This is a genomic window from Pseudomonas sp. S36, assembly GCF_016647875.1.
Taxonomy (GTDB): domain Bacteria; phylum Pseudomonadota; class Gammaproteobacteria; order Pseudomonadales; family Pseudomonadaceae; genus Aquipseudomonas; species Aquipseudomonas parafulva.
Window position 1 is genome coordinate 1 of sequence record NZ_JACVVG010000013.1, and the last position, 57,326, is coordinate 57,326.

General features: G+C 61.8%; 49 protein-coding genes, 1 tRNA gene, 1 rRNA gene and 1 pseudogene (1 of these 52 running past the window's edge). 28 read left to right on the forward strand and 24 right to left on the reverse strand.

Annotation, left to right across the window (positions count from 1 at the left end):
* Together IAE36_RS09615 and tyrS are read right to left on the reverse strand one after the other, a co-directional pair.
* Positions 1–1,004 (reverse strand): 16S ribosomal RNA (locus tag IAE36_RS09615); the annotation flags it as partial.
* A 571-nt stretch (positions 1,005–1,575) separates the two neighbouring features.
* Entirely contained in the window at positions 1,576–2,775 is a 1,200-nt protein-coding gene (tyrS, locus tag IAE36_RS09620; protein ID WP_201212054.1) for a tyrosine--tRNA ligase, read from the reverse strand.
* A 211-nt stretch (positions 2,776–2,986) separates the two neighbouring features.
* Between tyrS and IAE36_RS09625 the strand changes: the two genes are divergently transcribed.
* Positions 2,987–4,408 (forward strand): peptidoglycan DD-metalloendopeptidase family protein, encoded by a 1,422-nt coding sequence (locus IAE36_RS09625; protein ID WP_201212056.1) that lies wholly within the window; start codon positions 2,987–2,989, stop codon positions 4,406–4,408.
* A gap of 4 nt (positions 4,409–4,412) precedes the next feature.
* Positions 4,413–5,504, forward strand: a complete 1,092-nt coding sequence (locus tag IAE36_RS09630) for an anhydro-N-acetylmuramic acid kinase (RefSeq protein ID WP_201212058.1) — start codon at positions 4,413–4,415, stop codon at positions 5,502–5,504.
* Positions 5,505–5,564: 60 nt separating this feature from the next.
* Here the strand turns inward: IAE36_RS09630 and erpA are convergent, their stop codons facing one another.
* Positions 5,565–5,915, reverse strand: coding sequence for an iron-sulfur cluster insertion protein ErpA (gene erpA, locus IAE36_RS09635; RefSeq protein WP_028633511.1), 351 nt, complete (start codon positions 5,913–5,915; stop codon positions 5,565–5,567).
* A 117-nt stretch (positions 5,916–6,032) separates the two neighbouring features.
* Complete coding sequence (gene argC / locus IAE36_RS09640) at positions 6,033–7,067, reverse strand: N-acetyl-gamma-glutamyl-phosphate reductase (RefSeq protein WP_201212060.1); 1,035 nt, start codon at positions 7,065–7,067, stop codon at positions 6,033–6,035.
* A 143-nt stretch (positions 7,068–7,210) separates the two neighbouring features.
* On the opposite strand from argC, the gene hemJ reads away from it, so the two are divergent.
* The 5 genes from hemJ (at position 7,211) to IAE36_RS09665 (ending at position 10,652) form a co-directional block, all read left to right on the forward strand.
* Positions 7,211–7,636, forward strand: a complete 426-nt coding sequence (hemJ, locus tag IAE36_RS09645) for a protoporphyrinogen oxidase HemJ (RefSeq protein WP_028633513.1) — start codon at positions 7,211–7,213, stop codon at positions 7,634–7,636.
* A gap of 67 nt (positions 7,637–7,703) precedes the next feature.
* Positions 7,704–8,486 (forward strand): SDR family NAD(P)-dependent oxidoreductase, encoded by a 783-nt coding sequence (locus IAE36_RS09650; protein WP_201162049.1) that lies wholly within the window; start codon positions 7,704–7,706, stop codon positions 8,484–8,486.
* A gap of 64 nt (positions 8,487–8,550) precedes the next feature.
* A complete protein-coding gene (locus tag IAE36_RS09655; RefSeq protein WP_028633515.1) occupies positions 8,551–8,889 on the forward strand; it encodes a histidine triad nucleotide-binding protein in 339 nt (112 codons plus the stop codon).
* Positions 8,890–8,954: 65 nt separating this feature from the next.
* Positions 8,955–9,602, forward strand: coding sequence for a 2-polyprenyl-3-methyl-6-methoxy-1,4-benzoquinone monooxygenase (gene coq7 / locus IAE36_RS09660; RefSeq protein WP_060482849.1), 648 nt, complete (start codon positions 8,955–8,957; stop codon positions 9,600–9,602).
* A 9-nt stretch (positions 9,603–9,611) separates the two neighbouring features.
* Entirely contained in the window at positions 9,612–10,652 is a 1,041-nt protein-coding gene (locus tag IAE36_RS09665; RefSeq protein WP_201212062.1) for a DUF2157 domain-containing protein, read from the forward strand.
* A gap of 76 nt (positions 10,653–10,728) precedes the next feature.
* Here IAE36_RS09665 and IAE36_RS09670 read toward each other — a convergent pair whose 3' ends face one another.
* Complete coding sequence (locus IAE36_RS09670) at positions 10,729–11,151, reverse strand: OsmC family protein (RefSeq protein ID WP_060482851.1); 423 nt, start codon at positions 11,149–11,151, stop codon at positions 10,729–10,731.
* Positions 11,152–11,340: 189 nt separating this feature from the next.
* Between IAE36_RS09670 and crp the strand changes: the two genes are divergently transcribed.
* Entirely contained in the window at positions 11,341–11,985 is a 645-nt protein-coding gene (crp, locus tag IAE36_RS09675; protein ID WP_201162052.1) for a cAMP-activated global transcriptional regulator CRP, read from the forward strand.
* Here the strand turns inward: crp and IAE36_RS09680 are convergent.
* The 4 genes from IAE36_RS09680 to IAE36_RS09695 form a co-directional block, all read right to left on the reverse strand.
* On the reverse strand, positions 11,982–12,686 hold the full coding sequence (locus IAE36_RS09680; RefSeq protein ID WP_201212064.1) for a lipoate--protein ligase family protein: 705 nt from the start codon (positions 12,684–12,686) through the stop codon (positions 11,982–11,984). The two genes, crp and IAE36_RS09680, sit on opposite strands and share 4 nt — an antisense overlap.
* Positions 12,687–12,789: 103 nt before the next feature.
* Positions 12,790–13,623 (reverse strand): indole-3-glycerol phosphate synthase TrpC, encoded by an 834-nt coding sequence (gene trpC / locus IAE36_RS09685; RefSeq protein WP_028633520.1) that lies wholly within the window; start codon positions 13,621–13,623, stop codon positions 12,790–12,792.
* Positions 13,620–14,669, reverse strand: a complete 1,050-nt coding sequence (trpD, locus tag IAE36_RS09690) for an anthranilate phosphoribosyltransferase (protein WP_201212066.1) — start codon at positions 14,667–14,669, stop codon at positions 13,620–13,622. The genes trpC and trpD overlap by 4 nt, the downstream gene beginning before the upstream one ends.
* A gap of 9 nt (positions 14,670–14,678) precedes the next feature.
* Entirely contained in the window at positions 14,679–15,272 is a 594-nt protein-coding gene (locus IAE36_RS09695; RefSeq protein WP_060482854.1) for an aminodeoxychorismate/anthranilate synthase component II, read from the reverse strand.
* A gap of 366 nt (positions 15,273–15,638) precedes the next feature.
* On the opposite strand from IAE36_RS09695, the gene estP reads away from it, so the two are divergent.
* The gene (gene estP / locus IAE36_RS09700) at positions 15,639–17,519 is read left to right on the forward strand and encodes an esterase EstP (protein WP_201212167.1); all 1,881 of its coding nucleotides are present in this window, start codon (positions 15,639–15,641) and stop codon (positions 17,517–17,519) included.
* Positions 17,520–17,611: 92 nt separating this feature from the next.
* Here estP and trpE read toward each other — a convergent pair whose 3' ends face one another.
* The 9 genes from trpE to IAE36_RS09745 form a co-directional block, all read right to left on the reverse strand.
* Complete coding sequence (gene trpE / locus IAE36_RS09705; protein WP_201212068.1) at positions 17,612–19,084, reverse strand: anthranilate synthase component I; 1,473 nt, start codon at positions 19,082–19,084, stop codon at positions 17,612–17,614.
* 69 nt (positions 19,085–19,153) lie between these two features.
* The gene (locus IAE36_RS09710; RefSeq protein ID WP_201212070.1) at positions 19,154–19,972 is read right to left on the reverse strand and encodes a phosphoglycolate phosphatase; all 819 of its coding nucleotides are present in this window, start codon (positions 19,970–19,972) and stop codon (positions 19,154–19,156) included.
* Positions 19,969–20,643, reverse strand: coding sequence for a ribulose-phosphate 3-epimerase (gene rpe, locus IAE36_RS09715; protein ID WP_028633526.1), 675 nt, complete (start codon positions 20,641–20,643; stop codon positions 19,969–19,971). Before rpe ends, IAE36_RS09710 begins: the two co-directional genes overlap by 4 nt.
* Before the next feature lie 111 nt (positions 20,644–20,754).
* Positions 20,755–21,582, reverse strand: coding sequence for an ABC transporter permease (locus IAE36_RS09720; protein ID WP_028633527.1), 828 nt, complete (start codon positions 21,580–21,582; stop codon positions 20,755–20,757).
* A gap of 11 nt (positions 21,583–21,593) precedes the next feature.
* Entirely contained in the window at positions 21,594–22,841 is a 1,248-nt protein-coding gene (locus tag IAE36_RS09725) for an ABC transporter permease (protein WP_028633528.1), read from the reverse strand.
* Between the two features lie 61 nt (positions 22,842–22,902).
* Positions 22,903–23,937, reverse strand: coding sequence for an ABC transporter substrate-binding protein (locus IAE36_RS09730; protein ID WP_201212072.1), 1,035 nt, complete (start codon positions 23,935–23,937; stop codon positions 22,903–22,905).
* Positions 23,938–23,977: 40 nt separating this feature from the next.
* A complete protein-coding gene (locus tag IAE36_RS09735; RefSeq protein WP_201212074.1) occupies positions 23,978–25,102 on the reverse strand; it encodes an ABC transporter ATP-binding protein in 1,125 nt (374 codons plus the stop codon).
* Positions 25,103–25,305: 203 nt separating this feature from the next.
* A complete protein-coding gene (locus IAE36_RS09740; RefSeq protein ID WP_028633531.1) occupies positions 25,306–25,935 on the reverse strand; it encodes a response regulator in 630 nt (209 codons plus the stop codon).
* 10 nt (positions 25,936–25,945) lie between these two features.
* Complete coding sequence (locus tag IAE36_RS09745) at positions 25,946–28,333, reverse strand: PAS domain-containing sensor histidine kinase (RefSeq protein WP_201212076.1); 2,388 nt, start codon at positions 28,331–28,333, stop codon at positions 25,946–25,948.
* A 94-nt stretch (positions 28,334–28,427) separates the two neighbouring features.
* Between IAE36_RS09745 and IAE36_RS09750 the strand changes: the two genes are divergently transcribed.
* Positions 28,428–29,426, forward strand: a complete 999-nt coding sequence (locus tag IAE36_RS09750) for an alpha/beta hydrolase family protein (protein WP_201212078.1) — start codon at positions 28,428–28,430, stop codon at positions 29,424–29,426.
* A gap of 4 nt (positions 29,427–29,430) precedes the next feature.
* On the opposite strand, the gene IAE36_RS09755 is transcribed toward IAE36_RS09750, so the two are convergent.
* Genes IAE36_RS09755 through IAE36_RS09765 form a run of 3 tightly spaced genes read right to left on the reverse strand, consistent with a single transcriptional unit; the run spans position 29,431 to position 31,887 of the window.
* Positions 29,431–30,198 carry a TerB family tellurite resistance protein gene (locus tag IAE36_RS09755; protein WP_028633534.1) on the reverse strand — a complete coding sequence of 256 codons (768 nt, stop codon included), beginning with the start codon at positions 30,196–30,198 and terminating at the stop codon, positions 29,431–29,433.
* A 1-nt stretch (position 30,199) separates the two neighbouring features.
* The gene (gene murU, locus IAE36_RS09760; protein ID WP_201212080.1) at positions 30,200–30,871 is read right to left on the reverse strand and encodes an N-acetylmuramate alpha-1-phosphate uridylyltransferase MurU; all 672 of its coding nucleotides are present in this window, start codon (positions 30,869–30,871) and stop codon (positions 30,200–30,202) included.
* A complete protein-coding gene (locus IAE36_RS09765) occupies positions 30,868–31,887 on the reverse strand; it encodes an aminoglycoside phosphotransferase family protein (RefSeq protein ID WP_201212081.1) in 1,020 nt (339 codons plus the stop codon). The genes murU and IAE36_RS09765 overlap by 4 nt, the downstream gene beginning before the upstream one ends.
* A 130-nt stretch (positions 31,888–32,017) precedes the next feature.
* Between IAE36_RS09765 and IAE36_RS09770 the strand changes: the two genes are divergently transcribed.
* The 11 genes from IAE36_RS09770 to IAE36_RS09820 all read left to right on the forward strand — a co-directional run bounded on the left by IAE36_RS09770 (position 32,018) and on the right by IAE36_RS09820 (position 45,985).
* Complete coding sequence (locus IAE36_RS09770; RefSeq protein WP_201212082.1) at positions 32,018–34,831, forward strand: LPS-assembly protein LptD; 2,814 nt, start codon at positions 32,018–32,020, stop codon at positions 34,829–34,831.
* Positions 34,812–36,131, forward strand: coding sequence for a peptidylprolyl isomerase SurA (surA, locus tag IAE36_RS09775; protein ID WP_201212083.1), 1,320 nt, complete (start codon positions 34,812–34,814; stop codon positions 36,129–36,131). Before IAE36_RS09770 ends, surA begins: the two co-directional genes overlap by 20 nt.
* Positions 36,128–37,117, forward strand: a complete 990-nt coding sequence (gene pdxA, locus IAE36_RS09780) for a 4-hydroxythreonine-4-phosphate dehydrogenase PdxA (protein WP_201212084.1) — start codon at positions 36,128–36,130, stop codon at positions 37,115–37,117. Before surA ends, pdxA begins: the two co-directional genes overlap by 4 nt.
* Positions 37,114–37,914 (forward strand): 16S rRNA (adenine(1518)-N(6)/adenine(1519)-N(6))-dimethyltransferase RsmA, encoded by an 801-nt coding sequence (gene rsmA / locus IAE36_RS09785; protein WP_028633540.1) that lies wholly within the window; start codon positions 37,114–37,116, stop codon positions 37,912–37,914. The genes pdxA and rsmA overlap by 4 nt, the downstream gene beginning before the upstream one ends.
* Before the next feature lie 123 nt (positions 37,915–38,037).
* Entirely contained in the window at positions 38,038–38,418 is a 381-nt protein-coding gene (gene apaG / locus IAE36_RS09790) for a Co2+/Mg2+ efflux protein ApaG (protein WP_201212085.1), read from the forward strand.
* Entirely contained in the window at positions 38,418–39,284 is an 867-nt protein-coding gene (locus tag IAE36_RS09795; protein ID WP_201212087.1) for a symmetrical bis(5'-nucleosyl)-tetraphosphatase, read from the forward strand. Before apaG ends, IAE36_RS09795 begins: the two co-directional genes overlap by 1 nt.
* 14 nt (positions 39,285–39,298) lie before the next feature.
* Positions 39,299–39,628, forward strand: a complete 330-nt coding sequence (gene glpE, locus IAE36_RS09800; protein ID WP_201212089.1) for a thiosulfate sulfurtransferase GlpE — start codon at positions 39,299–39,301, stop codon at positions 39,626–39,628.
* 284 nt (positions 39,629–39,912) lie between these two features.
* On the forward strand, positions 39,913–41,835 hold the full coding sequence (locus IAE36_RS09805) for a PrkA family serine protein kinase (RefSeq protein WP_028633544.1): 1,923 nt from the start codon (positions 39,913–39,915) through the stop codon (positions 41,833–41,835).
* Between the two features lie 163 nt (positions 41,836–41,998).
* Positions 41,999–43,270 (forward strand): YeaH/YhbH family protein, encoded by a 1,272-nt coding sequence (locus tag IAE36_RS09810; protein ID WP_060482870.1) that lies wholly within the window; start codon positions 41,999–42,001, stop codon positions 43,268–43,270.
* The gene (locus tag IAE36_RS09815; RefSeq protein ID WP_201162083.1) at positions 43,267–44,835 is read left to right on the forward strand and encodes a SpoVR family protein; all 1,569 of its coding nucleotides are present in this window, start codon (positions 43,267–43,269) and stop codon (positions 44,833–44,835) included. Before IAE36_RS09810 ends, IAE36_RS09815 begins: the two co-directional genes overlap by 4 nt.
* A 55-nt stretch (positions 44,836–44,890) precedes the next feature.
* Positions 44,891–45,985: a multifunctional CCA addition/repair protein gene (locus IAE36_RS09820; RefSeq protein WP_201212091.1), complete on the forward strand. Its 1,095-nt coding sequence runs from the start codon at positions 44,891–44,893 to the stop codon at positions 45,983–45,985.
* Positions 45,986–46,041: 56 nt separating this feature from the next.
* Here IAE36_RS09820 and folK read toward each other — a convergent pair whose 3' ends face one another.
* Together folK and folB are read right to left on the reverse strand one after the other, a co-directional pair.
* The gene (gene folK / locus IAE36_RS09825; RefSeq protein WP_201212093.1) at positions 46,042–46,551 is read right to left on the reverse strand and encodes a 2-amino-4-hydroxy-6-hydroxymethyldihydropteridine diphosphokinase; all 510 of its coding nucleotides are present in this window, start codon (positions 46,549–46,551) and stop codon (positions 46,042–46,044) included.
* Positions 46,542–46,898 (reverse strand): dihydroneopterin aldolase, encoded by a 357-nt coding sequence (gene folB, locus IAE36_RS09830; protein WP_201212095.1) that lies wholly within the window; start codon positions 46,896–46,898, stop codon positions 46,542–46,544. The genes folK and folB overlap by 10 nt, the downstream gene beginning before the upstream one ends.
* A 74-nt stretch (positions 46,899–46,972) precedes the next feature.
* Between folB and plsY the strand changes: the two genes are divergently transcribed.
* Entirely contained in the window at positions 46,973–47,542 is a 570-nt protein-coding gene (gene plsY / locus IAE36_RS09835; RefSeq protein WP_201212097.1) for a glycerol-3-phosphate 1-O-acyltransferase PlsY, read from the forward strand.
* A gap of 19 nt (positions 47,543–47,561) precedes the next feature.
* Here plsY and tsaD read toward each other — a convergent pair whose 3' ends face one another.
* Positions 47,562–48,587 carry a tRNA (adenosine(37)-N6)-threonylcarbamoyltransferase complex transferase subunit TsaD gene (tsaD, locus tag IAE36_RS09840; protein ID WP_028633551.1) on the reverse strand — a complete coding sequence of 342 codons (1,026 nt, stop codon included), beginning with the start codon at positions 48,585–48,587 and terminating at the stop codon, positions 47,562–47,564.
* Between the two features lie 204 nt (positions 48,588–48,791).
* Here tsaD and rpsU point away from each other — a divergent pair, with 204 nt between their 5' ends.
* The 6 genes and pseudogenes from rpsU to IAE36_RS09870 form a co-directional block, all read left to right on the forward strand.
* Positions 48,792–49,007: a 30S ribosomal protein S21 gene (gene rpsU / locus IAE36_RS09845; protein WP_003255575.1), complete on the forward strand. Its 216-nt coding sequence runs from the start codon at positions 48,792–48,794 to the stop codon at positions 49,005–49,007.
* 302 nt (positions 49,008–49,309) lie between these two features.
* Entirely contained in the window at positions 49,310–51,274 is a 1,965-nt protein-coding gene (gene dnaG, locus IAE36_RS09850) for a DNA primase (RefSeq protein ID WP_201212099.1), read from the forward strand.
* A 67-nt stretch (positions 51,275–51,341) separates the two neighbouring features.
* The gene (rpoD, locus tag IAE36_RS09855) at positions 51,342–53,189 is read left to right on the forward strand and encodes an RNA polymerase sigma factor RpoD (RefSeq protein WP_201212101.1); all 1,848 of its coding nucleotides are present in this window, start codon (positions 51,342–51,344) and stop codon (positions 53,187–53,189) included.
* Positions 53,190–53,390: 201 nt separating this feature from the next.
* Positions 53,391–56,342, forward strand: a pseudogene (locus IAE36_RS09860) (EAL domain-containing protein); the annotation flags it as partial.
* A gap of 17 nt (positions 56,343–56,359) precedes the next feature.
* Positions 56,360–56,436, forward strand: a tRNA-Ile gene (locus tag IAE36_RS09865).
* Positions 56,437–56,866: 430 nt separating this feature from the next.
* Positions 56,867–57,326, forward strand: partial view of an Lrp/AsnC family transcriptional regulator gene (locus IAE36_RS09870; RefSeq protein WP_028633638.1) — the 5' portion only. It continues 2 nt past the right edge of the window; only the first 460 of its 462 coding nucleotides appear in the window; the start codon lies at positions 56,867–56,869; its stop codon straddles the right edge of the window (only 1 of its three bases is visible, at position 57,326).

Here is a 57,326-nt window from a genome sequence, read left to right on the forward strand (position 1 = left end):
GAAAGTTCTCTGCATGTCAAGGCCTGGTAAGGTTCTTCGCGTTGCTTCGAATTAAACCACATGCTCCACCGCTTGTGCGGGCCCCCGTCAATTCATTTGAGTTTTAACCTTGCGGCCGTACTCCCCAGGCGGTCAACTTAATGCGTTAGCTGCGCCACTAAAATCTCAAGGATTCCAACGGCTAGTTGACATCGTTTACGGCGTGGACTACCAGGGTATCTAATCCTGTTTGCTCCCCACGCTTTCGCACCTCAGTGTCAGTATCAGTCCAGGTGGTCGCCTTCGCCACTGGTGTTCCTTCCTATATCTACGCATTTCACCGCTACACAGGAAATTCCACCACCCTCTACCGTACTCTAGCTTGCCAGTTTTGGATGCAGTTCCCAGGTTGAGCCCGGGGCTTTCACATCCAACTTAACAAACCACCTACGCGCGCTTTACGCCCAGTAATTCCGATTAACGCTTGCACCCTCTGTATTACCGCGGCTGCTGGCACAGAGTTAGCCGGTGCTTATTCTGTCGGTAACGTCAAAATTGCAGAGTATTAATCTACAACCCTTCCTCCCAACTTAAAGTGCTTTACAATCCGAAGACCTTCTTCACACACGCGGCATGGCTGGATCAGGCTTTCGCCCATTGTCCAATATTCCCCACTGCTGCCTCCCGTAGGAGTCTGGACCGTGTCTCAGTTCCAGTGTGACTGATCATCCTCTCAGACCAGTTACGGATCGTCGCCTTGGTGAGCCATTACCTCACCAACAAGCTAATCCGACCTAGGCTCATCTGATAGCGCAAGGCCCGAAGGTCCCCTGCTTTCTCCCGTAGGACGTATGCGGTATTAGCGTTCCTTTCGAAACGTTGTCCCCCACTACCAGGCAGATTCCTAGGCATTACTCACCCGTCCGCCGCTGAATCAAGGAGCAAGCTCCCGTCATCCGCTCGACTTGCATGTGTTAGGCCTGCCGCCAGCGTTCAATCTGAGCCATGATCAAACTCTTCAGTTCAATACTGCTTGGGTTTTTAAGAAACCCTAAACTTGGCTCAGCAATCTCAAATGACTATGTGATTTCTCGCATGGCCACTTGTGATGCTGATAATCTTTGTGACTATCAGTCCGTACTCACAAGCACCCACACGAATTGCTTGATTCGATTTGTTAAAGAGCGTTTGGCTGAGAGTGCTTCGTCTCAACCGAGGCGCGCATTCTACGCTTTCCTCATTTGCTGTCAAGCGTTTATTTTGAAGTTTTTTGCGAGAAACTCGTTTAGCTTCAAACACTTGACTCGCTGCGATCGCTCGTAGCGGGAGGCGAATCATACAGCACTCAAGAGCGCTGTCAACCTTCATCTCAACCGCTTTTGATCGGGTGATCGTAGCGCTTCCGGAAACCCGTTAATCGCTTAACTCATTGAATCTCAAGGAGTTTTGCGTTCCGTTGTCGCTGGAAGTGGGGCGCATTATAAGGGGATTCGAGAGGGCGTCAACCGTTTATTTCATTAAAGTGAAATTAAGGCTGAACAGCGCCGCCACTGGCGGCGCATCGCGAGCTACGCTCGCTCCTACCTTAATAGGAGGTTATTCAGGCTTTAGGGTAACTCGGGCGAACGACTTCTTGCCGGCCTGGCACACATGGCTGGCACCCAGGGCAAACATGAAATCACGGTCGACTGCAGCGCCATCAACCTTTACCGCTCCCCCGGCCAGCAGGTCACGTGCCTGCGCCGAGTTCTTCACCAGGCCAGCGCGATTCAGCACGGCAGCAATAGGCAGGCTCTCGGCAGACACCACTTCAACCTCCGGCAGGTCTTCTGGAAGCTCGCCTTCCTTCATACGGTTACCGGCCGCACGGTGGGCATTGGCCGCCGCCTCCTCACCATGGAAACGCGCAACGATTTCCTCGGCCAGCTTTATCTTGATGTCGCGCGGGTTGGCACCCTTGGCCACATCAGCACGCAGCCCCTCGATCTCTTCCATCGAGCGGAAGCTCAGCAGTTCGAAATAGCGCCACATCAAGGTGTCAGGAATCGACACCAACTTGCTGTACATCACCCCTGGCGCTTCCTGGATACCCACATAATTGCCCAGCGACTTGGACATCTTCTTCACGCCGTCCAGCCCCTCGAGCAATGGCATGGTGACGATGTTCTGGGCCTCCTGGCCATAGGCACGCTGCAACTCGCGGCCCATCAGCAGGTTGAACTTCTGATCGGTACCGCCCAACTCGACGTCAGCCTTGAGCGCTACCGAGTCATAGCCCTGCACCAGCGGGTAAAGGAACTCATGGATGGCAATGGGCTGATTGGTGGTGTAGCGCTTGTCGAAGTCATCACGCTCGAGCATGCGCGCCACGGTGTACTGCGACGCCAGGCGAATGAAGTCTGCCGGTGACAGGGTGTCCATCCAGGTGGAGTTGAACGCGACCTCGGTCTTGGCCGGGTCGAGAATCTTGAACACCTGCTGTTTATAGGTTTCGGCGTTTTCCAGCACCTGCTCGCGGGTCAGGGGTGGGCGCGTGGCGCTCTTGCCGCTGGGGTCGCCGATCATGCCGGTGAAGTCACCAATGAGGAACACCACCTGATGGCCAAGGTCCTGGAACTGACGCAGCTTGTTGATCAGCACCGTGTGGCCGAGATGAAGATCGGGCGCCGTGGGATCGAAGCCTGCCTTGATGCGCAAGGGCTGACCGCGCTTGAGCTTCTCAACCAGTTCCGACTCGACCAGTACTTCTTCGGCACCGCGCTTGATAAGCGCCAGCTGCTCTTCAACCGACTTCATAGACAAACCCGCAAGGCTCAGATTCAGGGGGAGCCAACCATACAAGATCGGCTGTCAAATACAAGTTCACAAAGGGATGTGACCCGGACCCGGCGTCGCGACGTCTACGCGCCCTTGCGTGAAAATGCTTTTGGTTATATTTTATACAGTTATTTCATCTTCATCATGTCATTCATCTTTTCCATTTCACCTTTTTCAAAGTCCTTAGCCCATGACCAACGAACCGCCTAAAGCGCCTCCGCTTTATCCGAAGACACATATTCTGGCCGCCAGTGGTATCGCGGCCTTGCTCAGCCTGGCCCTGCTGGTGTTCCCCTCCAGCGACGTAGAAGCCAAGAAAACCACCCTTAACCTGGAGCTGGAAAGCCCCGCCGAGCAGCTCAAGGACGAATCCCGCACTGCCCCGCTGGTACAGGCCGAAGGTGAGCAAGGCTCGCCGTTCGCCCAGATCGAAGAGCCGGCACCCAGCACACAGAATGCTGAGCAAAAGGCGCCGGCGACCGAGCCCGCCGCACAGGCTGCCAAGGCACCTGACCACCGCGAGGTGACCGTCGCCAGCGGTGACACCCTCTCTACCTTGTTCGCCAAGGTTGGCCTCCCTGCCAATGCCGTCCACGACATCCTGGCCAGCAGCAAGCAGGCCAAGCAGTTCAGCCAGCTGAAGCATGGCCAGGTACTGCAGTTCGAGCTGGACAAAGACGGCCAGCTCGCCAACCTGCACAGCAAAGTCAGCAGCCTTGAAACCATTCGCCTGACCAAGACCGACAAGGGCTACACGTTCAACCGAGAAATCAGCAAACCGGTCGTACGCACCGCTTACGCCCACGGCGTGATCAAAAGCTCCCTGTCGGCCTCTGCCCAACGCGCCGGGCTGTCCCACAGCCTGACCATGGACATGGCACGGGTGCTGGGCTACGACATCGACTTTGCCCAGGATATTCGCCAGGGCGATGAATTCGACGTGGTCTACGAGCAGAAGGTCATGGATGGCAAAGTGGTCGGCACCGGCAACATCCTGTCGGCGCGCTTTACCAACCGCGGCAAGACCTACACCGCTGTGCGCTACACCAACAAGCAGGGCAACACCACCTACTACACGGCCGATGGCAACAGCTTGCGCAAGGCGTTCATCCGCACGCCGGTAGACTTTGCCCGCATCAGCTCGCGGTTTTCTGCAGGCCGCAAGCACCCCATTCTGAACAAGATCCGTGCGCATAAAGGCGTCGACTATGCAGCCCCTCGCGGCACACCGATCAAGGCTGCAGGCGATGGCCGTATCGAACTTGCCGGGCGCCGCGGCGGTTACGGTAATACGGTCGTCATCCAGCACGGCAATCGCTACAAGACCCTTTACGGGCACATGCAAGGCTTCGCCAAGGGCATCAAGACCGGCGGCACGGTCAAGCAAGGCCAGATCATCGGGTATATCGGCACCACCGGCCTGTCCACTGGCCCTCACCTGCACTACGAGTTCCAGGTGAACGGTGTGCACGTCGACCCACTGAGCCAGAAAGTGCCGATGGCCGACCCGATCGCCAAGAACGAGCGCCAGCGCTTCCTGCAGCAGAGCCAGCCCCTGATCGCGCGCATGGATCAGGAAAAGGCCACGCTGCTCGCTTCCAACAAGCGCTGACAGCATGGCCCTCTACATTGGGGTAATGTCCGGCACCAGCCTCGACGGCCTGGACATTGCCTTGGTAGAACAAGGCGAGCAGCTTCAACTGCTCGCCACCCATTACCTGCCGATGCCCGACGACCTTCGCCAGGCGCTACTCAGCCTGTGCAGTAGCGGGCCCGACGAAATCGCCCGAGCCGCACTGGCGGAAAACCGCTGGGCCACACTGGCCGGTGAAGGTATTGCGCAGCTGCTGGCACGTCAGGGGCTGCGCCCCGAGGACATCCGCGCCATTGGCAGCCATGGGCAGACCATTCGCCATGAACCTGCACGCGGGTTTACGGTGCAGATTGGCAACCCGGCGCTGCTGGCCGAGGTCACGGGCATCCGCGTTGTGGCCGATTTCAGACGCCGCGATGTCGCTGCCGGAGGCCAGGGTGCGCCCCTGGTACCGGCCTTTCACGAAACCTTGTTCAGCCACATTGGCCAGCGCCTGGCAATCCTCAACGTTGGTGGTTTCAGCAACCTGAGCCTGATTGCACAAGGCACACCCGTACACGGCTTCGACTGTGGCCCCGGCAACGTGCTGCTGGATGCCTGGGTAGAACGCAAGCGCGGCCAGGCCTACGATGCTGACGGCGCATGGGCCGCAACCGGGAAGGTGCAACCTGCCCTGCTCGGTACATTGCTGGCTGATCCGTTCTTTGCGGGGAGCGGCCCAAAAAGCACAGGCCGTGAGGTGTTCAACCTGCCCTGGCTGGACAGCCACCTGGCCACGCTGCCCGCTTACCGCGACGAAGACGTGCAGGCGACGCTGCTGGAACTGAGTGCGCGCAGCATCATCGACTCGCTGAACAATGCCCAACCGGGTACCCAGGCCCTGCTGGTATGTGGGGGCGGCGCCCGCAACGGCGCATTGATGGCTCGCCTGGCCCAGCTGCTGCCGCTAGCGAAGGTTGCAAGCACAGCCGCCTATGGCATCGACCCTGACTGGGTGGAGGCCATGGCGTTCGCCTGGTTGGCCCATTGCTGCCTCGAAGGGGTTGCTGCCAACCGCCCCAGTGTCACCGCTGCACGCGGGCTACGCATACTGGGCGCCATCTACCCTGCATAACACACCGCTGCAGGTAGCAAAACGCCGCGCAATTGCGCGGCGTTTTTTTTGCAGCAAACTTCAGATCGAGAAGGAAGAGCCACAGCCGCAGGTGGTGGCGGCATTCGGGTTCTTGATCACGAACCGCGAACCTTCCAGGCCTTCCTGGTAGTCGACTTCGGCACCCGCCAAGTACTGGAAGCTCATCGGGTCGACCACCAGCGACACCCCTTCGCGCTCGACGATGGTGTCATCTTCGGCGACATCTTCATCGAAGGTGAAACCGTACTGGAAGCCCGAGCAGCCGCCACCGGTGACGAATACACGCAACTTCAGGCGGTCATTGCCTTCCTCGGAAACCAGTGTCTTCACCTTTTGCGCAGCGCCGTGGGTAAATTCCAAAGCCGTGGGGGTGAAGGTTTCGACGCTCATGTTGATTCTCCCGGCGTGGTAGCCGCCATAAAACTCGATGGCGGCCATTATCCGCTTTCCCGAGAAAATCGGTCAACAATAGCAAGCGTCACCCTGCTGCTTGCCATTCATCACGTGTCAGGGCAACAGGCCGGCATGGCCAAGGCCCATACGCTCGTCCAGGCCGAACAGGATGTTGAGGTTCTGCACCGCCTGGCCGGAAGCACCTTTGACCAGGTTGTCGATGACCGACAGCACCACCACCAGGTCGCCACCTTGCGGGCGGTGAACGGCGATGCGGCAGACGTTCGCACCGCGCACGCTGCGGGTTTCCGGGTGGCTGCCGGCGGGCATCACGTCGACGAACGGTTCGTTGGCGTAGCGCTTCTCGAACAGTGCCTGCAGGTCTACCGACTTGTCGGCAACCGTAGCGTACAGGGTGGCGTGGATGCCGCGGATCATCGGTGTCAGGTGGGGCACGAAGGTCAGGCCGATGTCCTTGCCCGCAGCCAGGCGCAAGCCCTGGCTGATTTCTGGAAGGTGGCGATGGCCCTTGACCGCATAGGCTTTCATGCTCTCACCAGCCTCGCAGAACAACGAGCCCACGGCCGCGCCACGCCCCGCGCCACTGACACCGGACTTGCAGTCGGCAATCAGGCGGGTCTCGTCAGCCAGCCCCGCCTCCAGCAACGGCAAGAAACCCAGCTGGGTAGCGGTAGGGTAGCAGCCCGGTACCGCAATAAGGCGTGCCTGGCGAATCTTGTCGCGGTTCACCTCAGGCAAACCATACACCGCATCTGCCAGCAACTCCGGGGCGCCGTGGGGCTGGCCATACCATTTGCCCCATTCTTCAGCGTCCTGCAGGCGGAAGTCTGCCGAAAGGTCGATCACCTTGGTGCCGGCAGCCAGCAGCTCACCCGCCAAGGCATGGGCCACACCGTGTGGCGTAGCAAAGAACACCACATCGCAGGCACCCAGCGCCTTGCTGTCAGGCACGCTGAATGCCAGCCCGTCGTAATGACCGCGCAGGTTCGGGTACATGTCCGCCACTGGCAAGCCTGCCTCGGAGCGCGAAGTGATGATCGTCACTTCCGCCTGTGGGTGCTGTGCCAGCAGGCGCAACAGTTCGACGCCGGTGTAACCCGTGCCGCCGACGATACCGACCTTGATCATAACGCTTGCCCCTTATCAACGAGTCGCCTGGAAAAGTCACGATGATAGGGGCGCGATGCGTCTGTAACAACTCTTCGGGTGCCCCTGATGACACTTGGGCACTACTATCTGACGACCGTGAATACCCTGAAGGAACCACCTCGATGCTCTATCTATGGATCAAAGCGCTGCATATCGTCAGCGTGGTCTGCTGGTTTGCCGGCCTGTTCTACCTGCCACGGCTGTTCGTGTACCACGCCCAAAGCCAGGACAGCGTCAGCCAGGACCGTTTCGTGACCATGGAACGCAAGCTGTACCGCGGCATCATGAACCCGGCGATGATCGCCACGTACGTGTTCGGCATCTGGATGCTCTACCTCACGCCGGGCTGGCTCAGCCAAGGGTGGCTGCACGCCAAGCTGACACTGGTAATCCTGCTGACCGGCTACCATCACATGTGCGGCGCCCAGCGCAAACGCTTTGCCAGCGGCAGCAACACCCGCAGCCATGTGTACTATCGCTGGTTCAACGAAGTGCCCGTGCTGTTTCTGCTGGCTATCGTGATCCTGGTGGTGGTCAAGCCCTTCTGACGCAAAACGCAACGCCAGGCACTACAAGCTGTACACTACGCGCCCTCTTCAGCCCCAGGAGCCTTGCATGACCCGTTACGCCATGATCACCGGTGCTTCCAGCGGCCTGGGCCTGGCCCTGGCGGAAGCCCTGGCAAGGCGTGGGCGCAACCTGATCCTGGTGGCACGCCACCGAGAAACGCTGGAGCCGGTGGCTATCGAGCTGACCCAGCGTTTTGGCGTTGAAGTGCTGTTGCGCGCCTGCGACCTCAGCCAGCCCCTGCGCCTGTCGGGCTTCGTGCTGGAACTCGAAGAAGGCGAGCGGCGCATCGACCTGCTGGTCAACTGCGCCGGCCAACGTACCTACGGGCCGTTCCTGGCCCACGAGTGGGCAGACGAGCAGGACCTGCTGGAAGTCAACGTTCTGGCCCTGAGCCGCCTGTGCCACGCCATTGGCAACCTGATGGCGGTACAGGGCGGTGGCCAGATCCTCAACGTGGCCGGCCTGGCGGGTGTTGCGCCCGGCCCCTGGCTCGCTGCCTATGCCGCCAGCAAGGCATATGTCATGAGTTTTACACTGGCCCTGCGCGAAGAACTCGGGCGCACCGGCATCAAGGTTTCGGTGCTCTGCCCAGGCCCGGTGCGCTCATCGCGCCGGCGCATACCCCGCCTGGATGGCAAGGCCCGGTGCATCAGCCCTGAGGAACTGGCGCTGTACACCGTACGTGCGCTGGACAAGAACCGCGCAGTGATCATGCCGGGCCGGCGCAACCGTTGGCTGGCATTCGCCCCTCGCCTGCTGCCGCGCTGGCTGGTGCGCAAGCTGGCCGGGGTCATCCACAGGCGCTACTGCCCGGCTGGCATGGAATAGCCACTGGGCGAGCGGCGCCCGGCTGAGTACACTCGGGCCGGACCTTCACCATGGAGCAAGTGCTGTGGACGATTTATTCATCAAGATCATCAACCGGGAAATCCCGGCAAAGATCATCTACGAGGACGACCAGGTTCTGGCGTTCCACGACATCGCCCCCCAGGCGCCGGTGCACTTTCTGGTCATTCCGAAAAAGCACATCCGCACCCTCAACGACCTGACCGAGCAAGACAAGGGCCTGGCCGGCCACATCCTGTTCACCGCCCAGCGTCTGGCCAAGGAGCTAGGCTGCGAAGAGGGTTTCCGGGTGGTCATGAACTGCAATGAGCAGGGCGGCCAGACGGTGTACCACATCCACATGCATGTGCTTGGCCAGCGCCAGATGAACTGGCCGCCGGGCTGATCCACGGCAAGCGACCCTGATGCTATTGGGGTAAACTGTCGGGCACATTCTTGCGGAGGTGCCCGATGGCTACCGAACGTCACTATTCCCCGCTCGACCGCTTGTTGCTGCAGGCCGATACCGCCATGCGCACCTTGCTGCCCTTCAGCGGCCAGCCGTCCCGGCCTTCACCGGCGATCATCCAGCCCGACGTCGACCTCGATGCCCAACAGGCGCGCCATGTTGCCGGGCTGATGCGCATCAACCACACCGGCGAAGTCTGTGCTCAGGCGCTGTACCAGGGCCAGGCCCTGACGGCGAAACTGCCTGAAGTACGCAAGGCCATGGAACACGCTGCAGAAGAAGAAATCGACCATTTGGTCTGGTGCGAGCAGCGCATTCGCCAACTCAACAGCCACCCCAGCGTGCTCAACCCCCTTTTCTATGGCATGTCGTTCGGCATTGGCGCACTTGCCGGGCTGGTCAGCGACAAGGTCAGCCTGGGCTTCGTCGCCGCCACCGAGCACCAGGTGTGCAAACACCTCGACCATCATCTCCAGCAGATCCCTGCCGATGACCAGAAGTCCCGGGCGATTCTCGAGCAGATGCGCATCGACGAGGAACAGCACGCCGAAACCGCGCTTGAGGCGGGCGGCTACCGCTTCCCGGCGCCCGTACGCTTTGGCATGAGCCTGCTGGCCAAGGTCATGACCAAGAGCACCTACCGTATCTAAAGGGCAGGCATGACCGAACGCTTCCAAGCAACGGACCTGGCCCGTGCGGTTGAGGCCGGGGTTCTGCAACCCGGCCAGGACCGGGCGCTGCTGGCGTTTCTGCGCCAGCAGCCGGCCGCTACCGGCAACCTGCAACTGGCGCACACGGCGTTCTACTTCGGTGCCCTGTTGATCATGGCGGCCATGGGCTGGCTGCTGAATGAGGCATGGTTGCGCGTGGGTGACGGCGCGTTGTTGCTGGTCGCCAGCCTCTACATCTTGTTCATTACCCTGTTTGCACTCAGGCTGCAGCGGCGCGCACAACCGGTGGCGGCCGGCGTACTGGCAGCCGTGGCGGTCAGCATCGTGCCCTTGGCAGTTTTTGCCGTCGAACGCCTTCTGGGCTGGTGGCCACTGGAAGACACCCAAAGCAACTATCACCAGTACTACACCCATGTTCAGGGCGGCTGGCTGTTGATGGAGGCCGCAACCATCCTGGCCGGGCTGCTGATGCTGCGGCTTGTGCCCTACCCTTTCATCGTGATGCCGATTGCCGTGGCGCTGTGGTTCATGTCGATGGACTTGAGCGAGTGGTTCTTCGGCTCGCCGTTCACCTGGGAGCAGCGCCGTGAAGTGTCACTGTGGTTCGGGTTGGCGACCTTACTGGTGTTTCTGGTGGTAGACGGCCGCACCCGCCAGGATTATGCCCACTGGGGTTATCTGGCGGGCCTCGCCGCGTTCTGGGGAGGGCTGACGCTGGTGGATAACGGCAGCGAATTGGGCAAGGCCGTGTATTGCCTCATCAACCTCGTACTGATCGCCATGGCGGTGCTGCTGCGCCGGCCGGTGTTCATGGTGTTCGGCGCGCTGGGCGTGGCGACTTACCTGGGGTATCTATCTTACGAGGTATTTGCCGACTCGTTGCTCTTCCCGGTCGTACTGACCCTGATCGGGCTGGGGGTGATCGGCCTGGGGTTGTTTTACCAGAAGCGGCGTGAGCGGTTGAGCCAGTGGATGCGGGGAAGGTTGCCGGGGTGGGTACAGGTGGCCCTGCCAGCGCTGCGCAGCTGATGGCACGGGTCACCCCGCTAAATCAAGCCGTCATGAGCAGTTCTGCCAGAGCCGGCGATGTAACCTAAAACCTGCTTCAACCAAGCTCTACAATTTCGTAGCCATGGGTAATCTCGACCCCGGCACGTTCGAGCATGATCGATGCAGAGCAATACTTCTCAGCGGACAACTCGACCGCCCGTTTAACCTGGGCTTCCTTCAGCCCGCGGCCTTTGACCACGAAGTTCATGTGGATCTTGGTAAAGACTTTCGGGTCTTCGCTGGCACGGTCGGCCTCAAGGAACGCTTCGCAGCTTTCCACTGCCTGACGCGACTTCTTGAGGATGCTGACCACATCGAAGCTGCTGCAGCCGCCCAGGCCCAGCAGCAGCATTTCCATCGGCCGCACACCCAGGTTGCGACCACCCGCCTCGGGCGGGCCGTCCATCACCACGACGTGGCCGCTTCCCGATTCGCCGAGGAACATTGCCTCACCGGCCCACTGGATACGTGCCTTCATCTGCCTGGACTCCTGAATTCAAAAAAGGGTGTCAGCTTAGACCTTGTGCAGCCGCGGGAAAAGTACATGAAGCACCGGTTTAATACCGAAACATTTTGTAAGCGTCTGATAAGCTGGCGCCAAATGACTGGCGCCTTCGCCGGCTTGCTGTTGTAAAAGCCTATGGGTCGTATCGAACAGGATTTCGTGATGGTTGCTTCTGCCACAACCCCCAAGCTCAAGAACATCGACAGGCTGCTGGCGCACTGTCAGCGCCGCCACTACGCCGCCAAGAGCAACATCATTTGCGCCGGTGATCGAGCAGAGACGCTTTCGTTCATCATCAAGGGTTCGGTCACCATCCTCATCGAAGACGACGAAGGCCACGAAATGATCATCGCCTACCTGAACAGTGGCGACTTTTTCGGTGAGCTGGGCCTGTTCGAACCCGGGGGAGCCGAACAACACCGCAGTGCCTGGGTCAGAGCCAAAACCGAGTGTGAGGTGGCAGAGATCACCTATGGCAAGTTCCGCGAACTGGCACGCCAGGACCCGGACATGCTCTACGCCCTCGGCAGCCAGATGGCCCAGCGCCTGCGCAACACCACGCGCAAGGTAGGCGACCTGGCCTTTTTCGACGTCACTGGCCGGGTTGCCCGCTGCCTGCTTGAGCTGTGCAAGCAACCCGACGCCATGACCCACCCCGACGGCATGCAGATCAAGATCACCCGTCAGGAGATCGGCCGCATCGTGGGGTGCTCAAGGGAAATGGTTGGCCGCGTCCTCAAAGACCTTGAGGAGCGCAGCCTGGTGCAGGTCAAGGGCAAGACCATGGTGGTGCACGGAACCCGCTAGGTTTTGGGGACATCGGCCAGCACCCTGGCATACGCCTGGGACAGCCGTGCGAACCACGGCGCTTCGGGCGCCACTTCATGCAGCGCAATATGCGCATCGGCACGGCAGCGCTGTTCAAGCTCACAGCACTGGTTGAACCGATTGACGGCAGCCACCATTGATTCGCGCTCGTTGTCCAGCAGCAGCGCCCCGTGCACCAGCACCACCGGGCGCTTGCCCGCCAGGCTCTGCCGCCAGCGCTGGGCGGTACCGACCAGCTTGCGGCCATTGAGGTTGACGTTGTAACGGCCGTCGCAGAACGCGCCTTCAATTTCCCCCACCGAGGCCACACCGCCCCACTCACGTAGCACGTCGCACAATGGCAGGCATAGACGCTGATAGGCGTTTTCGATGCGGCCGTGGTCGCCTTCACTACGAGGAGCGGGGTAAACCAGCGCGATGTTCACAGTGGAATGCGATTGAGGCACTGGCTCACCACCGGTCTCGCGCAGCAGCACCGGCCAGCCGCCAATCGCCAGTTCTGCGCAGGCGACCTCGAAGTGTTGCAGCCGGCTCATACGACGGGGCATGACCAGCGCATGGTCCGTCGGGCGCCAGAACAGCACGCCACTTTCCCGTTCGCCGCGGCACACTGCACCCAGCAGTTCCTGCTCGGCGTGCAGGCCTTGTTCCACAGTCAGGGCAAGGGGTTGATCGGTCATTGCTCCACCTATGATCGTTTCTTCGCTGCCTTCAAGGCCTGCCCCGGAAGCGGCAATGGCAGGGCCTGTAAAAAAGCCGGCAGTTGCGCCGGCTTGTTTTTGCTCAGTCCAGTTGCTGAACGGTTTTCTTCACCTGCTCGGGGAAGAACAGACGCTGCAGCTCAAGGCCCGGCTGCTCGGCCCGCATGAACGCCTCGCCCACCAGGAACGAGTAGACGTCATTGATTTCCATCAGCTCGACGTCGGCACGGTTCAGGATACCGCTCTCGGTGATGGCCAGGCGGTCGCGAGGAATACGCGGCAGCAGGTCCAGGGTGGTCTCCAGGCTGACCTCGAAGGTGTGCAGGTTGCGGTTGTTCACCCCTACCAGCGGTGTGTCCAGAGTCTTCAGGGCACGCTCCAGCTCATCGCCGTCATGCACCTCCACCAGTACATCCAGCCCGACGTCTTTGGCCGTGGCGGCAAGTTCAGCCATTTTCACATCGTCGAGCGCCGACACGATCAGCAACACACAGTCGGCGCCCAAGGCACGGGCCTCGACGATCTGGTACGGGTCGACCATGAAGTCCTTGCGGATAACCGGTAGCGACACCGCGCCGCGAGCTTGCTGCAGGTACTCATCGGCGCCCTGGAAGTAATCCACATCGGTCAGCACCGACAGGCAGGTGGCACCACCCTTCTCGTAGCTGACCGCAATCTCGGACGGCACGAATACTTCACGGATCACGCCTTTGCTGGGCGAGGCTTTCTTGATCTCGGCAATCACCGCCGGCTGCTTGCGCTTGGCCTGCTCGATCATGGCATTGGCAAAACCGCGGGGGGCGTCTGCTGACTTGGCCAGCACGTCCAGCTCGGCAAGGCTCACCCGAGCCCGGCGTTCTGCCACCTCCTGAAACTTGCGGGCGATGATCCGTTCCAGCACCGTTGGCACACTCATGCTTCGTTCTCCACCTTGAATACCGCCGTAAAGGCGCCCAGCTCCTGCATTTTCTCCCAGGCCAGCCCCGTGTGCAGTACATCGCTGGCCAGTTCCACGCCAGCCTTCAGGCTCATGGCATGGTCGGCTGCATAGAGCGCCGCACCTGCGTTGAGAACGATCATTTCTGCAGCCTTCTGGCCGTTCTCGGTCTTGCGCCTGCCGAGGGCGTCACGAATGAGCGCCAGCGAAGCCTGCGGGTTTTCTACGGCGAGGCCATGCAGACTCTGGCTCTTCATGCCGAGGTCTTCAGGCTCCACCCAGTACTCGGTGATTTCGCCGTTTTTCAGTTCCGCCACGAACGTGGGTGCGGCCAGGCTGAACTCGTCCAGGCCGTCCTTGGAATGCACCACCAGTACATGCTTGCTGCCCAGGCGGTGCAGCACTTCAGCCAGCGGGCGGCACAGCGCCTGGGTGAACACCCCAACCACCTGGTGCTTCACGCCGGCCGGATTCGTAAGCGGGCCGAGCATGTTGAACAAGGTGCGCATCCCCAGATCGCGGCGCGGGCCAGCGGCATGCTTCATGGCGGTATGATGGCTTTGCGCGAACATGAAGCCGATGCCCAGGCTGTCGATGCAACGGGCAACCTGCACAGGCGTCAGGTTCAGGTAGATGCCCGCAGCCTCCAGCAAGTCGGCACTGCCGCTTTTACCCGAAACGGCCCGGTTGCCATGCTTGGCCACCGTACACCCCGCCGCCGCCAGCACGAACGACGAAGCGGTGGAAACGTTGAAAATGTTGGCACCATCACCGCCTGTGCCAACAATATCCACCACGCCATCAAGATTCTGCAGTTCGACCTTGTCCGCCAGTTCGCGCATCACGGAAACGGCGCCGACGATTTCATCGATGCTCTCGCTCTTCATGCGCATGCCCATCAGGAAGGCGCCAATTTGCGCCTCGCTGCACTGCCCGGTCATGATTTCGCGCATGACACTGCGCATTTCTTCGGTGGTCAGGTCCAGGTGGCCGACGATACGGCTCAACGCGCTCTTGATATCCATATTCGATCCTTAGCGGTGGCCGCCAGTCTGCTTGAGGAAGTTGGCGAACAGCTCGTGCCCTTGTTCGGTCAGTATCGACTCAGGGTGGAACTGCACCCCTTCAACATTCAGCGTCTTGTGCCGCAGCCCCATGATTTCATCCACCGAGCCGTCTTCGAGGGCGGTCCAGGCGGTGACTTCCAGGCAGTCTGGCAGGGTGTCGCGCTTGACCACCAGCGAGTGGTAGCGGGTAACGGTCAACGGGTTGTTGAGGCCGGCAAACACACCGAGGTCACGGTGGTAGACCGGGCTGGTCTTGCCATGCATCACCTGGCGCGCGCGCACCACATCACCACCGTAGGCCTGGCCGATGGACTGGTGCCCCAGGCACACACCCAGAATCGGCAGCTTGCCGGCAAAATGCAGAATGGCCTGGATGGAGACACCGGCCTCGCTCGGCGTGCAAGGGCCGGGGGAAACGACGATGCGCTCAGGCTGCAGGGCTTCGATCTGGGCGATGGTCAGCTCGTCATTGCGAATGACCTTGACCTCGGCACCCAGCTCGCCAAGGTACTGCACGACGTTGTAAGTGAATGAGTCGTAATTGTCGATCATCAGTAACATCGGGTTAAACCTCTTGAATCTACTGACTTCATAATTCGAACCTTCCCACACCTGCGGCAGGCGCGGCTTCGCCACAAAGGGCTGATACAGGAAGGCAAACAGGGACGGGCCGGGCAGGCCGGCAGGGGATAAAGTCAGGCGCGCCAACGCCAACGGGCGTGGGCCTTGATTACGCGCATCAAGAGTTTGCTGACGATCAACACAGGGTAGGTCTCGCTCTTACGTTCGGGCACAGTAGCCTACCGGGGCGGCGGGCGCAATACGCCCGTAAACACTGGGAAACGAATGGACTTCGGAGCGATGCCCGCCGATTTGCTAAGGTCGATGGGGCTCCCCTGATAAAAACAAAGAAAAGGATGTTCCATGATGCGAAAACCCGCACTGCTGCGCCTCACCCTCAGCACCTTGGCCCTGGCCTGCAGCCAGGCATTCGCCGGCCCCTCGCCCTACTCCAACCTGATCGTGTTCGGCGACAGCCTCAGCGATGCCGGGCAGTTTGGCGGCATGCGCTTCACCAACCGTGACGCCAACGGCAACTACGCACCCGTGTCGCCGATGATCCTGGGCGCACACCTTGGCGTGAACCCGGCAGCCCTTGGCCCTTCCACCTCCCCGCTCAACCAGGCCGTAGGCCTGCCTGACGGAAACAACTGGGCGGTAGGCGGTTACACCACGCGGCAAATTCTGGACTCCATCACCACCACCTCGCAGACGGTGATCCCGCCCGGGCGCCCAGGGGCCGGTCAGTTGCTGCGGGAAAAACCGGGTTACCTGGCCAACGGCCTGCGCGCGGACCCCAACGCACTGTATTACCTCACCGGCGGGGGCAACGACTTCCTGCAGGGGTTGGTCAATGGCCCTGCTGATGCCGTGGCAGCCGGCGCCCGGCTGGCCGCCATTGCCCAGGCCCTGCAGCAGGGGGGCGCCCGCTACATCATGGTCTGGCTGCTGCCTGATCTAGGCCAAACCCCCAACTTCAGCGGCACGCCGCAACAAAACCCGCTGTCCCAGCTGTCTGGCGCGTTCAACCAGTCGCTGCTCAGCCAGCTCAGGCAGGTGGACGCGCAAGTCATTCCCCTGAACATTCCGGGGCTGCTGAGCGAAGCCCTGGCCAACCCCAACGTGTTCGGGCTGGCCAGCGACCAGAACCTTGTCGGCACCTGCTACAGCGGCGAAGGTTGCGCAGGCAACCCCGTGTACGGCCTCAATGGCACAACACCCGACCCGAGCAAATTGCTGTTCAACGATGCGGTACACCCCACCATCGCCGGCCAGCGGCTGGTTGCCGATTACGCCTACTCCCTCATCGCCGCCCCGTGGGAGATCACCCTGCTGCCCGAGATGGCCCACGCCAGCGTGCGCGCGCATCAGGATGAACTACGCAACCAGTGGCAGGCGCCCTGGCAGGCCGTTGGCAAGTGGCAACCCTTTGTTGCCACAGGTGCCCAGGACCTGGATTTCGGTAGCCAACCTGGCGCCGCCAGCGGTGATGGCCGTGGCTACAACCTGACCGTGGGCGCCAGCTACCGGCTCGACGATGCCTGGCGCCTGGGCCTGGCCGGTGGCGCCTACCGACAGAAGCTGGAAGCGGGGACACAGGACTCTGACTACACGCTGGACAGCTACCTGGCCAGCGCATTCGCCCAGTACCGCCAACACCGCTGGTGGGCAGACGCGGCATTGACTGCCGGCCACCTGAACTACGGCGACCTCAAGCGCACCTTCGCCCTGGGTACCCATAACCGCAGCGAAAAGGGCAACACCGATGGCGAGACCTGGGCCGTGTCTGGCCGCGTCGGGTACAACCTGGCGCCAGACAGCAGCCGGTGGCAGCTGGCACCGTTCGTCAGCGCCGACTATGCACGGGTAAAGGTAGATGGTTACGACGAGAAGAGCCGCCGCTCAACGGCGCTGGCCTTCGATGACCAGGACCGTACATCACGGCGCCTGGGCGTCGGTTTGCAGGGTAGCCTGCAGGTAATGCCGGCAACGCGGTTGTTTGGCGAGGTGGCGCAGGAGCACGAATTCGAAGATGACCAGCAAGACGTGACGCTGCACCTGACGGGGCTGCCTGCCAACCACTTCACCTTGGCTGGGTATACCCCAGCCAGCAACCTGACCCGGGTTGGCCTGGGTGTCAGCCATGAAATCGTGGCAGGCGTGCACCTGCGAGGCAGCTATAACTGGCGCAAAAGCGACGAGCAGAAACAGCAGGGCCTAAGCCTGGGCGTTTCTGTCGACTTCTAACCTAGCCGCGAACGTAGCCTGCGATCTGCCTTGCGTGAACGTCAGAAGGCGGATCGCAAGCTTTGCCCGCGCCTACCGGGCCGAGCTTGTGGTCAGTTCTGTTCGGCCAGTGCGACGGCGCGGAACATCGCCCGGCGCTTGTTGATGGTTTCTTCCCACTCCAGTGCCGGCACCGAGTCGGCAACGATGCCGCCGCCCGCCTGCACATGCAGTTCGCCGTCCTTGATCACCGCCGTACGGATGGCAATGGCGGTGTCCATGTTGCCGTTCCAGGCGAAATAACCGACTGCGCCGCCATAAACGCCACGCTTGACCGGCTCCAGCTCATCGATGATTTCCATCGCCCGGATCTTCGGGGCCCCCGACAGGGTGCCCGCCGGCAAAATCGCCCGCAGCGCGTCCATGGCAGTGAGGCCTTCGCGCAACTGGCCGGTGACGTTGGAGACGATGTGCATCACGTTGGAATAGCGCTCGATCACCATTTTCTCGGTCAGGCGCACGCTGCCAGTGGCGGCCACACGGCCCACGTCATTGCGGCCCAGGTCGATCAGCATCAGGTGCTCGGCGATTTCCTTGTCGTCCGACAGCAGGTCATCTTCCAGCGCCCGGTCCGCATCTTCGGTTGCGCCACGCGGGCGGGTGCCGGCGATGGGGCGCACGGTAACCAGGTTGTCCTCGACCCGCACCAGCACTTCCGGCGAGCTGCCCACCACGTGGAAGTCACCGAAGTTGAAGAAGTACATGTAAGGCGTTGGGTTGAAGCAGCGCAGCGCGCGGTACAGGTCGATGGGCGCTGCCTTGAAGTCGATCGACATACGCTGGGAGGGCACAACCTGCATGCAGTCGCCGGCCAGGATGTACTCCTTGATGCGCCCGACAGCGTTTTCGTAATCCTCGCGGGTGTAGCTGGAGCGGAACTCGGGCTCTGCCGCCGGTGGGCCGCTCAAGTCCAGGCCACGGCGCGGGGTGATGGGCTGGCGCAAGGTTTCGAGCAAGTCCTGCAAGCGGGCATTGCCCTGTTCGAAGGCGTGCTCATCGGCCGGGTCGACCAGCACGATGGCGTGCATCTTGCCGGCCAGGTTGTCGAACACCACCACCGCATCAGACACCATCAGCAGAATATCCGGCACCGCCAGCGGGTCCGGGTTGGGGCTCGCACCCAGGCGTGTTTCCACATAGCGCACGCAGTCGTAACCGAAGTAACCCACCAGGCCGCCATTGAAGCGCGGCAACCCCGGAATGTCGGCCACCTTGTAACGGTCCTTGAATGCCTCGACGAAGGCCAGCGGGTCCTCGACATCATGGCTTTCGACCTCAACGCCGTCCTGCAGGATGCTGACGTGATAACCGTGCACCCGCATCACTGTGCGCGAAGGCAGGCCGATCATGGAATAACGGCCCCACTTCTCGCCGCCCTGCACGGACTCGAGCAGGTAGGAGTTAGGCTGATCAGCCAGCTTCAGGTAGATCGACAACGGCGTGTCGAAGTCGGCCAGGGTCTCGCAGGCCAGGGGGATGCGGTTATAGCCGGCTGCAGCCAGGCGCAGGAATTCTTCGCGGGTCATGAGTAGCCTCGTGGCATAAAGCTTATGGTCGGGCAAACGGATGGGCCGGCACGCGCCGGCAGGCAGAAGTCAGGCGCGCCAACGCCAGCGGGCCAGGGCCTTGATGACTTTCATCCAGAATTTGCCGGTAACCGCCACGGGGGACTCTCTGTCGTGTGAGGTTTGAAGGTCCGCCAACGTTATCCCAGTGGCAGGGTCTACGCAACCGGGCAGCAGTGCGCGCAGGTCATCGATCACCAGGCTGGGGGACTCTTCACCGATCGGCCGCCCATGGTTGTAACCATAGGTAAGGCCAACACTCTGCACGCCAGCGGCCTTGGCCGCCTGCACGTCGCTGCGCGAGTCGCCAACAAACAACGACTGTTGCGCGGTCACGCCCGCCATCTGCATGACAAACAGCAGCGCCGCAGGGTCGGGCTTCTTCTGCGGCAGGGTGTCGCCACCGATGATCCAGCGGAAGTAGCTGCCGATCTTCATCTGGTCCAGCAGCGGCCCGACAAAACGCTCGGGCTTGTTGGTGATCAGCGCCATCTCCACGCCGCGCTTGCTCAACCAGCGCAGGGTGTCTTTTACGCCTGGGTAGACCTGCGTCAGCGCATGGCTGTCGGCGTAGGCCTCCATGAACAACGCCAGGGCCCGTTCGGCCAGTGCATCATCTACCGAAGCATGATCGATGCCTCCGGCCAAGGCGCGGCGCACCAGCACCTGTGCACCGTTGCCCACCCACTGGCGCACGGCAGCAAGGCCGGCCGGGGGGCGGCCGAGTTCGAGCAGCATGCGGTCGACAGCGGCCGCCAGGTCTGGCACGGAATCGATCAGGGTACCGTCCAGATCGAACATCACCAGCCTGGGCAGCGTCCCCGGGAACAGCTGCTCGAAGCCGCTCATGGGCGGGCCTGAGCCAGTTCGCTGCGCATCTGCGCGATCACTTGTGCGTAGTCCGGGGCATTGAAAATGGCAGAACCGGCGACGAAGGTATCGGCACCTGCTGCAGCGATTTCACGGATGTTGCCCACATTGACCCCGCCGTCGATTTCCAGACGGATATCACGGCCGCTGGCGTCGATCAGTGCACGGGCTTCACGCAGTTTGTCGAGGGTGCCGGGGATGAACTTCTGCCCGCCAAAACCCGGGTTGACGCTCATCAGCAGCACCATGTCGACCTTGTCCATCACATACTTCAAGGCATCCAGGCTGGTGGCCGGGTTGAACACCAGGCCAGCCTTGCAGCCGCCATCCTTGATCAGTTGCAAAGAGCGATCGATGTGCTGCGAGGCTTCCGGATGGAAGGTGATGTAGCTGGCGCCGGCTTCGATGAAGTCGCCGATGATACGGTCGACCGGGCTGACCATCAGGTGCACGTCGATGGGCGCGGTGACGCCATACTTGCGCAGGGCGGTACACACCATCGGGCCGATGGTCAGGTTGGGGACATAGTGGTTGTCCATGACATCGAAGTGGACGATGTCTGCACCCGCAGCCAGAACCTTGTCGACATCCTCGCCCAGACGGGCGAAATCGGCAGAAAGAATGGAGGGGGCAATAGCGTAGGGCTGCATGGCGCACCTGTTGGCAGAATCACGGTGGCGCGCATTGTAACCCAGGCAAGCGAATGAGGGCTGACTGGTATCAATCGCGATGCGCCGCAGGTGGCGCACCGCGAGCAGCGGTCAGGCAGGCTGCTGGGTCCTCAGTTTTTCGCTGCGCCCACGCAGCCACTCCAGGGTCAGCAGCAGTACCACCGAGAACGCGATCAGCAAGGTGGCCGCCGCCGCAATGGTGGGGCTGAGGTTCTCGCGTATGCCGCTGAACATCTGCCGTGGCAGGGTCGCCTGCTCAGGCCCGGCCAGAAACAGCGTCACAACCACCTCGTCGAACGAGGTAGCAAAGGCAAACAGCGCCCCCGAAATCACGCCTGGGGCGATCAGCGGCAAGGTCACCCGACGGAATGCCAGCAGTGGCGATGCCCCCAGGCTGGCCGCCGCCCGCACCAGGTTGTGGTTGAACCCTTGCAGGGTTGCCGACACGGTGATGATGACGAACGGTACACCCAATACGGCGTGTACCAGAATCAGCGAGGTAAAGCTGTTGCCCAGGCCCAGCGGGGCGAAAAACAGGTAACTGGCCACACCGATGATCACCACCGGCACCACCATGGGCGATATCACCAGGGCCATCACCAGCGACTTGCCCGGGAAATCGCCCCGGGTCAGGCCGATGGCCGCCAGCGTACCGAACACCATGGCCAGCGCCGTGGCGGCCGGGGCAACGATGATGCTGTTCTTCAGCGCGCGCATCCACTCGGCCGAGCCGAAGAAATCCTGGTACCACTGCAGCGAGAAGCCCTGCAACGGGTACACCAGGAAACTGCCGCTGTTGAATGACAGCGGCACGATGACCAGCACAGGCAGAATCAGGAACAACAGGATCAGGCCGCAGAGAATGCGCAGGCTGTAGAACCAGACCCGCTCGACGGGTGACATGTATGGGCTCAGCATGACAAAGCTCCTCAGCTCAGGCGCAGGCGGCTGGCGCCAACCAGCCAGCTATAGATCAGGTACAACAGCACGGTCGCCAGCAACAGCAGCCCGCCAAGGGCGGTGGCCATGCCCCAGTTGATACTGGTGTTGGTGTAGAAGGCCACGAAATAGCTGACCATCTGGTCGTTCGGGCTGCCGAGCAGCGCCGGGGTGATGTAGTAGCCGATGGCAAGAATGAACACCAGCAGGCACCCGGCCCCCACACCTGCGTAGGTCTGCGGGAAGTACACCCGCCAGAAACTGGCGAACGGGTGGCAGCCCAGCGAAATGGCGGCACGCATATAGCTGGGCGAAATGCCTTTCATCACGCTGTACAGCGGCAGAATCATGAACGGCAACAGAATGTGCACCATCGAGATGTACACACCTGTACGGTTGAAAACCAGCTCCAGCGGTTGATCAATGATGCCCATGGCCATCAGCGCACTGTTGATCAGGCCGCCCGACTGCAGCAGCACGATCCACGCCGCCACACGCACCAGAATCGACGTCCAGAACGGCAGCAGTACCAGGATCATCAGCAGGTTGCTCTGCCGGGTCGGCAGGTTGGCCAGCAGGTACGCCAGGGGGTAGGCCAGCACCAGGCAGATGGCAGTGATCACCACCCCCATCCACAGTGTGCGGGTGAAGATATCCAGGTAGATGGCCTGGTCGGGGGTGGCCTTGGCCAGTTCGCCCAGGTCGTCGATACGGTGGTCGAGCGAAGCCAGCAGGTAGAACGAGGTCACCGTGCTGGTGTTACGGCGTATCGCCTGCCAGTAGGCGGGGTCGCCCCAGCGCTCGTCCAGGGTTTGCAGTGCATCCTTGTACGACGCAGGCTCGCTTTTGAACGGCAGCGCGCGTGCGGTCTTGGCCAGCAGGCTGCGATAGCCTGCCAGCTCCATGTTCAGGCGCTTGGAAAGGTCGCCCAGGGTCTGGTTCTTGCGCGACTCGGCCAGGTCCTGGCTCAGTGCCTTGTAGACGTCCTCGCCGGGCAGGCTCTTGCCGTCCCACTGGCCGATGACCTCGACCGTGCGCGGCAGGCCGCTGACCACTTCCGGGTTGCCGACGCTCTTGTACAGCAGCGCGCCGATAGGCACCAGGAACACCAGCAGAAGAAACAGCGCCAGCGGCGCGATCAACGCCTGCGCCTTCCAGCGGTTGACCCGCTCGGCGCGCTTGAGGCGCTGCTTGAGATTTGAACCTGCGCCTTCTTTGAGGGGCACTGCGATGGCCATGGCAAACTCCGCGATACGAACTGAAAATGGGGCCGCAACGCGGCCCCCTTACGCTGGTCGTTTACTTCTTCGCCGCCCAGGCGTTGAAGCGTTGCTCCAGCTGCTCGCTGTTGTCGGCCCAGAAGGCCACGTCGATCTGCACCTGGTTGGCAATGTTCTCAGGCGTGGTCGGCATGTCTTTCTTCACATCTTCGGACAGCAACTCCACAGCCTTGGAATTCGCCGGCCCGTAGGCGATGTTCTCGGAGTAGGTTTTCTGCTGCGGCGGCTGCACGCTGAAGGCGATGAACTTCTTGGCCTGCTCGATATCCTTGGCGCCCTTCGGAATGGCCCAGGCATCGAAGTCGTAGATACCGCCGTTCCACACCACCTTGAGGTTGCTTTCTTTTTGCACGGCGGCAATGCGCCCGTTGTAGGCCGAGCTCATAACCACGTCACCCGAGGCCAGGTACTGCGGCGGCTGGGCACCGGCTTCCCACCACTGGATGCTGGGCTTGAGCTCGTCGAGTTTCTTGAAGGCGCGGTCCACCCCTTCCTTGGTGCCCAGCACCTGGTAGACGTCCTTGGGTGCCACGCCGTCGGCCATCAGAGCGAATTCCAGGGTGTACTTGGCCCCTTTGCGCAGGCCGCGCTTGCCAGGGAATTTCTTGGTGTCCCAGAAATCGGCCCAGCTGGTGGGGGCCGTCTTGAGCTTGTCGGCGTTGTAGGCCAGCACCGTGGACCAGACGAAGAAGCCCACGCCACAAGGCTGGATGGCGCCGGGCACGTAATCGCCTTCGTTGCCGAACATCGCAGGGTCGAGTTCTTCGAACATGCCTTCGTCACAGCCACGGGCGAGCTCCGGCGACTCCACTTCCACCAGGTTCCAGGACACGCTCTTGGTGTCGACCATCGCCTTGACCTTGGCCATTTCACCGTTGTACTCACCGGCGACGATCTTGCCATTACCGGCCTTTTCCCACGGCTCGTAGAATGCCTTCACCTGGGCCGCCTTGTTGGCGCCCCCGAACGACACCACGGTCAGGTCTGCAGCCATGCTCTGGCCAGCGGCGAACAGCCCCAGGGCCAGGGCGGTCAGTTTCAACTGCTTGCGCATTGTTATTCTCTCCACAGTACAGGGTTGGTGCAGCAAACCTTCATTGGGCTTCGGTAACCGGGTCGAGCGCACGGGCGTGCTCCACCTCCCAGCCCAGCGGTACCACATCGCCCACGGCCAGGGCCGGGTCGAGTTCGGCAATAGGCTGCTTCACGAAGAAATCGGCCTTGCCGCAAACCTCCAGGCGCACCCGCACGTGGTCGCCCAGGTAAATGAATTCGGCCACGCGGCCAGAGAAGCGGTTGACGCAGGCTTCGCTGTGGCCGTTGAGGCGCACGCGTTCCGGGCGGATAGACAAGGTAACCGGCTCGCCCGGGCTTCCAACGTTCACCGCCAGCGCCTCAACCCGCTCACCGCGCGCCAGCTGCACCTGGCAACGGTTGCCCTCGTGGCTCAGCAGGGTGCCGTTGATGCGGTTGTTCTCACCGATGAAGTTGGCGACGAAGGTGTTGCAGGGCGCCTCGTACAGGGTGCGCGGGTCGGCGATCTGCTGGATCTGGCCCTGGTGGAATACCGCCACGCGGTCCGACATGGTCAGCGCCTCGCCCTGGTCGTGGGTCACGTACACCACAGTGACGCCAAGGCGCTGGTGGATATGCTTGATTTCCATCTGCATGTGCTCACGCAGCTGCTTGTCCAGCGCCCCCAGCGGCTCATCCATCAGCACCAGCTGCGGCTCGAACACCAGAGCCCGGGCCAGCGCCACACGCTGCTGTTGCCCACCGGACAACTGGCCAGGGTAGCGCTTGGCGAAGGCCTCCAGTTGCACCATGTTGAGCACGCGCTTGACCCGTTCGCTGATGTCGGTCTTGCTCAGGTTGCGCACCGTCAGCGGGAAGGCCAGGTTCTCGGCCACGGTCATGTGCGGGAACAGCGCGTAGTTCTGGAACACCATGCCGATGTCGCGCTTGTGCGGCGGCACGTTGTTGATGGAGCGCCCGGCCAGCTGGATTTCACCTGCGGTAGGGGTTTCGAAGCCGGCGAGCATCATCAGGCTGGTAGTCTTGCCTGAGCCAGAGGGCCCAAGCAGGGTCAGAAACTCGCCCTTGCGGATGTCCAGGTTGAGGTCTTTGACGATCAGCGACTCGCCGTCGTAGCTCTTCTGCACACCACGGAAGCTGACCAGCGTTTCGCCGGTTGCAGCGTTCGACTTCGCCTCGCTCATGCCTGCACCTTCTTGTTGGATGACTGCGTAGGCAAAAGCGTAGAAGAGTGGCAAGCACCGGGAAATCGGGGGCGCTGAGAGAATGCCATCATCCGGATGGAAGATTGTGTGTAGGGATTGCCCTACAAGGATGACGCGATTGGGACACCTGCCAGCACTGCCATCCATCCCTTGTGGGGGCGGGCGCAACCTGTGTGTCGCAATCAGACCAGCTTGTGCTCCATGGCGTACTTCACCAACTCCGCCAGGGAGTTCACTTTCAGCTTCTGCATCAGCCGCGCCTTGTGGGTGCTGATGGTCTTGCTCGACAGCGCCAGCTGCTGGGCAATGTCGTTGACGTTAGCGCCCTGGGCCAGGCGCTCGAACACTGAAAACTCCCGCTCCGACAACAGCGTATGCAGCGGCCGAGACTCGGTCAGGCCCACTTCGAAAACCATGCGGTCCGCCAGCGCCGGGTCGATGTAGCGCCCACCCCCGGCCACTCGGCGGATCGCCGCCAGCAACAGCGCCGGGTCGCTGTCCTTGGTGGCATAGCCTGCCGCCCCGGCTTTCAATGCACGCGCCGCCATCTGCGCCTCGTCATGCATCGACAGCATCAGGATTGCCGGTGGGTCCTGCAGTGCGCGGATGCGCGGGATGGCTTCCAGCCCATTGACGCCTGGCATGGAGATATCCAGCAACACCACTTCGCAGGGCGTATGCCTGAGGGTATCGAGCAACTGCTCGCCATTGCCGGCCTCGCCCGCCACCTGCATGTCCTTGGCCAGGCCGATCAACTGCTTGATGCCTTCGCGGACAATGGTGTGGTCTTCGGCCACCAGTACTCGAATCACGGTCGTTCTCCTATTCCAACGCGATGGCCACGCTCAGGCTGGTGCCCTCGCCCGGTTCACTGTGCAGCACCATGCTGCCACCCAGCATGAGCACCCGCTCGCGCATGCCTACCAGGCCAAACGAGGTGGGCCGTGGCTGGTCGCGGCAAAAACCCTGCCCGTCATCGCTCACGGTCATGCGCAATTGCCCCGCTTCACGCACCAGTTCTATTTCCACGCTGTGGGCGTTGGCGTGGCGCATCACATTGGTCAGCGCTTCCTGAAGAATACGGAACAGGCCCGTTGCCTTGGCATCGCTCAATGCTGGCAGATTATCGGGCACCTGCACCAGGCACGGGATCTGCGTGCGCGCCTCGAAGCGCCGCGCCTGCCATTCGATGGCCGACGCGATGCCTGCATCCAGAATCGGCGGGCGCAGGGCCGTGGCCACATCGCGTACCAGCTGGAACAGCTGGCTGATCAGCCGTTTCATAGTGGCCAGGCGCTCATTGAGGGCAGGGTCGAGTTCGGCAAACGCCAGCTCGCACATCGACACTTCCAGCTTCAACACCGTCAGCATCTGCCCCAGCTCGTCGTGCACTTCCCGGGCGATGCGGGCTTTTTCTTCCTCACGCACGCTCTCCAGGTGCGCGGACAATTCACGCAACTGCTCCTGGGAGCGTGCCAGGGCCAGTTCGGCCCGCTTACCCTGGGTGATATCCCACACCACCCCGTCCCACACCACCTGGCCATTGGCCAGGCGACGGGTACTGGCCTTGATGTCGGCCCAGCGCTGCTCGCCCTGGCGGGTCAGGATGCGGCCCTGCCATTGCCAGTCCTGCTCGCTGGCCAGGGCCAGGTTCTGCACGTGGTGGTAGTCGGCCCGGTCGTCGGGGTGTACCAAGGTGCGCAGCCCCATCTGCGGGTGCTGGATCTCGCTGGGTGTGTAGCCCACCAGCGCCTCGCTGCCCTCGCTGATGTACGGAAACTCCAGCCCGCCAACGGCCGGGTCGCGCTCCAGGCGGAACACCAGGCCCGGGACGTTACCGGCAATCCCCTTGAGCCTCGCCTCGCTCTCGCGCAGCGCGGCCATGGCCCGGTGGCGCTCGGTGACATCGGCAAGGTAGACCACCAGGTACTCGGCATCGCGAAAACGCAGAAAGCTCAGCGACAGCTCCACCGGGAGCAGGCTGTGATCGGCGCGCCGACACTGGGTTTCGAACTGCCCGATGCCCCCCTCGCCCGAGCGCGCGCGCTTCCACAGCTCCAGCCAGCGGTCCATGTTCAGGCCAGGCTCGAAATCGCCCAGTGGCCGGTCCAGCAGCGCCCCTTGCGCATACCCCAGCATGCGCTCGGCAGCAGGGTTGGCGTAGCGCACATGGCTGTCCCAGTTCACCCAGAGGGTGCCAACCGTGCTCTGATCGATCGCGAACTGGCTCAGCCGCGCAGCTTCATCGCGTGCATGCCGCTCCTGCAGACGTTCCCGGGTAGTCAGCAGGCTACGCTCAAGTTCGCGCTGCTGCCGCCGCTGCCACATCAGGGTGGCCAGGGCACCCAGCAGCAACATGCCCAGCAGCAAGGCCAGGTTCTGCCAGAACCCGGGCGACTCGCTCAGGCGGGGGTACCGGGGCTGCAGCCAGCGCTGGTGCAACTGCTCGAGCTGCTTGGCAGGCAACGCCTGCAAGCCACGTTCGAGCACATCGGCCAGCAGCGGCCAGTCCTGCCTCGAACCGATGCGCAGCAACTGCGGCAGGCCGATATCCCCCACCACTGCCAGCTCACCAAACTCGCTTTCACGTGACAACCGGCTCAGCTGTGCTTCATCCATCACGGCAAAACTGGCCTGCCCGCTCACCAACAGTTGGAGGGCCTCTCGCTCATCAGGCACCCCTTGCAGGTTCAGGTTCCCGTAGTTGCCCCGCAGGTAGGTCGCCAACTGGCTGGGCATGCGCACCACCACCCGCTGCGCGGCATCGAGCTTTTCAAGCTCGACCGCCATGGCGCCATTGCGCGGCCCAACGATCAGTTGTGGCACGCGCATGTACGGGTCACTGAACAGCCACAGGCGAAGGCTGGCCGGGGTTTGCGTAAGGCCCGGGGCAAAGTCGATCTCGCCCGCCTGCAAGGCGTGCTCCAGGCTGGCCTGGTCCGGGAAGTTTCGCCAGGTAAGGTCCAGGCGCAGGGCCTGGGCCAGGCTACTCACCAATTCCACGTTGGCCCCGTACAGTTGCTGCAGGCGCCGGTCGAACTGCGCGTATGGCGCCTGCAGCACCAGGCCCACCCGCAAGCTGCGATGGCTGTCCAGCCACTGCTGCTGGGCAGGTTCCAGCGCAACGGTGGGCACCGGCTCTTGCCTGGCCAGCGCGATCAGGGGGAGCCACAGGCAGCCAATCACCAACAGGCGACGCATTCGGTTCATCTACAGGCTCTTCCAGGCGAGGCGGCCATCGCGCATGGCCGTCCCGGCCAAATACCATTACGCTGCAGAAATCATTCAGGCCTTGGGTTGATACATGTCCACACTCTATCGCACGACGCTGGCAATGTGCTGCCTTGCCTCGATTCTTCCACTGGCTGCGCTGGCAGCGGATGACGAAAAGCCTGCCGCCGCCACCGAGGCAACCCGCCCCGAAGCGGTTCGCCCGCCCTTGCTGGAGCGTAGCCAGGAGGATGCCCAGGCCCTGGAGCGCTTGGTGCCCAAAGCTGAACAGGAAACCTTGCAGGCCGGCACCGACAGCTTCCTGGCCCTGTGGAAACCCGCCAACGACGCCGACCCGAAAGGGGCAGTGATCATTGTGCCCGGGGCAGGTGAAACCGCCGATTGGCCCCGTGCGGTCGGGCCACTGCGGCAGAAATTCCCGGATGTGGGCTGGCACAGTTTAAGCGTCAGCCTGCCAGACCTGTTGATAGACAGCCCCCAAGCCCGGGTCGAGGACAAACCAGCCGAGGTACCCGCCAGCCAGGACGGCCAGCGTGCCCCCGTCAAGGATGAGCCGGCCGACGCCAATGCCAATGTTGCCCAGGCCACCGCAGCCGATCCGGACACTGCACAAGGTACCGATGCCGAAGTAGCCGACCAGCAGACCGACCCCGCCGATGCCGAGCGCATCTTTGCCCGCCTGGATGCGGCCGTTGCGTTCGCCCAACAGCACAACGCCCGCAGCATCGTGCTGATCGGCCATGGCAGCGGCGCCTACTGGGCCGCCCGCTACCTCAGCGAGCGGCAGCCCCCGCAGGTACAAAAGCTGGTGATGGTGGCCGCGCAGACACCGGCACGGGTCGAGCATGACCTGGAGAGCCTGGCACCAACGCTGAAAGTGCCAACGGCTGACATCTACTATGCCACCCGCAGCGCCGACCGCGCCGCAGCCGCGCAGCGCCTGCAAGCCAGCAAGCGGCAAAAGGACAGCCAGTATCGCCAGCTGTCGCTGATCGCCATGCCAGGCAACCAGGCTGCGGAGCAGGAACAATTGTTCCGCCGGGTGCGCGGCTGGATGAGCCCGCAAGGGTGACGCTTCAAATACCCCGCCGCTTGCGGATCATCGCATAGGCCTGGTGTAATTCGCGGGTGCGCTCGGTGGCCTCGCGCAACTGCGCCTCGCTGGCCCCCGTGCCAGCCAGCTTGTCAGGGTGGTGGCGGCTTACCAGGCGGCGATAGGCCTGCTTGATCACGGCGCCGTCGGTATCGGCCTCCACCGCCAGCAAGCGCATCGCTGCCGCATAGGTCATGCCCACGCCCGCCATGCCAGCGGTTTTGCGCGGCTCGTACTCTTGTGACATTGCCTGCACCTGGCGGCGGCTCATGCCCAGCTTGTGCCCCCAGTCCAGCAGCAGTTCACGCTCCTTGTTGCCCATCCTGCCGTCAGCCCAGACCATGCGCCAGCTGGCGCGCATGGTACCCTCCGCCGCATGCGGCTGCTGGCGGATGCGACGCAAGTAGGCGCCCAGCCGATCCTTGCCGGCCTTGCCGCGGTTGAACGCCTCGATTGCCCGCAGGCGCGCAGGCTCGTCCAGGTTCAGGCGCACCATCTCCTGCCGGGCCTGCTGGATATGCTGCTCGGCGACACGGCCGTCACACTTGGCCAGGCGCCCCAGCAAGACAAACAGCAGTTCCTCGTCACGCAGCGCAGGCCGCCCGCCGAGGCGTTCACGCACATCTTCCCAACCTTGCAGGCGCATATGGCGGTCCATCACCTGGCCGAGCAAGGCCCCCAGCAGGGCACCAGGAATGCTGGCGATGGCAAAGCCGGCACCGGCGCCAATCAACGTACCAGGCCACCACATGTCAGGCGTGCTCGCCAAGCAGGCGCTCGGCCTCGGCCAGGCGCTCCAGGGTGCCTACGTCCACCCACCGGCCCGCGTGGCGCTCACCGCTGACCTTGCCGGCAGCTATGGCCTGGCGCAGCAGTGGCGCGAGCTTGAATGCGCCAGGCTGGCAACCGTCGAACAGTGATGGGTGCAGCAGGGAAATGCCGCTGAAGGTCAGGGTGCCTGGGGCGCTATCCCCGTCGAGGACCTGGCCGTCGACCAGGCGAAAATCGCCGTGGCCGTGATGGCTGGGGTTGTCGACCAGCACCAGATGGGCCAGGCCCTGCAACGGGCATTGCAACCGGGAAAAATCGTAGTCGGTCCAGATATCACCGTTTACCAGCACAAAGGGTTCATCGCCCAGCAAAGGCAACGCCTTGAAGATACCGCCACCGGTTTCCAGGGGCTCGCCCTCGGCGGAGTAGCGGATATGCAGGCCAAAGCGGCTGCCATCACCCAGATGGCGTTCGATCTGCTGGCCGAGCCAGGCATGGTTGATCACCACATCGGTAATGCCCGCAGCGGCCAGTGCCTGCAGGTGGTATTCGATCAATGGCCGCCCGGCAAGCGGCACCAGCGGCTTGGGCGTGTGCAGGGTCAAGGGGCGCATGCGCTCGCCCTTGCCTGCCGCCAGAATCATGGCTTTCATGCACGTGCTCCCGCCTGTAGCCCGGCGATCAATTCACCCAGCTCGGCCAGTTCGGGACGGCGGGTGATCACCTCTTTTATATAGGCGAAAAAGCGCGGTACATCGCCCAGGTAACGTGGCTTGCCATCGCGGTGGCAGATGCGGGCAAAAATGCCGATCACTTTCAGGTGGCGCTGCACGCCCATCAGGTCGCTGGCACGCTGGAAGGTGTCGAAATCGGCCTGTACCGGAATGCCGGCGGCCTTGGCCTTTTGCCAGTAGTCACGCAGCCAGCCTTGAACCCGGGCCTGTGGCCAGCTGACGAAGGCATCCTTGAACAGGCAAGTGATGTCGTAGGTGACAGGGCCATACACGGCATCCTGGAAGTCCAGCACCCCTGGGTTTGGTGCGCTTTGCATCAGATTGCGCGGCATGTAGTCGCGGTGCACCAGCACCTTGGGCTGCGCCAGGGCGCTGTCGATCAGCAGTTGGCTGCAGCGCTGCCAGGCAGCGGCCTGCTGTTCATCGAAGGCCCGGCCAAGTTCGTGGCCCACATACCACTGGTGGAACAGCTCGACCTCACGGCGCAGCAAGGCTTCGTCGTAGCTGGGCAGTGCAGCCTCCATCGGCAGGCGCTGCACGGCCAGCAGGGCGTCGATGGCATCGGCGAACAAGGCGTCGGCATTGTCGGCATCGATGATGTCCAGGTAGGTCTGGCGGCCCATGTCACCCAGCAGCAGGAAGCCTCGCTCCAGGTCCTGGGCGTGGATGAGTGGCACGTGCACCCCGCCACTGGCGAGCAGGTGGTCGATGGCGACGAACGGTCGGCAATCTTCCTGCGGGGGCGGGGCATCCATCACCACAAAACTGTGCCCTGCACCTTCCCAGCGGAAGTAGCGGCGGAAGCTGGCATCACTGCTGGCTGGGGTCAGGCTGCCTGCTGGCACCTCGCCCCAGGCGTTGTTGCGGAAAAGATCCTCGAGCTGCTCGTGGAGCCACACCGTCAGTTGTTGCAGGCGTACATCGTGTTCAGGCATTACAAGGGTCTCCGACGGCCCTAGCCGTCAAGCGGGTCATGCTTTATTATCCAGCATCTTTTTCAGACCATCGAGAGGCGTGCGGCCCCACACGCGGGCAGATGGCACGCAGGAAGCCCGGACTAATAAGATGGCATTGAAATCCCCCGCGTTTCGTAGAAAGTTTCCGTTGCTGGTCACCGGCGGTCTGCTGGCCCTGCAACCTCTAGCCATGTCGCACGTCGTGGCAGCCGAACAATTCGACTGCCAAGTGTCCGCCTCCGGTGGTTGGGACTGCAAGCCCAAGGCTCAGGTCAACAACCTGCCGCCACGGCCGGTGCACGAGGGTGCTGCTGTCAGCGCCGGCACCGGTGGCGAAGCCGCCGGCGAGGCGCAAGCCGCCGACCGCCCGACGCTGGTTACCGAGGCCAAGGGCCGCGGCCTGAAGTCGCGCAGCGAAGACTACAGCCACCTGGACTGGGTCCCGCGTGACAAGCTCACCGCTGCTCAGCTGGCCGAAACCGGCCCGTATTGCGGTGGCGCCTATATCGAGCCAACCCGCCCAGGCATGGCCGACACCACGCCCAAGGACGAGTCGCCTACCTACATCAACGCCAAGGTGTCCAAGTACCAGCAGGAGCAGCAGATTGCTACCCTCGCCGGCAACGTGGTAATGCGCCAGGGCAGCATGCAGGCCGAGGCCGACGAAGCCAACCTCTACCAGACCGAAAACCGTGGCGAGCTCAAGGGTAACGTCAAGATCCGCGACAACGGTTCGCTGGTGGTGGGTGACCAGGCACAAATCCAGCTCGACACCGGCGAAGCCCAGGTCGACAACGCTGAATACGTGATGCACAAGTCGCACATTCGCGGCAGTGCCCTCTACGCCAAACGCGGTGAAAACGCGATCATCCGCCTCAAGGATGGTACGTACACCACCTGTGAACCGGGCAGCAACGCCTGGCAGCTCAAGGGCAACAACATCACCCTGAACCCGGCCACCGGTTTCGGTACCGCGACCAACGTCACCCTGCGGGTCAAGGATTTCCCGGTGTTCTACACACCGTACATCTACTTCCCGATCGACGACCGTCGCCAGTCCGGCTTCCTGCCGCCATCGTTCAGCACCAGCAGCGACACTGGCTTCATGCTGGTAACGCCGTACTACTTCAACCTGGCACCCAACTACGATGCCACGTTGTACCCGCGCTACATGACCAAGCGCGGCCTGCTGATGGAAGGCGAATTCCGCTACCTGACCCCTTCGAGCGAAGGCCAGTTCGGCGGCGCCTACCTCAACGACAAGAGCGACGAGCGCAAAGACCAGACTGATTACAAGGATCAGCGCTGGATGGTCAACTGGCAGCACAAGGGCGGCCTGGACGAGCGCCTGATGACCGAGGTGAACTACACCGACATCAGCGACCCGTTCTACTTCCAGGACCTGGAATCCGACCAGATCGGCGTCGACAACAAGGACTTCCTCGATCAGCAAGGTGCGCTCACCTACCGCGGCGACAGCTACACCGCCCGGTTGAACGTACACGCCTACGAGGCGGCCACCATTTCGCAGATCACGCCGTACGACCGCCTGCCGCAGATCACCTTCAATGGTGTGCTGCCTTATCAGCCGGGCGGGCTGAACATGGCGTATGAAACCGAAGCGGTGCGTTTTGAGCGTGACTTGAAGAAAGGCACGGTGTTCGACAAGGATGGCAACCTCGACCTGACAGCAGGGGCCGACGGCCGTCGTCTTGACGAGAACATCACCGGCATACAGCGCGCCAACGGCACACGCCTGAACGTTGCGCCGTCGATCAGCTACCCGATGCAGGCCAGCTACGGCTACCTGACGCCGAAGCTGAAGTACGCCTACACCCAGTACGATCTTGACTTGGACGGCCGAGGCAAGACCACCGCTGCCGAGCAGTACGCTGCAGATCCGAGCGTTTACGGCGACTACAGCAGCTCGGTGAACCGCAGCGTACCGATCTTCAGCGTCGACAGCGGCCTGTACTTCGACCGCAACACCTCGCTGTTTGGCACCAACTACAAGCAGACCCTTGAGCCGCGCCTGTTCTACCTGAACGTCCCGTACAAGGACCAGAAGGACATCCCGCTGTTCGACACCAGCGAAACCCTGTTCAGCTACGACTCGCTGTTCCGCGACAACCGCTTCAGCGGTACCGATCGCATCGGCGACGAGAACAAGCTGTCGCTGGGTGTCACTACCCGCTGGATCGAGGACAACGGCTTCGAGCGCCAGAACTTCAGTATCGGCCAGGCTTACTACTTCAAGGACCGCAAGGTTCAGTTGCCAGGCATCGATTACAAGAACCGTCGCTACGCGCAGGCCAATACCTCGCCGTACGCGCTGGTGTACAACTACTACTTCAACCGCGATTGGCGCTTCAACTCGGACCTCAACTGGGACCAGGACAGCCACACCACCCGCTCGGGCAGTGCCATGTTCCACTACCAGCCTGAAGACAACCCGAACAAGGTGGTCAACCTGGGTTACCGCTACCGCAACGACACCGTTGCCTTCGACTCCAGCACCGGTACGTGGAAAGTGGACGGGGGCGACTACGGCACCCCGGGTAGCCCGAACTACATCAAGGACTACTACAAGATCCAGCAGCATGACTTCTCGGTCATCTGGCCGATCGTCCCGCAGTGGAGCGTCATCGCTCGCTGGCAGCATGACTACAACCGCAACCGTACCCTGGAAGCCATGGGCGGTTTCGAATATGACAACTGCTGCTGGAAACTGCGCCTGATCAACCGCTACTGGCTCGACTTCGACGACTACAGCCAGGCATTGCCGCAGAACGAAAAAGGCGACCATGGTGTATTCCTCCAGATCGTCCTGAAAGGTCTGGGCGGCGTGGTTGGCAACAAGGTCGAATCTTTCCTCGACAAAGGCATTCAAGGTTATCGTGAACGTGAAGACCAAGCTTATTGATCGACTGCGCCCAGTGCTGCTGGGCGTCGCTTTGCTGAGTGGCGCAGTACATGCTGCGGTGCAGCCGCTTGATCGTGTGGTAGCCATCGTTGACAACGACGTGGTGATGCAAAGCCAGCTGGACCAGCGTGTCCGCGAGGTCCAGCAAACCATCGCCAAGCGCGGCGGCGGCGTGCCGCCCACCGGTGCCCTGGAACAGCAGGTACTGGAACGCCTGATCGTCGAGAACCTGCAATTGCAGATCGGCGAGCGTTCCGGCATCCGCATCACTGACGAAGAGCTCAACCAGGCCATCGGCACCATTGCCCAGCGCAATGGCATGTCGCTGGACCAGTTCCGTGCGGCCTTGGCCCACGACGGCCTGTCGTTTGACGACGCCCGTGAACAGGTCAAGCGCGAGATGATCATCAGCCGCGTGCGTCAGCGCCGTGTGGCCGAGCGCATTCAGGTTTCCGAGCAAGAAGTGAAAAACTTCCTGAATTCGGACCTGGGTAAGATGCAGATGTCCGAAGAGTACCGCCTGGCCAACATCCTCATCCCCACCCCTGAAGCGGCCAACTCCCAGGCCATCCAGGCAGCCGCCCGTCAGGTCGGCGATGTGTACCAGCAGCTCAAGCAGGGCGCGGACTTCGGCCAGATGGCCATTGCCCGCTCCGCCAGCGAGAACGCACTGGAAGGCGGCGAGATGGGCTGGCGCAATGCGGGGCAACTGCCACCGGACTTTGCCAAGATGCTGAGCAGCATGGCAGTCGGTGATATCACCCAGCCCATCCGCATCCCCAATGGCTTCATCATCCTCAAGCTCGAGGAAAAACGCGGCGGTAGCCAGAACGTGCTGCGCGATGAAGTGCACGTGCGCCACATTCTGATCAAGCCAAGTGAGGTGCGCAGCGAAGCGGCCACCGAACAACTGGCCGAGAAGATCTACGAACGCATCAACAACGGCGAAGACTTTGCCACCCTGGCCAAGAGCTTCTCGGAAGACCCGGGCTCGGCGCTCAACGGTGGCGACCTCAACTGGGTTGACCCGAACAGCCTGGTACCGGAGTTCCGTGAGCAGATGGCCAACGCCCAGCAAGGCGTAGTGACCAAACCGTTCAAGACCCAGTACGGCTGGCATGTCATGGAAGTGCTGGGCCGTCGTGCCACCGACAGCACCGAACAGGCACGCGAGCAGCAGGCCATGACCGTTTTGCGTAACCGCAAATACGACGAAGAGCTGCAAACCTGGCTGCGCCAGATTCGCGACGAAGCCTACGTTGAAATCAAGCTGCCTGGCGCTGACCAGGCCGCCCAGTGAAGCCACTGCGCTTCGCCGTCACCCCCGGCGAGCCAGCGGGCATAGGCCCCGACCTGTGCCTGCTGCTCGCCGCAGACGCCCAGCCCCACCCCCTGATTGCCATCACCAGCCGTGACCTGCTCGCCGAGCGGGCCACCCAGCTGGGGCTGGCGGTCGACCTGCTGCCGGTAGGGCCACAGCAGTGGCCGGACCAGCCCGCGCCAGCAGGCAGTCTCTATGTGTGGGACACGCCATTGGCGGCCCCGGTAGTGGCGGGCCAACTGGACAACGCCAACGCGGCGTTCGTCCTGCAAACCCTCACCCGCGCGGGCCAGGGCTGCCTGGACCAACATTTTGCCGGCATGATCACCGCGCCGGTGCACAAGGGCGTCATCAACGAAAGTGGCATCGCCTTCTCTGGGCACACTGAGTTTCTGGCCGAACTGACCCACACCGAGCAGGTGGTGATGATGCTGGCCACCCATGGCCTGCGCGTTGCCCTGGTGACCACCCACCTGCCCCTGCGCGATATCGCCGACGCCATCACCGCCGAGCGTCTTGAGCGGGTTACACGCATCCTGCATGCAGACATGCGTAACAAGTTCGGCATCCCCCACCCTCGCATCCTGGTATGCGGCCTCAACCCCCATGCGGGTGAAGGTGGCCATCTGGGCCGCGAGGAAATCGACATTATCGAGCCGGCCCTGGCCCGCCTGCGCGCCGAAGGCATGGACCTGCGCGGGCCATTGCCAGCCGATACCCTGTTTACCCCCAAATATCTGGAGCACTGCGATGCGGTGCTGGCGATGTATCACGACCAGGGCCTGCCCGTACTCAAGTACAAGGGCTTTGGCGCGGCGGTCAACGTGACCCTGGGGCTGCCCATCATCCGTACCTCGGTTGACCACGGCACTGCCCTGGACCTCGCTGGCACCGGCAACATCGACACCGGCAGCCTGCGCGTTGCGCTGCAAACTGCCTACCAGATGGCCGAGAACCGACCATGAACGAGCAATACCAACACCGGGCGCGCAAGCGCTTCGGTCAGAACTTCCTGCACGACGCAGGCATCATCGACCGCATCCTGCGGGCTATCAACGCCAAGGCTGGCGAGCACCTGCTGGAGATCGGCCCGGGCCAGGGCGCCCTCACCGAGGGGCTGCTGGGCAGTGGCGCGCAACTGGACGTGGTGGAACTGGACAAGGACCTTGTGCCGATCCTGCAGCACAAGTTCGCGGATCGCGGCAACTTCCGCCTGCACCAGGGCGACGCCCTGAAGTTCGACTTCAACCAGCTGGGAGTCCCCCCACGCAGCCTGAAAGTGGTCGGCAACCTGCCCTACAACATCTCGACGCCCCTGATCTTCCATTTGCTCAGCCATGCCGGGCTGATCCGCGACATGCATTTCATGCTGCAAAAGGAAGTGGTCGAGCGCATGGCTGCAGGCCCCGGCGGGGGAGATTGGGGCCGCCTGTCGATCATGGTGCAGTACCACTGCCGGGTCGAACACCTGTTCAACGTTGGCCCAGGCGCCTTTAACCCGCCGCCCAAGGTGGACTCCGCCATCGTGCGCCTGGTACCCCACGAAGTGCTGCCACATCCTGCGAAGGATGCGCGCCTGCTGGAGCAGGTGGTACGCGAGGCGTTCAACCAGCGCCGCAAAACCCTGCGCAACACCATGAAGGGCTTGCTCGACAGCCAGGCCATCGAAGCGGCTGGCGTGGACGGCAGCCTGCGGCCCGAGCAGCTTGACCTGGCAGCCTTCGTGCGCCTGGCTGACCAATTGGCAGACCAGCAAGCCTGACCTCAGCGCGACCATTGGGCATCTGCTCAATCCGCATGCCGAGCGGCGCAGGGCCAGTGCTGGCCCTGTGCACCATCAATGGCCTAGACTGCATCATTGCGTCAGTTCGCCCAAGGCCCTTGCATGACCGACCCCCGCTATCAGATCGACGTCAGCGTCGTGACCCGCTATCTCAAAGAACAATCCGACCCGGATAACAGCCGTTTCGCCTTCGCCTACACCATTACGGTGCAGAACAACGGCTCACTCAAAGCCAAGCTGCTGTCACGCCACTGGCTGATCACCAATGGTGATGGTGAAGTGGAGGAAGTGCGCGGCGCCGGCGTGGTCGGGCAGCAACCCAACATCGACCCGGGCCAGAGCCATACCTACAGCAGCGGCGCGGTGATCAGCACCCGCGTCGGCACCATGCAGGGCAGTTACCAGATGTTCGCCGAAGACGGCAAACGTTTCGATGCCACCATCGCGCCTTTCCGCTTGGCTGTACCCGGGGCATTGCACTGATGGCTACCTATGCCGTCGGCGATCTGCAAGGCTGCCTGGAACCGCTGAAATGCCTGTTGGACCGGGTGAAATTCAACCCAAGTGTCGACCGCCTTTGGCTGGTGGGCGACCTGGTGAACCGCGGCCCGGAATCTCTCGAAACCTTGCGCTTTCTGTACGCCATGCGCGAGTCGCTGGTGTGCGTACTCGGCAACCATGACCTGCACCTGCTGGCCGCATGGCACAACGTCGAGCGCTTGAAAAAAAGCGACACGCTGCGTGAGGTCATCGAGGCGCCCGATGCCGATCAGCTGTTCGACTGGCTGCGCCAGCAAAAGCTGCTGCATTACGATGAAGCACGCGGCATCGCGCTGGTTCATGCGGGCATCCCCCCGCAGTGGACGCTGGGCAAAGCCCTTGAGTTGGCGGCAGAGGTGGAAGCGGTGCTGCGCGATGACAACCGCCTGCAGCTTTATCTGGACGGCATGTACGGCAACGAGCCGAACAAGTGGAGCAAGAACCTTGCGGATGTCGAACGCCTGAGGGTGATCACCAACTGCCTCACACGCATGCGCTTCTGCACGGCCGAGGGCAAGCTGGACCTCAAGAGCAAGGAAGGCCTGGAAACAGCACCCAAGGGCTTCAAACCCTGGTATGCCCACAAGGGCCGGCGCTCGCGCCACGTGAAGATCATCTTTGGCCACTGGGCCGCCTTGCAGGGCCAGGTCGACGAACCTGGCATCATCGCGCTGGACACCGGTTGCGTATGGGGTGGCGCCATGACCCTGTACAACGTCGACAGTGGCGAATATCACCATTGCGACTGTGGCGAAGGCGGCACCCTGCGCTCAGCGGCGCACCCAACTACACTGAACGATCAGACTTGAAGGAAGCACTACTCATGAGCGAATTCAAACGCATCCCTCCCGAGCAGGCCCTGGCGCTCAAGCAGGCAGGTGCGGTAGTGGTGGACATTCGCGACCCGCAGGCATTCGCCGCCGGCCATATCAGCGGTGCCCGACACCTGGACAATCAGTCGGTCCCGGATTTCATCCGCAGCGCCGACCTGGACGCCCCAACGTTGGTGGTGTGCTACCACGGCAACTCCAGCCAGAGCGCTGCGGCCTACCTGGTGAACCAGGGCTTTTCCGACGTGTACAGCATCGATGGCGGTTTTGAGCTGTGGCGTGCCACCTTCCCTGCAGAAACCGCCCAGGGCACCGCCGAATAATTTTTTCATAGTGACTGCAGCCCGCGCCCCGTGCGGGCTCGCGCCTAATCTGACGAACGGTCGTTCGCAACTTCTGCCTGCCCCGCCCTTGACCTTGCCGATAACCAACTATTCTTAAGCTCAGGCCATCCGGAAAAAGGGGAGAGCCGGTACACCGGCGTGCGGGTCATCGGTAGCGTTACAGGGTGTTCTGGGGGGTACACAGCAGCCGGGGAAATTCGGTTGCATGCCAGCATCAGCTGACTGATCCGGCGTCGTCTCTACGTATCGAGCGAGGTGACGTCATGAGTATTTTTAGCCACTTCCAACAACGCTTCGAGTCCACGCGCCAGGAAGAACTCTCGCTGCAGGAGTACCTCGAGCTGTGCAAAGAGGATCGCAGTGCCTACGCATCGGCGGCCGAACGCCTGTTGCTGGCAATCGGTGAACCCGAGCTGATCGACACCTCTGCCAACTCCAGGCTGTCGCGTATATTTTCCAACAAAGTCATTCGGCGCTACCCGGCCTTTGCCGACTTCCATGGCATGGAAGAGTGCATCGACCAGATCGTCTCTTATTTCCGCCACGCCGCCCAGGGCCTGGAGGAGAAGAAACAGATCCTCTACCTGTTGGGCCCGGTTGGCGGCGGTAAATCGTCCCTGGCCGAAAAGCTCAAGCAGCTGATGGAGCGGGTACCGTTCTATGCCATCAAGGGGTCGCCTGTATTCGAATCCCCCCTGGGGCTGTTCAACGCCACTGAAGACGGGGCCATTCTCGAGGAAGAGTACGGCATCTCGCGGCGATACCTGAGCACCATCATGTCCCCCTGGGCCACCAAGCGCCTGCAGGAGTTTGGCGGCGACATCAGCAAGTTCAAGGTGGTCAAGCTGTACCCCTCTATCCTCAACCAGATCGCCATCGCCAAGACCGAACCGGGCGATGAGAACAACCAGGATATCTCTGCGCTGGTGGGTAAGGTGGATATCCGCAAGCTCGAGGAATTCCCGCAGAACGACGCCGATGCCTACAGCTACTCGGGCGCGCTGTGCCGGGCCAACCAGGGCCTGATGGAGTTTGTGGAAATGTTCAAGGCACCGATCAAGGTGCTGCACCCCCTGCTTACCGCTACCCAGGAAGGTAACTACAACAGTACCGAAGGCCTGGGGGCGATCCCCTACTCCGGCATTCTGCTGGCCCACTCCAACGAATCGGAGTGGCACACGTTCCGCAACAACAAGAACAACGAGGCCTTCATCGACCGTATCTACATCGTCAAGGTGCCGTACTGCCTGCGCGTCAGCGATGAGATCAGGATCTACGACAAGTTGCTGGTCAACAGCTCGCTGTCCAAGGCCCACTGCGCACCCGACACCTTGAAGATGCTCGCCCAATTCACCGTCCTTTCGCGCCTCAAGGAACCGGACAACTCGAACATCTACTCCAAGATGCGCGTGTACGACGGTGAAAACCTCAAGGACACCGACCCCAAGGCCAAGTCCATTCAGGAGTACCGCGATTCGGCCGGTGTCGACGAGGGCATGAACGGCCTGTCCACCCGGTTTGCCTTCAAGATCCTGTCCAAGGTCTTCAACTTTGACCCGCACGAAGTAGCCGCCAACCCAGTACACCTGTTGTATGTGCTGGAACAGCAGATCGAACAGGAACAGTTCCCCGCCGAAGTGCGTGAGCGCTACCTGCGTTACCTGAAGGAATACCTGGCCCCTCGCTATATCGAGTTCATTGGCAAGGAAATCCAGACGGCCTACCTGGAGTCGTACAGCGAATACGGGCAGAACATCTTCGATCGCTATGTCCTCTACGCCGACTTCTGGATCCAGGACCAGGAATACCGCGACCCGGAAACCGGTGAAATCCTCAACCGCATTGCCCTTAACGAAGAACTGGAAAAAATCGAGAAACCTGCCGGCATCAGCAACCCGAAGGACTTCCGCAACGAGATCGTCAACTTCGTGCTGCGCGCCCGCGCCAACAACAACGGCAAGAACCCGAGCTGGCTCAGCTATGAAAAGCTGCGGGTGGTGATCGAGAAGAAAATGTTCTCCAACACCGAAGATCTGCTGCCCGTCATCAGCTTCAATGCCAAGGCCAGCAAGGAGGACCAACAGAAACACAACGATTTCGTCACGCGGATGGTGGAGCGTGGCTACACCGACAAGCAGGTTCGCCTGCTGTCGGAATGGTACCTGCGTGTAAGGAAATCGCAATAGAGCACCAAGCTGTGAGCTGCAAGCTGCAAGCTGTTCGCCGTACGGTTCAGTACCGACGCAATAGCTTGCAGCAGCGCTGCCTGCTCTTTCTTGAAGCTTGCAGCTTGAAGCTTGTAGCTCGCGGGCTTGTAGCTCCGCGCTGCATCCAGTCACCGGAGGGACCATGAGCTACGTTATCGACCGACGCCTGAACGGCAAGAACAAGAGCACGGTCAACCGCCAGCGTTTCTTGCGGCGGTACCGCGATCACATCAAGAAAGCCGTCGAAGAGGCGGTGAGCCGCCGCTCGATCATGGACATGGAGCACGGCGAACAGATCAGTATTCCGGGGCGCGATATCGATGAACCGGTGCTGCACCACGGGCGTGGTGGCAAGCAGACCATCGTGCACCCTGGCAACAAGGAATTCACCGCCGGTGAACACATCGCCCGGCCTCAGGGTGGCGGCGGCGGGGGTGGCCGGGGCAAGGCCGGCAACTCGGGTGACGGCATGGACGACTTCGTCTTCCAGATCACCCAGGAAGAGTTTCTGGAATTCATGTTCGAAGACCTGGAGCTGCCGAACCTGGTCAAACGTCACATCACCGGGGCCGACACCTTCAAAACTGTGCGCGCAGGCGTGGCCAGTGAAGGCAACCCCTCACGCATCAACATCGTGCGCACACTGCGTTCGGCCCACGCCCGGCGCATTGCCCTGACCGGTAGCAGCCGTGCCCTGCTGCGCGAGGCGCAAAAGGAGCTCGAGCGCCTGCGGGTGGAAGAGCCTGACAATTTCACTGATATACAGGAGGTCGAGCAGGAAATCGTTCGTCTCAAGGCGCGCATCAACCGCCTGCCGTTTCTTGATACGTTCGACCTCAAGTACAACCTGCTGATCAAGCAACCCAACCCCAGCTCCAAAGCTGTGATGTTCTGCCTGATGGATGTCTCCGGCTCGATGACGCAAGCCACCAAGGACATCGCCAAGCGCTTTTTCATTCTTTTGTACCTGTTTCTGAAACGTAACTACGACCGTATCGAGGTCGTGTTCATCCGCCACCACACCAGCGCACGCGAAGTGGATGAAGAAGAATTCTTCTACAGTCGCGAAACCGGCGGCACCATCGTTTCCAGCGCACTCAAGCTGATGCAGGAGATCATGGCCGAGCGCTACCCGGCCAGTGACTGGAACATCTACGCCGCCCAGGCGTCGGATGGCGACAACTGGAATGACGATTCACCTATCTGCCGGGATATCCTGACCAAGCAGATCATGCCCCATGTGCAGTACTACACGTATGTCGAGATCACCCCGCGTGAGCACCAGGCGCTATGGTACGAATACGAGCGCATCGGCGATGCATTCCCAGACACCTTTGCCCAGCAACAGTTGGTATCGGCCGGCGATATCTACCCGGTCTTCCGTGAACTCTTCCAGCGCAGGTTAGCCACATGACCGCCAGAGCACAGAGACGCCAGCCCATTTCCACCGGGTCAGAGTGGACATTCGAACTGATCCAGAACTACGACCGGGAAATCGGCCGCCTGGCCGAGCGCTACGCCCTGGATACGTACCCCAACCAGATCGAGGTCATTACCGCCGAGCAGATGATGGATGCCTATGCATCCGTCGGCATGCCTCTGGGCTATCACCACTGGTCGTACGGCAAGCAGTTTCTCAGCACCGAAAAATCCTATACCCGTGGGCAGATGGGCCTGGCCTACGAGATCGTGATCAACTCCGACCCCTGCATCGCCTACCTGATGGAAGAAAACACCATGTGCATGCAGGCACTGGTCATTGCCCACGCCTGTTATGGCCACAACAGCTTCTTCAAGGGTAACTACCTGTTCCGCACCTGGACCGACGCCAGTTCGATCATCGACTACCTGGTTTTTGCCAAGCAGTACATTGCCCAATGCGAAGAGCGTCACGGCATCGACGCGGTAGAAGACCTGATCGACTCATGCCATGCCCTGATGAACTACGGCGTGGACCGTTACAAGCGGCCCTACCCTATTTCCGCCGAAGAAGAGCGGCGCCGCCAAAAGGACCGCGAAGAACACCTTCAGCGGCAGATCAACGACCTGTGGCGCACCATCCCCAAGAGTGCCGAAAAGGGCAGCGATCGCGATGACGCTCGCTTCCCCGCCGAACCTCAGGAAAACATCCTCTACTTCATCGAGAAAAACGCGCCACTGCTGGAGCCCTGGCAGCGAGAAGTGGTGCGTATCGTGCGCAAAATCGCCCAGTACTTCTACCCGCAACGCCAGACGCAAGTCATGAACGAAGGGTGGGCTACATTCTGGCACTACACCCTCATGAACGACCTCTATGACGAAGGGTTGATCACTGAAGGGTTCATGATGGAATTTCTGCAGTCCCACACCAGTGTGGTGTTCCAGCCAGGCTTCGACAGCCCGTACTACAGCGGCATTAACCCCTACGCACTCGGGTTTGCCATGTACACCGACATCCGCAGGATATGCGAGCACCCCACTGAAGAAGATCGCCGCTGGTTCCCCGACATTGCCGGCAGTGACTGGCTCGCTACCATCAAGTTCGCCATGAGCAGCTTCAAGGACGAAAGCTTCATTCTTCAGTACCTGTCACCCAAGGTCATGCGTGACTTGAAGCTGTTCAGCATCCTCGATGATGACCAGCGCGACGACCTGCTGGTGCCGGCCATTCATGACGAAGCGGGCTACCGTGTCATTCGCGAGCAACTAGCTGCCCAGTACAATTTGGGCAACCGTGAACCCAACGTGCAGATCTGGAGTGTGGACCGTCGTGGCGACCGTTCACTTACCCTGCGTCATCAGCAGCACAACCGCAAACCACTAGGGGACTCCACCGAAGAAGTGCTCAAGCACCTGCATCGGTTGTGGGGCTTTGATATCCATCTCGAAACCGTGCAGGGCGACAAAGTGATGAAGACCCACCACATGCCGCCGCGAGGCGACCACGCCGAAGGGGCTGACTACGGCCGCATGGACCTGGCGGTGGTCCACCACCTGTAACCCCACGCCATGGTTGCCGACGGGTTATCCTGTCGGCATTCATGGAGAGTTGTACATGCACATTTACAAAGTCGGCGGCGCAGTACGCGACCGCCTGCTCGGCCTTCCTGTCAGCGATACCGACTGGCTGGTGGTTGGCGCAACCGTCGAAGACATGCACGCCAAAGGCTATCGCCCGGTTGGCACAGACTTCCCCGTCTTCGTGGACCCACGTACCGGCGATGAATACGCCCTGGCCCGTACCGAGCGCAAAAGCGGTCGGGGCTACGGCGGCTTCACCTTCTACGCCAGCCCCGACGTCACCCTTGAAGAAGACCTGATCCGCCGCGACCTGACCATCAACGCCATGGCCGAAGACGAGCACGGCAAGGTCTATGACCCCTACCACGGCCAGGATGATCTCGAAAAGCGCCTGCTCCGCCATGTCTCGCCGGCCTTTGCCGAGGACCCGCTGCGCGTGTTGCGTGTGGCCCGCTTTGCCGCCCGCTACGCACCCATGGGTTTCCGCATTGCCGACGACACCCTGTCGTTGATGCAGCAGATCAGTGCTTCAGGTGAGTTGCAGGCACTGACCGCCGAGCGCAGCTGGAAGGAGATCCAGCGGGCACTGATGGAGGCGCAGCCACAGGTGTTCTTCCAGGTGCTAGACGCCTGCCAGGCACTCGAACAGATGATGCCAGAGCTTCACCGAGGGCCTTTGTGCCTGGCCGCACTCCAACAGGCGGCGGCCCATGACCAGCCCCTGCACGTGCGCTGGGCGTGCCTGCTGGGCAGGCTGGCGCCAGAGCAGGTCAAGGCGGTGAACAAGCGCCTCAAGGCCCCCAGGGAATGTCAGGAGCTAGCCCAGCTGACCAGCCAATGCCTGACGCTGGCAGACCGCGCACTGGAGTTGCCTGCCACTGGCCTATTGGAGCTGCTACAGCGGTTTGACGTGTACCGGCGCCCCCAGCGTTTCGAGGACTTCATCGCCGCCTGCGAAATGACGGCCTTGGGCGATGGAAAAGCCGCTTACCCTCAGGCCGATCACCTGCGCAGCGCAGCAGCTGCAGCCAGAGCGGTGAATGCGCAGCCCCTCGTGCAGGCTGGCCTTACAGGCCAAGCGCTCGGCGAAGCCCTGAAGGCCGAAAGACTAAAAGCCCTGCAACCGTAGGCGCGAGCACAGCGCACGATGCGCAACCCAGGCGGCGCCATCCGCATGCCTGCCGATCAAGCTGGCGTCAACTGCACCCCATGCCACTCGAATGCAACAGGCGCCAGCACCTGATCGATCTGCGCTTCTTGCCAGAGCTGCCCCATGGGCTTGCCCACCCCCGGGTGCACCAGCTCCGGGGCCAGCAGCGCAAGGGGCCACAACACAAAGGCGTTTTTCAGGATTTCAGCACGCGGTAGCACCAGCCCATCGAAATTGCCGTGCAGGTCGTCATACATCAGCACATCGATATCCAGCGGCAAGCCCTTGCGATCCGGGGCGTAGCGGCCATTGTCGGCTTCGATGAACTTGAGACGGCGGTCCAGTTCGATCAGCGGCAATGTGGTCTGCCCGGTCACCACGAAATTGATGAACGGCCCGCTCTTGATACCCACCGGCTGGCTCTCGAACACAGGCGAGCACCGCATGCCGGTAAGAATGGCGGCCAGCGCATCAAGCCCGGCACACAGGTGCGCATGGCGGTCGATGTTACTGCCCAGGCCCAGGTAAACCGTGCTTACAGACATCCGCGCTCGATCTCCACGCCAACACCGCCACGGGCTGCCGGAACGGCGCCTGGCTTGGTCAGCTTCAGCCGCACCCAAGGGATGTTGAACTCATGCATCAGCACCGCTACCAGGCGCTCGGCGAAGGTTTCCACCAACTCGAAGCGCGCCTGCTCGGCAAAGGCCTGGATCCGCGCCGAGACGCTGGCGTAGTCCAGTGCCAGGCTCAGGTCGTCGCCGGCAGCCGCCGGGCGGTTGTCCCAGCCGAAGCTGAGGTCCAGGCGCAAGCACTGGCGAATATCCCGCTCCCAGTCATAGGCACCAATAACGGTATCGACTTCCAGGCCTTCGATGAACACTCTGTCCAAGCACTTCTCTCCACAGCACGACAAGGGCGACGGGCGCCGTTAGAATCAGGGCGTCCTCGCCCGGAATAGTTAGCATGTTTTGGTTACTGGCGTTACTCGCCTACCTGCTTGGCTCGCTGTCCTTTGCCATTGTTCTCAGCCGCCTTGCGGGCAGCCCGGACCCTCGTTCCAGTGGCTCGGGCAATGCCGGCGCCACCAACATGCTACGCCTTGCAGGGCGCAAGATGGCGATCCTGACCTTGCTCGGCGACCTGTGCAAGGGCCTGCTGCCAGTACTTGTCGCCCGCGCTGCCGGCCTAGACCTGCAGGCGCAGGCCTGGATAGGCATTTGTGCAGTGCTGGGCCACCTGTTTCCGCTGTACTTCCGCTTCCACGGCGGCAAGGGCGTTGCAACAGCTGCCGGCATGCTCATGGGTCTGTACTTCCCGGCGGCGCTGCTGGCCATCTGTACCTGGCTGCTCACCCTCTACCTTACCCGTACCAGCTCGCTTGCGGCACTGATTGCAACCCCGCTGACCCTGCCATTGCTGGCCTGGCGCCAGCCCGAGGCGCTGCTGCCCATGACCGTACTGACAATACTGATCGTGTGGCGGCACCGCAGTAACCTGCGCGACCTGTTTGCCGGCCGCGAGCGGCATTTTTAACACTCACTGCGGCCAAACCTTACAGCGGGGGCAACTGCTCCATGGGCCAGCGGGCCTGCACGCTGATTGCCAGGTCCTGCTGTTGACCGGCCAGAAGCCGCTGGCAACCCGCATACGCGATCATCGCGCCATTGTCGGTACAGAATTGCGGACGCGCGTAATAGACGTTGCCTTTGATGCTGGCGAGCATGTCCTCGAGCGAGGCACGCAGGGCCTTGTTGGCGCTGACACCACCGGCAATGACCAGGCGCTTGAGGCCGGTTTGCTTGAGTGCCCGCTTGCACTTGATGGTCAGCGTCTCCACCACCGCCTGCTGGAACGCCAGGGACACGTCGCAACGGGTTTGCTCGTTGTCGTCCCCCGCATTGCGGCACTGCTGCCAGGTGTTCAGGGCGAAGGTCTTCAAGCCGCTGAAGCTGAACTCCAGGCCTGGGCGGTCCGTCATCGGCCGCGGGAATACAAAGCGCCCAGGCGTGCCGCGCTCGGCAAGGCGAGCGATTTCCGGGCCACCGGGGTAGTTGAGGCCAATCAGCTTGGCCGTCTTGTCGAACGCCTCGCCCGCCGCATCGTCAAGGCTCTCGCCCAGCAACTGATACTGGCCGATGCCATCGACACGCACCAACTGGGTGTGGCCGCCGGAAACCAGCAAGGCGACGAACGGAAACTCAGGCGGGCTCGCCTCCAGCATGGGTGCCAGCAGGTGGCCTTCCATGTGGTGCACGCCGATGGCCGGCACACCCCAGGCAAACGCCAGCGCCTGAGCACACGACGCACCGACCAGCAGCGCACCCACCAGGCCAGGGCCAGCGGTGTAGGCAATGGCGTCGATATCGGTGGCCGCGCAGCCTGCATCGCCCAATACCTGGCGGATCAGCGGCAGCATGCGCTTGACGTGGTCGCGCGAAGCAAGCTCCGGTACAACGCCGCCAAACACACGGTGCAGGTCGATCTGGCTGAACAGCGCATCGGCCAGCAGGCCGCGTTCGCTGTCGTATAATGCGACGCCAGTCTCGTCGCAGGATGTTTCCAATCCCAGTACTAGCATGGGCTCGTCCCTTGTGGGGGCTGAATTCGAAGCCGCGCATGATAGTCCCCGTGTTGGATGCCGACCAGCGGTTTTCGATCAGAGGCTTTGCATTCCGGCGTGCTAAGGGTTAACATCCGCAACCCTTGAAAACCGACGTTCTCCAGCACACCTTTGTTTTGCCAGGAGCGCGTCTACCCCGGTAATGAATTAAGGTAGCCCTGGATGCCAGCCGTCAAAGTTAAAGAGAACGAACCCTTCGACGTAGCTCTGCGTCGTTTCAAGCGCTCCTGCGAAAAAGCCGGTGTACTGGCTGAAGTTCGTAGCCGCGAGTTTTACGAAAAGCCGACTGCAGAACGCAAGCGCAAGGCAGCTGCTGCTGTCAAGCGTCACGCCAAGAAAGTTCAGCGCGAACAGCGCCGCGCCGTTCGTCTGTACTAATACAGGCGTTCAACGCAAAGCTTCTGCCCTGCCCGGCTAACCGCCGGGCGATGGCAGTGGTCGTTTTACACTTGAGCAACTCGCTCAAGGCCCCTGCACACGCTTCACTCACCGTGCTGCGGGCAACCTGCCTTTAACGTCAGAGCTGGTCATCTTTGTTGTAGACCAGACGTGCACGTCCGACTGACGGGTCCTTTGGGCCGGCGACGAGCACACCTTCCCTCGCATTACTCCAAGCCGCACTCGCCACATTCGGCGTGTGAGCGATTAGACTTGCCAGTTGCCAGATTGACGAGACTGCCATGGCCGGGCTGATTCCCCAAAGCTTCATTGACGACCTGATCAACCGCCTCGACATCGTCGATGTGGTGAGCTCACGCGTGCAACTGAAAAAGGCCGGCAAGAACTACTCGGCCTGCTGCCCGTTCCACAAGGAAAAAACCCCGTCCTTCACGGTCAGCCCCGACAAGCAGTTCTACTACTGCTTCGGCTGTGGTGCCGGTGGCAACGCCCTTGGCTTCGTCATGGACCACGACAACCTGGATTTTCCCCAGGCCGTGGAAGAGCTCGCCCGCGCCGCCGGCATGGAAGTACCCCGCGAGCAAGGCCGGCGTGACCACAAACCACGCCAGCCAACCGATTCGCCGTTGTACCCGCTGCTGGACGCCGCCTCGGAGTTCTACCGCCAGGCGCTGCGCAGTCACCCAACCCGCAAGGCTGCTGTGGACTACCTCAAGGGCCGCGGCCTGTCCGGCGAAGTGGCCCGCGACTTTGGCCTGGGCTTCGCGCCACCGGGCTGGGACAACCTGCTCAAGCACCTGGGCGCCGACACCCTGCAGCAAAAGGTCATGATCGATGCCGGGCTGCTGATCGAGAACGCTGAAAGCGGCAAGCGTTACGACCGTTTCCGCGACCGGGTGATGTTCCCCATTCGCGACAGCCGCGGCCGTATCATCGCCTTCGGTGGCCGGGTGCTGGGCGACGACAAGCCCAAATACCTGAACTCCCCGGAAACGCCTGTGTTCCACAAGGGCCAGGAGCTGTACGGGCTGTATGAAGCACGCAAGCACAACCGCAACCTCGACGAGATCATCGTGGTGGAGGGCTACATGGACGTCATCGCCCTGGCCCAGCAAGGCCTGCGCAATGCCGTGGCCACGCTGGGCACCGCCACCAGCGAAGAACACCTCAAGCGCCTGTTCAGGGTGGTGCCCAGCGTATTGTTCTGTTTCGACGGCGACCAGGCCGGGCGTAAAGCGGCCTGGCGCGCCCTCGAATCGACCCTGTCGAACCTGCAGGATGGGCGCCGTGCGCGCTTCCTGTTTCTGCCCGAAGGCGAGGACCCAGATAGCCTGGTGCGGGCAGAAGGCACAGATGCGTTCAAGGCGCGCATCAACCAGCACGCCCAGCCGCTGGCTGACTATTTCTTCGAGCAATTGAGCCTGGAAGCAGACCCGCGCTCGCTCGAGGGCAAAGCGCACATGGCGACGCTGGCCGCACCGTTGATCGAAAAAATCCCGGGTGCCAACCTGCGCCAACTGATGCGCAACCGCCTCAGGGAGATCACCGGGCTGGACCTGCAGCAGGTCGAGCAACTGGCCCAGCAGGCACCGCCCCCCAGCAGCGCACCGGACTACGACCCCGGCTACGATTACGATGCCATGGTCAGCTATACCGCCGATTACGGCGACATGCCGCAACCGGACTACGCTGGCGCCCATCAGGAGCAGGCGTGGACGCCGAAAAAAAGCGCAGGCAAGAAGCCCTGGGACAAGAACCGCAAAGGTGGCAAGCCTTGGCAGCGCGACGAGGCGCCGCCACGCGTACCGGCGCCGGTAGAGCCGCCCACACTGGCCGCCCTGCGCACACTGCTGCACCACCCGCTGCTGGCAGGCAAAGTTGAAGACGCCAGCCATTTTGCCGATGAAGAACACCTGTACAGCCAGCTGCTGGTGGCATTGATCGAAGCCGCACAGAAAAATCCTGGGCTAAGCTCAATGCAGTTGATCGCACGCTGGCACGGCACCGAACAAGGCCGCCTGCTACGGGCGCTGGCAGAAAAGGAATGGCTGATCGTGGCCGACAGCCTTGAACAACAGTTTTTCGACACCATTACTAGCTTGTCCGCCCGCCAACGCGAGCGCAGCCTGGAACAACTGCTCAGGAAATCACGTCAAAGCGAATTGACCAGCGAGGAAAAAACCCAGCTTCTCGCCCTGCTGAGCCGTAATGTTCCCGCACAAACGCCGACCTCATCTGGCGCGTGAGGCCCATGCTCGGGTATAATCCTCGGCTTGTTTTTTGCCCGCCAAGACCTTCAGTGGATAGGGTGTTATGTCCGGAAAAGCGCAACAGCAGTCTCGTATCAAAGAGTTGATCACCCGCGGTCGTGAGCAGGGCTACCTGACTTACGCGGAGGTCAACGACCACCTGCCCGAGGATATTTCAGATCCGGAGCAGGTGGAAGACATCATCCGCATGATCAACGACATGGGGATCAACGTATTCGAGAGTGCTCCGGATGCGGATGCCCTTCTGTTGGCGGAAGCCGACACCGACGAAGCCGCGGCCGAAGAAGCCGCTGCTGCGTTGGCGGCAGTTGAGACCGATATTGGCCGCACGACCGACCCGGTGCGCATGTACATGCGTGAAATGGGTACCGTCGAGCTGCTGACCCGTGAAGGCGAAATCGAAATCGCCAAGCGTATCGAGGAAGGCATCCGTGAAGTCATGGGCGCCATCGCTCACTTCCCGGGTACTGTCGACTACATCCTCGGCGAATACGACCGCGTCACCACCGAAGGTGGCCGCCTGTCGGACGTTCTCAGCGGTTACATCGACCCTGACGACAATATCGCCGCGCCTACCGAAGAAGTCCCTGTTCCAGGCGCCAAGGCTGCCGCGACCAAGGAAGAATCGGAAGACGAAGAGGAAGAGTCCGACAGCGACGACGAGGAAGAGACCGAGAGCGGTCCAGACCCGGAAGTCGCGCGTCAGCGCTTTGGGGCCGTCTCCGACCAGCTTCAGGTCACCAACAAGGTGGTCAAGAAGCACGGTCGTGCCCACAAGGAAAGCGTCGCAGCGCTGCAGGCACTGGCCGATCTGTTCATGCCGATCAAACTGGTCCCCAAGCAGTTCGAAGTGCTGGTCGAGCGTGTTCGCGATGCCCTGAGCCGCCTGCGTCAGCAGGAACGCGCCATCATGCAGCTGTGCGTGCGTGATGCCCGCATGCCTCGTGCCGACTTCCTGCGCATGTTCCCAAGCAACGAAACCGACCAGACCTGGAGCGGTGACCTTGCCAAGCGCAACACCAAATGGGCTGCCGCCCTGGGTGAAAAGGACGCGGCCATCGTCGCCTGCCAGCAGAAGCTGATCGACCTTGAAAACGAAAGCGGCCTGACCGTTGCCGAGATCAAGGAAATCAACCGTCGCATGTCCATCGGCGAAGCCAAAGCTCGCCGCGCCAAGAAAGAAATGGTCGAGGCGAACCTGCGTCTGGTGATCTCCATCGCCAAGAAGTACACCAACCGTGGCCTGCAGTTCCTGGACCTGATCCAGGAGGGCAACATCGGCTTGATGAAAGCGGTGGACAAGTTCGAATACCGCCGTGGCTACAAGTTCTCCACCTACGCCACCTGGTGGATTCGTCAGGCGATTACCCGCTCCATCGCCGACCAGGCGCGCACCATCCGTATTCCGGTGCACATGATCGAGACGATCAACAAGCTCAACCGTATTTCCCGGCAGATGCTGCAGGAAATGGGTCGCGAACCGACCCCGGAAGAGCTGGGCGAGCGCATGGAAATGCCTGAGGACAAGATCCGCAAGGTATTGAAGATCGCCAAAGAGCCGATCTCCATGGAAACCCCGATCGGTGACGATGAAGATTCGCACCTGGGTGACTTCATCGAGGACTCGACCATGCAGTCCCCGATCGACGTTGCCACGGTCGAAAGCCTCAAGGAAGCCACCCGTGACGTGCTCTCGGGCCTGACCGCACGCGAAGCCAAGGTGCTGCGCATGCGCTTCGGTATCGACATGAACACCGACCACACCCTCGAAGAGGTGGGCAAGCAGTTTGATGTGACCCGTGAGCGGATCCGTCAGATCGAAGCGAAGGCGCTGCGCAAGCTTCGCCACCCCACCCGCAGCGAGCACCTGCGCTCCTTCCTCGACGAGTGACGGCGTAGCGTTAACGTATTGGGGCCGCTTTTGCGGCCCCAATTGCGTCTGCGGCAAAGCAAAAGGCCACCAGCGCATCGGCGCGCGCAAGGCCCTGTAACCCTTAAAAAAACTCCCCTTCCCAAGCCTACGCTCGCGGCATTGGCCGTCTACACTCGTTTCAGAACTTCTGAATGTGAGGCCGCTATGCCCCTGATGCCGGCCAACCTGGTGCTGTACGGCTTACCCACGGTACTGTTGCTGATGATGGTGCTGGCCGTTGTCATGCGTATCAATCGGCGCCTCAGCTCGGAAATTTCCCGCCGTATCGCCCTGGAACAGGAGCTGCGCAGCAGCGAGTACCACTACCGCGGCCTGGTCGAAAGCCTGTCGGCTATTGCCTGGGAGGCGGACGCCAACGACTTCACCTTCAGTTATGTGTCCCCTCACGCCGAAAACCTGCTCGGCTACCCACTGAGCGACTGGCTCAAGCCCGGTTTCTGGCGCAGCATTCTGCACGCCGACGACGCTCTCTGGGCTCAGGCCTATTGCGACAGCGAGACTGCGGCAGGGCGAGACCACAGCCTGGACTACCGGGTTATACGCGCCGACGGCCAGCCGCTGTGGGTGCGCAATATCGTCAGCATGATCAAACACGGCCACCAGCCCGTCATACGCGGCCTGATGATCGACATCAGCGAAACCAAGCGCACCGAAGATGCCCTGCGCTTGTCCGAGCAGAAGTTTGCCTCGGTGTTTCAACAATGCCCGGACATCCTGCTGATCGCACGCCACAGCGATGGCTGCCTGCTGGAAGTGAACGAAGCGTTCGAAGAACAGATTGGCCTTACGCCAGGCGAAGTGATAGGCCGTACGGCGACCGAACTCAACCTCTGGGCCGTGGCAGGTACAGGCCCACTGCTGCTCGACCGCCTGCACCAGGGCGGTATCCGCAACCTGGAGATGAGCTTCCGCCGCAGCAATGGCCAGTTGTTCACAGGCCTTACCTCCGCAGAAACCTTCGAGCTGGACGGTACGCCCGCGCTGGTGGTGGCCGTGCGAGACATCAGCCAGCTCAAGGAAACCCAGGAACAGCTGCAAACCTCTGAGGAGAAGTTCGCCAAAGCCTTCCACGCGTCCCCAGACGGCCTGCTGTTGTCGCGCCAAAGCGATGGCCTGCTGCTGGAAGTGAACGAAGGTTTCTGCCGGCTTACCGGTTACGCACTCAACCCGACCATTGACCAGACTTCGCTCGACCTGGGCATCTGGGTAGACCTGAACGAGCGTAAACGCCTGCTTGCCCGGCTAAACCAGGACGGGTTCGTGCGCGACTTCACCTGCCACATACGCCGCAGCGACGGGCAGATCCGGCTGTGTGAGCTGTCTGCACGCCCGCTGCCGATTGCCGGCACCGACTGCATGTTGACCATCGCCCGCGACATCACCGAACGCCACCTGATGCAGGAAAAACTGCAACTGGCGGCCACGGTGTTCGAGAACACCGCCGAGGGCGTGCTGATCACCGACATTGACCAGCGCATCAGTGCGGTCAACCGCGCCTTCAGTGAAATCACTGGCTACAGTGAAATCGAGGCCCTGGGCCAAACCCCTCGCCTGCTCGCGTCCGGTCAGCATGACAGTGCGTTCTACGCGGCCTTGTGGCATCAGCTGACCGCCGAGGGCCACTGGCAAGGCGAGATCTACAACAAGCGCAAGAACGGTGAGTTTTACCCCAGCTGGCTCACCATCAGCGCCGTGCGCAACACAGACCGGGACATCACCCACTTCGTTGCGGTATTTGCCGACATTTCCAGTATCAAGCACGCCCAGGCCAAGCTGGACTATCAAGCGCACCACGACCCGCTAACCGGCCTGCCCAACCGCGCCCTGTTCGAGAACCGCCTGCAAGCCGTGCTCACCTGTGCGCAGGTGTCCAACCGCCAGGGCGCAGTGCTGTTCCTCGACCTCGACCGTTTCAAGCACATCAACGACAGCCTTGGCCACCCCGTGGGTGACCTGTTGCTCAAGGGTATCGCCCAACGCCTGAAGGAGCAGGTGCGTGACGTGGACACCGTCGCCCGCCTGGGTGGCGACGAGTTCATCATCCTGTTGCCCGGCCTGCACAAGCCAAGCGACGCCAGCTCCATCGCCAACAAGCTGCTGGCCTGCTTCAGCGCGCCATTCCAGGCTGGCGAGCACGAGTTCTTCACCAGTGCCAGCATCGGCATCAGCCTTTATCCACAGGACGGCACTGATGTTGCCACCCTGATCCGCAACGCCGACGCCGCCATGTACCGGTCCAAGGCCAAAGGTCGCAACCGGGTCGAAGCCTACACCTGCGACCTCACAGCCCAGGCCAGCGAACGCATCGCCCTGGAGCACGAGTTGCGGCGAGCCATCGAGCGCAACGAGATGAGCCTGTGTTTTCAGCCCAAACTCAGCCTGCAAACCCAGACCCTGGTCGGCGCAGAAGCCTTGATCCGCTGGAGCCACCCGACCTTTGGCGAAGTGCCCCCGGAGCACTTCATTCACCTGGCAGAAGAAAACGGCACCATCCTGCAAATTGGCGATTGGGTACTGGAGCAGGCCTGCCGGCAGATGCAGGCCTGGAAACAACGCTACGAGCCTTTCGGCCCGCTGTCCATCAACCTGGCCGGCGCCCAGCTGCGCCAACCCCACCTGGCGCGCCGCATCGAGGCGCTGCTCAAACAGCACCAGCTCAAGGCTGGCGACCTGCAACTGGAAATCACCGAGAACTTCATCATGAGCCAGGCCGAAGAGGCCCTGGCCGTGCTGCACCAGTTGAAAAGGCTCGGCGTACAACTGGCCATCGATGACTTCGGCACCGGCTATTCGTCGCTCAGCTACCTCAAGCGCCTGCCGCTGGACATCCTGAAAATCGACAAATCGTTTATTCGCGGCCTGCCAGACGACCCCCACGACGCCGCCATCGCCCGCGCAATCATCGCCCTGGGCCGCAGCATGCAGCTCACCATCATCGCCGAAGGCGTGGAAAACCAGGCCCAACAACGTTTCCTGGCAGCCGAGGGCTGCGAGCAGATCCAGGGCTACATCGTCAGCCTGCCGCTGATGCCTGACGAGTTCGCCGCCACGTTCCTTCGCATAGCACTATCGGATCTTTCAGATGGCACTGGTGCGCAACCCTCGTTATAATCCCGGCCTCCTACTGAGGGCCTATAGCTCAGTTGGTTAGAGCAGAGGACTCATAATCCTTTGGTCCACGGTTCGAGTCCGTGTGGGCCCACCAAATCAAAAGCCGCGCACTGCGCGGCTTTCTGTTTTCTAAAGTGGTGGCCTCACAATAACTGGCGGCCACCCTCGTCAGACGCGCTCATCTATCTGGAAAGCCCAGCTTGAGCATTAGACAGTGAGCCAAATATCAGGGTTTATCGGCTCACCAGATGAGCCGAATAGGCTCCCTAATCGGCTCACAGATGACCGCCGTCATCAACATCCCGCTCTGGATCTGGCAGGACGTACTTCAGCTGGTAAGCCGTAGCGCTTGCCCATCCGCCGCTGCGCGCGCAGTCAGGCTCAGGAACGTTTGTTGGGGATGCTCGGCACGCTGGCACTGATACCGAAGTGCAGAGCAGCCTGGATGCCATTCTACACACAGGCTCCGCTTGCCCTGCCAGCTACCCGGTCACTACGCTACGCCAAAACCCCAGAGGCTCACCATGCCAGACTCCCGCCCCTTTATGCTGGACGAAATCGACCGCCAGCTCATCGCCCTGCTGCAGCTCAATGCCCGCGAAAGCGTCGCCACCCTCGCCCGCCACCTGGGTATCGCCCGCACCACCGTGAATTCGCGGCTGGAGCGGCTGGAGAAGAACAAGGTCATCACCGGCTATGGCGTGCGCCTGGGGCAGCGGGTGATGGGCGGGGGGCTGCAGGCCTATGTGGGCATCAAGGTACAACCGCGCTCGGGCAAGGACGTGGTCAAGCGCCTGAGTGCCATGGCCCAGATTCAGCAGCTGTGTGCAGTGAGCGGTGAATTCGATTACGTGGCTTGGCTGCAGACCGATTCGCCTGAGCAGCTAGACCAGTTGCTTGACCAGATCGGCAGCCTGGACGGGGTGGAGAAAACCACCACGTCGATCATTCTCAGCAGCAAGGTCGAGCGCGGGCAGCCGGTTT

What these genes read in the sequence shown, in the direction of transcription:
- glpE (WP_201212089.1), top strand. Translation starts at nt 39,299, where the DNA reads ATGAGCGAATTCAAACGCATCCCTCCCGAGCAGGCCCTGGCGCTCAAG.
- IAE36_RS09805 (WP_028633544.1), top strand. Translation starts at nt 39,913, where the DNA reads ATGAGTATTTTTAGCCACTTCCAACAACGCTTCGAGTCCACGCGCCAG.
- IAE36_RS09755 (WP_028633534.1), bottom strand. Translation starts at nt 30,198, where the DNA reads ATGTGGTGGCCTGGTACGTTGATTGGCGCCGGTGCCGGCTTTGCCATC.
- IAE36_RS09720 (WP_028633527.1), bottom strand. Translation starts at nt 21,582, where the DNA reads ATGCTGAGCCCATACATGTCACCCGTCGAGCGGGTCTGGTTCTACAGC.
- IAE36_RS09765 (WP_201212081.1), bottom strand. Translation starts at nt 31,887, where the DNA reads ATGCCTGAACACGATGTACGCCTGCAACAACTGACGGTGTGGCTCCAC.
- dnaG (WP_201212099.1), top strand. Translation starts at nt 49,310, where the DNA reads ATGGCCGGGCTGATTCCCCAAAGCTTCATTGACGACCTGATCAACCGC.
- tyrS (WP_201212054.1), bottom strand. Translation starts at nt 2,775, where the DNA reads ATGAAGTCGGTTGAAGAGCAGCTGGCGCTTATCAAGCGCGGTGCCGAA.
- tsaD (WP_028633551.1), bottom strand. Translation starts at nt 48,587, where the DNA reads ATGCTAGTACTGGGATTGGAAACATCCTGCGACGAGACTGGCGTCGCA.
- erpA (WP_028633511.1), bottom strand. Translation starts at nt 5,915, where the DNA reads ATGAGCGTCGAAACCTTCACCCCCACGGCTTTGGAATTTACCCACGGC.
- rsmA (WP_028633540.1), top strand. Translation starts at nt 37,114, where the DNA reads ATGAACGAGCAATACCAACACCGGGCGCGCAAGCGCTTCGGTCAGAAC.
- IAE36_RS09725 (WP_028633528.1), bottom strand. Translation starts at nt 22,841, where the DNA reads ATGGCCATCGCAGTGCCCCTCAAAGAAGGCGCAGGTTCAAATCTCAAG.
- IAE36_RS09695 (WP_060482854.1), bottom strand. Translation starts at nt 15,272, where the DNA reads ATGTTACTGATGATCGACAATTACGACTCATTCACTTACAACGTCGTG.
- IAE36_RS09670 (WP_060482851.1), bottom strand. Translation starts at nt 11,151, where the DNA reads ATGAAGGCACGTATCCAGTGGGCCGGTGAGGCAATGTTCCTCGGCGAA.
- apaG (WP_201212085.1), top strand. Translation starts at nt 38,038, where the DNA reads ATGACCGACCCCCGCTATCAGATCGACGTCAGCGTCGTGACCCGCTAT.
- rpsU (WP_003255575.1), top strand. Translation starts at nt 48,792, where the DNA reads ATGCCAGCCGTCAAAGTTAAAGAGAACGAACCCTTCGACGTAGCTCTG.
- IAE36_RS09795 (WP_201212087.1), top strand. Translation starts at nt 38,418, where the DNA reads ATGGCTACCTATGCCGTCGGCGATCTGCAAGGCTGCCTGGAACCGCTG.
- estP (WP_201212167.1), top strand. Translation starts at nt 15,639, where the DNA reads ATGCGAAAACCCGCACTGCTGCGCCTCACCCTCAGCACCTTGGCCCTG.
- IAE36_RS09820 (WP_201212091.1), top strand. Translation starts at nt 44,891, where the DNA reads ATGCACATTTACAAAGTCGGCGGCGCAGTACGCGACCGCCTGCTCGGC.
- plsY (WP_201212097.1), top strand. Translation starts at nt 46,973, where the DNA reads ATGTTTTGGTTACTGGCGTTACTCGCCTACCTGCTTGGCTCGCTGTCC.
- IAE36_RS09680 (WP_201212064.1), bottom strand. Translation starts at nt 12,686, where the DNA reads ATGACCGATCAACCCCTTGCCCTGACTGTGGAACAAGGCCTGCACGCC.
- IAE36_RS09630 (WP_201212058.1), top strand. Translation starts at nt 4,413, where the DNA reads ATGGCCCTCTACATTGGGGTAATGTCCGGCACCAGCCTCGACGGCCTG.
- trpC (WP_028633520.1), bottom strand. Translation starts at nt 13,623, where the DNA reads ATGAGTGTGCCAACGGTGCTGGAACGGATCATCGCCCGCAAGTTTCAG.
- hemJ (WP_028633513.1), top strand. Translation starts at nt 7,211, where the DNA reads ATGCTCTATCTATGGATCAAAGCGCTGCATATCGTCAGCGTGGTCTGC.
- IAE36_RS09770 (WP_201212082.1), top strand. Translation starts at nt 32,018, where the DNA reads ATGGCATTGAAATCCCCCGCGTTTCGTAGAAAGTTTCCGTTGCTGGTC.
- IAE36_RS09730 (WP_201212072.1), bottom strand. Translation starts at nt 23,937, where the DNA reads ATGCGCAAGCAGTTGAAACTGACCGCCCTGGCCCTGGGGCTGTTCGCC.
- IAE36_RS09625 (WP_201212056.1), top strand. Translation starts at nt 2,987, where the DNA reads ATGACCAACGAACCGCCTAAAGCGCCTCCGCTTTATCCGAAGACACAT.
- argC (WP_201212060.1), bottom strand. Translation starts at nt 7,067, where the DNA reads ATGATCAAGGTCGGTATCGTCGGCGGCACGGGTTACACCGGCGTCGAA.
- IAE36_RS09650 (WP_201162049.1), top strand. Translation starts at nt 7,704, where the DNA reads ATGACCCGTTACGCCATGATCACCGGTGCTTCCAGCGGCCTGGGCCTG.
- crp (WP_201162052.1), top strand. Translation starts at nt 11,341, where the DNA reads ATGGTTGCTTCTGCCACAACCCCCAAGCTCAAGAACATCGACAGGCTG.
- IAE36_RS09710 (WP_201212070.1), bottom strand. Translation starts at nt 19,972, where the DNA reads ATGAGCGGCTTCGAGCAGCTGTTCCCGGGGACGCTGCCCAGGCTGGTG.
- IAE36_RS09745 (WP_201212076.1), bottom strand. Translation starts at nt 28,333, where the DNA reads ATGAACCGAATGCGTCGCCTGTTGGTGATTGGCTGCCTGTGGCTCCCC.
- rpoD (WP_201212101.1), top strand. Translation starts at nt 51,342, where the DNA reads ATGTCCGGAAAAGCGCAACAGCAGTCTCGTATCAAAGAGTTGATCACC.
- trpD (WP_201212066.1), bottom strand. Translation starts at nt 14,669, where the DNA reads ATGGATATCAAGAGCGCGTTGAGCCGTATCGTCGGCCACCTGGACCTG.
- murU (WP_201212080.1), bottom strand. Translation starts at nt 30,871, where the DNA reads ATGAAAGCCATGATTCTGGCGGCAGGCAAGGGCGAGCGCATGCGCCCC.
- folK (WP_201212093.1), bottom strand. Translation starts at nt 46,551, where the DNA reads ATGTCTGTAAGCACGGTTTACCTGGGCCTGGGCAGTAACATCGACCGC.
- IAE36_RS09665 (WP_201212062.1), top strand. Translation starts at nt 9,612, where the DNA reads ATGACCGAACGCTTCCAAGCAACGGACCTGGCCCGTGCGGTTGAGGCC.
- coq7 (WP_060482849.1), top strand. Translation starts at nt 8,955, where the DNA reads ATGGCTACCGAACGTCACTATTCCCCGCTCGACCGCTTGTTGCTGCAG.
- IAE36_RS09750 (WP_201212078.1), top strand. Translation starts at nt 28,428, where the DNA reads ATGTCCACACTCTATCGCACGACGCTGGCAATGTGCTGCCTTGCCTCG.
- IAE36_RS09810 (WP_060482870.1), top strand. Translation starts at nt 41,999, where the DNA reads ATGAGCTACGTTATCGACCGACGCCTGAACGGCAAGAACAAGAGCACG.
- rpe (WP_028633526.1), bottom strand. Translation starts at nt 20,643, where the DNA reads ATGCAGCCCTACGCTATTGCCCCCTCCATTCTTTCTGCCGATTTCGCC.
- trpE (WP_201212068.1), bottom strand. Translation starts at nt 19,084, where the DNA reads ATGACCCGCGAAGAATTCCTGCGCCTGGCTGCAGCCGGCTATAACCGC.
- IAE36_RS09815 (WP_201162083.1), top strand. Translation starts at nt 43,267, where the DNA reads ATGACCGCCAGAGCACAGAGACGCCAGCCCATTTCCACCGGGTCAGAG.
- IAE36_RS09735 (WP_201212074.1), bottom strand. Translation starts at nt 25,102, where the DNA reads ATGAGCGAGGCGAAGTCGAACGCTGCAACCGGCGAAACGCTGGTCAGC.